This window comes from Dactylosporangium sp. NPDC005555, from assembly GCF_040605635.1.
Taxonomy (GTDB): Bacteria; Actinomycetota; Actinomycetes; order Mycobacteriales; family Micromonosporaceae; genus Dactylosporangium.
This window is the reverse complement of the sequence record NZ_JBEXDG010000047.1, coordinates 1-57232: the sequence shown is the minus strand read 5'-3', so window position 1 is coordinate 57232 and position 57232 is coordinate 1. Positions and strand designations below refer to the sequence as shown.

48 protein-coding genes (1 of these 48 cut by a window edge) are annotated in these 57232 nt (G+C 71.4%); 25 read left to right on the top strand and 23 right to left on the bottom strand.

Going from position 1 to position 57232, the window contains the following annotated elements:
• Positions 1-123, bottom strand: partial view of a hypothetical protein gene (locus ABZS58_RS37130; RefSeq protein WP_354788049.1) — the 5' portion only. Its footprint begins 69 nt before the window's first position; the window shows 123 of its 192 coding nt (coding positions 1-123); it begins with the start codon at positions 121-123; its stop codon lies off the left edge, out of view.
• Between the two features lie 127 nt (positions 124-250).
• Here ABZS58_RS37130 and ABZS58_RS37125 point away from each other — a divergent pair, with 127 nt between their 5' ends.
• A complete protein-coding gene (locus ABZS58_RS37125; protein ID WP_354788047.1) occupies positions 251-1285 on the top strand; it encodes a sensor histidine kinase in 1035 nt (344 codons plus the stop codon).
• Positions 1286-1370: 85 nt separating this feature from the next.
• Positions 1371-2027 (top strand): response regulator transcription factor, encoded by a 657-nt coding sequence (locus ABZS58_RS37120; RefSeq protein ID WP_354788046.1) that lies wholly within the window; start codon positions 1371-1373, stop codon positions 2025-2027.
• Positions 2028-2043: 16 nt separating this feature from the next.
• On the opposite strand, the gene ABZS58_RS37115 is transcribed toward ABZS58_RS37120, so the two are convergent.
• Entirely contained in the window at positions 2044-3003 is a 960-nt protein-coding gene (locus ABZS58_RS37115) for a DUF1996 domain-containing protein (protein ID WP_354788044.1), read from the bottom strand.
• 253 nt (positions 3004-3256) lie between these two features.
• Here ABZS58_RS37115 and argS (ABZS58_RS37110) point away from each other — a divergent pair, with 253 nt between their 5' ends.
• Complete coding sequence (argS, locus tag ABZS58_RS37110; protein ID WP_354788043.1) at positions 3257-4114, top strand: arginine--tRNA ligase; 858 nt, start codon at positions 3257-3259, stop codon at positions 4112-4114.
• Positions 4087-4929, top strand: coding sequence for an arginine--tRNA ligase (argS, locus tag ABZS58_RS37105; protein ID WP_354788042.1), 843 nt, complete (start codon positions 4087-4089; stop codon positions 4927-4929). Before argS (ABZS58_RS37110) ends, argS (ABZS58_RS37105) begins: the two co-directional genes overlap by 28 nt.
• Before the next feature lie 20 nt (positions 4930-4949).
• On the opposite strand, the gene ABZS58_RS37100 is transcribed toward argS (ABZS58_RS37105), so the two are convergent.
• From ABZS58_RS37100 to ABZS58_RS37090, 3 genes are read right to left on the bottom strand one after another with little or no spacing between them, the layout of a single operon-like run.
• A complete protein-coding gene (locus ABZS58_RS37100; RefSeq protein WP_354788041.1) occupies positions 4950-5822 on the bottom strand; it encodes a glycosyltransferase family A protein in 873 nt (290 codons plus the stop codon).
• Entirely contained in the window at positions 5815-7515 is a 1701-nt protein-coding gene (locus tag ABZS58_RS37095; RefSeq protein WP_354788039.1) for a glycosyltransferase family 2 protein, read from the bottom strand. The genes ABZS58_RS37100 and ABZS58_RS37095 overlap by 8 nt, the downstream gene beginning before the upstream one ends.
• A complete protein-coding gene (locus ABZS58_RS37090) occupies positions 7512-8651 on the bottom strand; it encodes a glycosyltransferase family 4 protein (protein WP_354788038.1) in 1140 nt (379 codons plus the stop codon). Before ABZS58_RS37090 ends, ABZS58_RS37095 begins: the two co-directional genes overlap by 4 nt.
• A 337-nt stretch (positions 8652-8988) precedes the next feature.
• On the opposite strand from ABZS58_RS37090, the gene ABZS58_RS37085 reads away from it, so the two are divergent.
• From ABZS58_RS37085 to ABZS58_RS37070, 4 genes are all read left to right on the top strand, one after another.
• The gene (locus tag ABZS58_RS37085) at positions 8989-10401 is read left to right on the top strand and encodes a DUF1996 domain-containing protein (RefSeq protein ID WP_354788037.1); all 1413 of its coding nucleotides are present in this window, start codon (positions 8989-8991) and stop codon (positions 10399-10401) included.
• Positions 10402-10490: 89 nt separating this feature from the next.
• Positions 10491-11651 (top strand): ATP-binding protein, encoded by a 1161-nt coding sequence (locus ABZS58_RS37080; RefSeq protein WP_354788035.1) that lies wholly within the window; start codon positions 10491-10493, stop codon positions 11649-11651.
• Between the two features lie 118 nt (positions 11652-11769).
• Entirely contained in the window at positions 11770-12426 is a 657-nt protein-coding gene (locus ABZS58_RS37075) for a response regulator transcription factor (RefSeq protein ID WP_354788033.1), read from the top strand.
• Entirely contained in the window at positions 12423-13043 is a 621-nt protein-coding gene (locus ABZS58_RS37070) for a hypothetical protein (RefSeq protein ID WP_354788032.1), read from the top strand. The genes ABZS58_RS37075 and ABZS58_RS37070 overlap by 4 nt, the downstream gene beginning before the upstream one ends.
• 4 nt (positions 13044-13047) lie before the next feature.
• Here the strand turns inward: ABZS58_RS37070 and ABZS58_RS37065 are convergent, their stop codons facing one another.
• Complete coding sequence (locus tag ABZS58_RS37065) at positions 13048-14421, bottom strand: DUF1996 domain-containing protein (protein WP_354788031.1); 1374 nt, start codon at positions 14419-14421, stop codon at positions 13048-13050.
• Positions 14422-14605: 184 nt separating this feature from the next.
• Between ABZS58_RS37065 and ABZS58_RS37060 the strand changes: the two genes are divergently transcribed.
• Positions 14606-15985 carry a UDP-glucose/GDP-mannose dehydrogenase family protein gene (locus ABZS58_RS37060; RefSeq protein WP_354788029.1) on the top strand — a complete coding sequence of 460 codons (1380 nt, stop codon included), beginning with the start codon at positions 14606-14608 and terminating at the stop codon, positions 15983-15985.
• Positions 15986-16001: 16 nt separating this feature from the next.
• Here the strand turns inward: ABZS58_RS37060 and ABZS58_RS37055 are convergent, their stop codons facing one another.
• From ABZS58_RS37055 to ABZS58_RS37045, 3 genes are all read right to left on the bottom strand, one after another.
• Entirely contained in the window at positions 16002-16532 is a 531-nt protein-coding gene (locus tag ABZS58_RS37055; protein WP_354788028.1) for a hypothetical protein, read from the bottom strand.
• Positions 16533-16534: 2 nt separating this feature from the next.
• Positions 16535-16972 carry a YbaB/EbfC family nucleoid-associated protein gene (locus ABZS58_RS37050; RefSeq protein WP_354788027.1) on the bottom strand — a complete coding sequence of 146 codons (438 nt, stop codon included), beginning with the start codon at positions 16970-16972 and terminating at the stop codon, positions 16535-16537.
• 153 nt (positions 16973-17125) lie between these two features.
• Entirely contained in the window at positions 17126-17641 is a 516-nt protein-coding gene (locus ABZS58_RS37045) for a hypothetical protein (protein WP_354788026.1), read from the bottom strand.
• A gap of 293 nt (positions 17642-17934) precedes the next feature.
• Here ABZS58_RS37045 and ABZS58_RS37040 point away from each other — a divergent pair, with 293 nt between their 5' ends.
• The 3 genes from ABZS58_RS37040 to ABZS58_RS37030 all read left to right on the top strand — a co-directional run bounded on the left by ABZS58_RS37040 (position 17935) and on the right by ABZS58_RS37030 (position 20790).
• On the top strand, positions 17935-18642 hold the full coding sequence (locus ABZS58_RS37040) for an SDR family oxidoreductase (RefSeq protein WP_354788025.1): 708 nt from the start codon (positions 17935-17937) through the stop codon (positions 18640-18642).
• A gap of 28 nt (positions 18643-18670) precedes the next feature.
• Positions 18671-19030, top strand: coding sequence for an SgcJ/EcaC family oxidoreductase (locus ABZS58_RS37035; protein ID WP_354788024.1), 360 nt, complete (start codon positions 18671-18673; stop codon positions 19028-19030).
• A gap of 443 nt (positions 19031-19473) precedes the next feature.
• A complete protein-coding gene (locus ABZS58_RS37030) occupies positions 19474-20790 on the top strand; it encodes a squalene monooxygenase (protein WP_354788023.1) in 1317 nt (438 codons plus the stop codon).
• A gap of 74 nt (positions 20791-20864) precedes the next feature.
• On the opposite strand, the gene ABZS58_RS37025 is transcribed toward ABZS58_RS37030, so the two are convergent.
• The 8 genes from ABZS58_RS37025 to ABZS58_RS36990 all read right to left on the bottom strand — a co-directional run bounded on the left by ABZS58_RS37025 (position 20865) and on the right by ABZS58_RS36990 (position 33980).
• Entirely contained in the window at positions 20865-21713 is an 849-nt protein-coding gene (locus tag ABZS58_RS37025) for a hypothetical protein (RefSeq protein ID WP_354788021.1), read from the bottom strand.
• Between the two features lie 13 nt (positions 21714-21726).
• Positions 21727-22659: a hypothetical protein gene (locus ABZS58_RS37020; protein ID WP_354788020.1), complete on the bottom strand. Its 933-nt coding sequence runs from the start codon at positions 22657-22659 to the stop codon at positions 21727-21729.
• A 96-nt stretch (positions 22660-22755) separates the two neighbouring features.
• The gene (locus ABZS58_RS37015) at positions 22756-23811 is read right to left on the bottom strand and encodes an enediyne biosynthesis protein (RefSeq protein WP_354788018.1); all 1056 of its coding nucleotides are present in this window, start codon (positions 23809-23811) and stop codon (positions 22756-22758) included.
• Positions 23808-25778, bottom strand: coding sequence for a CRTAC1 family protein (locus ABZS58_RS37010; RefSeq protein ID WP_354788016.1), 1971 nt, complete (start codon positions 25776-25778; stop codon positions 23808-23810). The genes ABZS58_RS37015 and ABZS58_RS37010 overlap by 4 nt, the downstream gene beginning before the upstream one ends.
• A 93-nt stretch (positions 25779-25871) precedes the next feature.
• Positions 25872-27227: a cytochrome P450 gene (locus ABZS58_RS37005; RefSeq protein WP_354788014.1), complete on the bottom strand. Its 1356-nt coding sequence runs from the start codon at positions 27225-27227 to the stop codon at positions 25872-25874.
• Positions 27224-27757 carry a flavin reductase family protein gene (locus ABZS58_RS37000; RefSeq protein ID WP_354788012.1) on the bottom strand — a complete coding sequence of 178 codons (534 nt, stop codon included), beginning with the start codon at positions 27755-27757 and terminating at the stop codon, positions 27224-27226. The genes ABZS58_RS37005 and ABZS58_RS37000 overlap by 4 nt, the downstream gene beginning before the upstream one ends.
• Entirely contained in the window at positions 27754-28194 is a 441-nt protein-coding gene (locus tag ABZS58_RS36995) for an acyl-CoA thioesterase (RefSeq protein WP_354788088.1), read from the bottom strand. Before ABZS58_RS36995 ends, ABZS58_RS37000 begins: the two co-directional genes overlap by 4 nt.
• Before the next feature lie 2 nt (positions 28195-28196).
• On the bottom strand, positions 28197-33980 hold the full coding sequence (locus tag ABZS58_RS36990) for an SDR family NAD(P)-dependent oxidoreductase (RefSeq protein WP_354788010.1): 5784 nt from the start codon (positions 33978-33980) through the stop codon (positions 28197-28199).
• A gap of 557 nt (positions 33981-34537) precedes the next feature.
• Here ABZS58_RS36990 and ABZS58_RS36985 point away from each other — a divergent pair.
• The 3 genes from ABZS58_RS36985 to ABZS58_RS36975 are packed head-to-tail and all read left to right on the top strand — an operon-like array spanning position 34538 to position 37703.
• The gene (locus tag ABZS58_RS36985) at positions 34538-35068 is read left to right on the top strand and encodes a DUF5987 family protein (RefSeq protein WP_354788086.1); all 531 of its coding nucleotides are present in this window, start codon (positions 34538-34540) and stop codon (positions 35066-35068) included.
• Complete coding sequence (locus ABZS58_RS36980) at positions 35065-36702, top strand: GMC family oxidoreductase (RefSeq protein WP_354788008.1); 1638 nt, start codon at positions 35065-35067, stop codon at positions 36700-36702. Before ABZS58_RS36985 ends, ABZS58_RS36980 begins: the two co-directional genes overlap by 4 nt.
• On the top strand, positions 36699-37703 hold the full coding sequence (locus ABZS58_RS36975; protein ID WP_354788007.1) for a carboxymuconolactone decarboxylase family protein: 1005 nt from the start codon (positions 36699-36701) through the stop codon (positions 37701-37703). Before ABZS58_RS36980 ends, ABZS58_RS36975 begins: the two co-directional genes overlap by 4 nt.
• A gap of 41 nt (positions 37704-37744) precedes the next feature.
• Here ABZS58_RS36975 and ABZS58_RS36970 read toward each other — a convergent pair whose 3' ends face one another.
• Positions 37745-38389, bottom strand: coding sequence for a MerR family transcriptional regulator (locus tag ABZS58_RS36970; protein ID WP_354788006.1), 645 nt, complete (start codon positions 38387-38389; stop codon positions 37745-37747).
• 237 nt (positions 38390-38626) lie between these two features.
• Here ABZS58_RS36970 and ABZS58_RS36965 point away from each other — a divergent pair, with 237 nt between their 5' ends.
• Both ABZS58_RS36965 and ABZS58_RS36960 read left to right on the top strand, forming a co-directional pair.
• Positions 38627-39067: a helix-turn-helix domain-containing protein gene (locus ABZS58_RS36965; protein WP_354788005.1), complete on the top strand. Its 441-nt coding sequence runs from the start codon at positions 38627-38629 to the stop codon at positions 39065-39067.
• Between the two features lie 540 nt (positions 39068-39607).
• Positions 39608-41131 carry an MFS transporter gene (locus ABZS58_RS36960; protein ID WP_354788004.1) on the top strand — a complete coding sequence of 508 codons (1524 nt, stop codon included), beginning with the start codon at positions 39608-39610 and terminating at the stop codon, positions 41129-41131.
• Positions 41132-41263: 132 nt separating this feature from the next.
• On the opposite strand, the gene ABZS58_RS36955 is transcribed toward ABZS58_RS36960, so the two are convergent.
• Positions 41264-42235, bottom strand: coding sequence for a ScyD/ScyE family protein (locus ABZS58_RS36955; protein ID WP_354788002.1), 972 nt, complete (start codon positions 42233-42235; stop codon positions 41264-41266).
• Between the two features lie 598 nt (positions 42236-42833).
• On the bottom strand, positions 42834-43925 hold the full coding sequence (locus tag ABZS58_RS36950) for a dihydrofolate reductase family protein (RefSeq protein WP_354788085.1): 1092 nt from the start codon (positions 43923-43925) through the stop codon (positions 42834-42836).
• A gap of 394 nt (positions 43926-44319) precedes the next feature.
• Between ABZS58_RS36950 and dpgA the strand changes: the two genes are divergently transcribed.
• The 3 genes from dpgA (at position 44320) to ABZS58_RS36935 (ending at position 46885) form a co-directional block, all read left to right on the top strand.
• On the top strand, positions 44320-45462 hold the full coding sequence (gene dpgA, locus ABZS58_RS36945; RefSeq protein ID WP_354788001.1) for a 3,5-dihydroxyphenylacetyl-CoA synthase DpgA: 1143 nt from the start codon (positions 44320-44322) through the stop codon (positions 45460-45462).
• The gene (gene dpgB, locus ABZS58_RS36940; RefSeq protein WP_354788000.1) at positions 45456-46205 is read left to right on the top strand and encodes an enoyl-CoA-hydratase DpgB; all 750 of its coding nucleotides are present in this window, start codon (positions 45456-45458) and stop codon (positions 46203-46205) included. The genes dpgA and dpgB overlap by 7 nt, the downstream gene beginning before the upstream one ends.
• A 206-nt stretch (positions 46206-46411) precedes the next feature.
• Positions 46412-46885 (top strand): acyl-CoA thioesterase, encoded by a 474-nt coding sequence (locus tag ABZS58_RS36935; protein ID WP_354787998.1) that lies wholly within the window; start codon positions 46412-46414, stop codon positions 46883-46885.
• A 36-nt stretch (positions 46886-46921) separates the two neighbouring features.
• Here ABZS58_RS36935 and ABZS58_RS36930 read toward each other — a convergent pair whose 3' ends face one another.
• Together ABZS58_RS36930 and ABZS58_RS36925 are read right to left on the bottom strand one after the other, a co-directional pair.
• On the bottom strand, positions 46922-47653 hold the full coding sequence (locus ABZS58_RS36930; protein ID WP_354787997.1) for an AfsR/SARP family transcriptional regulator: 732 nt from the start codon (positions 47651-47653) through the stop codon (positions 46922-46924).
• Positions 47654-47980: 327 nt separating this feature from the next.
• A complete protein-coding gene (locus tag ABZS58_RS36925; RefSeq protein WP_354787996.1) occupies positions 47981-48844 on the bottom strand; it encodes a MaoC/PaaZ C-terminal domain-containing protein in 864 nt (287 codons plus the stop codon).
• A gap of 195 nt (positions 48845-49039) precedes the next feature.
• Here ABZS58_RS36925 and ABZS58_RS36920 point away from each other — a divergent pair, with 195 nt between their 5' ends.
• The 5 genes from ABZS58_RS36920 (at position 49040) to ABZS58_RS36900 (ending at position 55405) form a co-directional block, all read left to right on the top strand.
• Positions 49040-49870, top strand: a complete 831-nt coding sequence (locus ABZS58_RS36920; protein WP_354787994.1) for an alpha/beta fold hydrolase — start codon at positions 49040-49042, stop codon at positions 49868-49870.
• A 510-nt stretch (positions 49871-50380) separates the two neighbouring features.
• Positions 50381-50707, top strand: coding sequence for a phosphopantetheine-binding protein (locus ABZS58_RS36915; protein WP_354787992.1), 327 nt, complete (start codon positions 50381-50383; stop codon positions 50705-50707).
• 52 nt (positions 50708-50759) lie between these two features.
• Complete coding sequence (locus ABZS58_RS36910; protein ID WP_354787990.1) at positions 50760-52130, top strand: condensation domain-containing protein; 1371 nt, start codon at positions 50760-50762, stop codon at positions 52128-52130.
• A gap of 585 nt (positions 52131-52715) precedes the next feature.
• Positions 52716-53897 (top strand): acyl-CoA dehydrogenase family protein, encoded by a 1182-nt coding sequence (locus ABZS58_RS36905; RefSeq protein ID WP_354787989.1) that lies wholly within the window; start codon positions 52716-52718, stop codon positions 53895-53897.
• Positions 53898-54208: 311 nt separating this feature from the next.
• The gene (locus ABZS58_RS36900) at positions 54209-55405 is read left to right on the top strand and encodes an MFS transporter (protein WP_354787987.1); all 1197 of its coding nucleotides are present in this window, start codon (positions 54209-54211) and stop codon (positions 55403-55405) included.
• Positions 55406-55878: 473 nt separating this feature from the next.
• On the opposite strand, the gene ABZS58_RS36895 is transcribed toward ABZS58_RS36900, so the two are convergent.
• Positions 55879-56706, bottom strand: coding sequence for a helix-turn-helix transcriptional regulator (locus tag ABZS58_RS36895; RefSeq protein WP_354787985.1), 828 nt, complete (start codon positions 56704-56706; stop codon positions 55879-55881).
• Between the last annotated feature and the right edge of the window lie 526 nt (positions 56707-57232).

Genomic DNA, 57232 nt, shown 5'->3' with positions numbered 1-57232 from the left:
GATCACGGAGAAGCGGCGCTCGATCTGGTAGGGGGTGTAGCGGTGGACCGCGCAGTCCATCCAGACCGGGATGCGCGACGCCGGGTTGGCCAGGACGGCATGCTTGCCACAGCGGTGCTCCATGGGCGGCAACGCTAGCCACGCCGGCGGGAAAGCGTCAGCCTGCTGCCTGATACTCCATATGGTGTACGAGACGGTGCCTCCTCGCGGACGACGACCGGGCGCGGGCGCGGCCCTAGCGTTCGACACCATGACGAAATCGAAGATGGTCGCCGCGTTCGCCGCGGTCACGTTCATCGCCGTGCTGAGCGGCGCCGGGGACCACCTCGCCGAGGGGTCGCTGCCGCTCGCCACGTCACTGGCGGCGCTGCTGTGGGCGCAGGTGCGGTGGCCGCTCACCGGGCTGGTCACCGGCATCTGCGGGGTCGTCGCCATGCGCGTCGCCGAGCTGACCACCGGGGGCTGGCTGTGGCCGGTGACGCTGCTGTACGTGTCGGTGGTGATCGGACCGCGGCCGCGGCTGCGGGTCGTCGTCGGGATCGCGGCGCTGCACACGGTCATGGCGTTCAACCTGGAGTGGACGGTCCTGCGGCACAGCGCCGCCAGGACGTTCGCCGGGGTCGGGCCGGACCTGCTGTGGCTGACCGCGGCGCTCGCCGTGACCGTCGCGTTCGGCAACTGGCGGCGCTGGACGCGGACCGCGATCGAGGAGCAGCGCACCGCGGAGCGGCTCCGGGTCGCGCGGGAGGTGCACGACACCGTCGCACACACGCTCACCGTCGTGGGGGTGCACCTCAACGTCGCCGCGGACGCCCTGGAGACCGCGCCCGACGAGGCCAGGGCCGCGCTGCGCCTCGCGCAGGACGTCCGCCGCCGGGCGATGAGCGACCTGTCCTCGCTCGTCGGCGTGCTCCGCGACGACCGCCGGCCGCCCGCCGAACCGCTCGATCTGGACTCGCTGGTTGCCCGGGTACGAGAGGCGGGGCTCGACGCACGACTCGCCGTCACCGGTCCGGAGGCGCCGCTGCCGGTGCGCACCGCCGCCGGTCTGGTCGTGCGGGAGGCGCTGACGAACACCGTCCGGCACGCGAACGCGACCACCGTGACCGTCACAGTCCACTATGGACCGGTGACGGAGGTGACGGTCACCGACGACGGCACTGGATCACAGGCACCGGAAGGACACGGGCTCACCGGGATGCGCGAACGCGTCGAGGCTCTCGGCGGCTCGCTCACCACGGACGGCGGCGGCGGCTTCACCGTACACGCGACAATCCCGTCATGACCGGACCGGAGCGCAGCGGAGTGGCCGGGCATCATGCGCGCAGTATCGGGTCAGGGCGGCGCCGGAGCGCAGCGGAGGTGACGTCATGACCGTGAGCGTGTTGCTGGCTGATGACCAGGCCCTGGTGCGTGCCGGATTCGGCAGCCTGCTGCGGCGCACGAGGGACATCACGGTCGCCGGCGAGGCGTCCACCGGCGACGAGGCCGTCCGGCAGGCTCGCCGGCTGCGGCCCGACGTGGTGCTGATGGACATCCGGATGCCCGGCCTGGACGGGATCGCGGCGACCGGGCAGATCGTCGCGGACCCTGGCCTCGCCGGCACCCGGGTCGTCATCCTCACCACGTTCGAGACGGACGAGAACGTGTTCGCGGCCCTGCGCGCCGGCGCGAGCGGCTTCCTCACCAAGGAGGTCGAGCCCGACGAGCTGCGCCGTGCCGTCCGGGTCGTCGCGGCCGGCGAGGCGCTGCTGTCGCCGAGCGTGACCGCCCGGGTCATCGGCAGGTTCGCGCACCGCCCGGCCGGGCCGTCGCCGACCACCGACCGGCTCTCCGTGCTGACCCCGCGGGAGCTCGAGGTGGTCCGGCTCGTCGCCGCCGGGCTGTCCAACGAGGAGATCGCCAGGGAGCTGTTCATCAGCCCGCTGACCGCGAAGACCCACGTGACGCGGGCGATCGCGAAGGCCGGTGTCCGGGACCGGGTGCAGCTGGTGATCCTCGCCCACGCCTGCGGCCTGGCCGGCTGAGCGTCCCGTCATGCCGTCACGGCTTGTGCTGGTCGATCCCGTATCCGTTGCACTGCCGGCCGCCGTTGATGCAGTGGGCGACGAGGGCGGCCTGGCGGGCGGCGTCCCAGCCGTTCATGAAGTCGTAGTGGAACGACGCGCCGTTGCCCGAGGAGTACCGCAGCCCCGACGTGTCACCGCCGGGCAGCTTGTACGGCACCTTCATCTCGAACATGGGCAGCGGCACCGGGTTGGTGGCGGGGCAGCCGCCCTTCACCGGCCACACCACGTGTGACCTGTGGTCGGCGCTGTCGAGGCTGCGGCCGTCCCAGCAGCTCGGCGCCTGCATCCGCACGATCAGCGACGACCCGGCGGGGCACGACGGTGGGATGGCCTTGCCGAGATAGTCGCCGCAGTTCCAGGTGCCGGTGAACTGTTCGGCGTCCTGCAGCCGCATGTCGCCGACGATGAGCCGGAACCCGGCGGGGAACGGCTGCACGGTCCGGTAGTCCTTGACCCCGGACTTGTAGTAGATGGTGACCTTCTCGGGCTTCACGACGGCACCGTTGCGGGTGAGCGTCGGGAACCAGTAGGACGACGCGTCGAGGGTGTCCTCGCAGGACGTCCTGCCCTTCAGCAGCGTCTGCGGCGTGGAGGTCGCGTCCGCGGCCGGGTTGCCGACGAATGTGTGGTTGTGCGCGGCGCCCGCGAGACCGGGGAAGACGATCGGGTCGTCGCTGAGCCGGTGCGTCTCGGTGCAGTTGGCGTGGAACTCGCGGTACTGCGCCTGCGGCGGCTTGTCCGTGAACGTCTTGACGGGCGAGGCGGTCGCGGCCGGTGCCGGCGCCGCGGACGACTGACCGGACACCGGCGGCGCGGCAGAGGACGGCGCGACGGAGGACGGCGCCGGCTGGGAGATCACGACCGGTCCCTGGCTGGGATCGCACGCGGCCAGGAGCAGGCCGGTCGCGAGGAGAAGCCCGAGTTGTCTGCGCACGGTTGCGGTGCCTTTCGGTTCGACAGTGCCACCCGTACCGAACCTATGACCGGCCCGCCCGGCGGTCATGAGTCGAAAGTCCCGGTGCCGGGCCCGGCGCGGGAAATATGCGGCGACCGTGCCGGGATCCGCGGGTACGGTGGACGCATCATGACGGCGATGAGCAGGGCAGGCACGCGACGACGACGGTGAGCACACCGCCGCCGGTCCCGCTGTGCCCTGCCCGCTCCGTCACCCGTCTGGAGTCCCCACGATGGTCGTGCCGTCGTTCGCCACGCTGCTCGCCGCCCGGATCGCGGCGGCCTTCCCGTCCTCGGATTTCGATCCGCAGGTGCACCTGTCGTCGCACGCCGACCTGCAGGCCGACGGCCTCCTCGCCCTCGCCCGGACGCTGCGGCGCGATCCGCGGCAGCTCGCCGGGCACATCACCGATCAGCTGCTCCCGCATGGGCTCGTCGCGGACCTGCGGGTTGCCGGGCCCGGGTTCGTCAACGTCACCCTGACCGGCGATGCGCTGCTCGGCCGGGTCGCGCAGCGGCTCGCCTCCCCGCGGCTCGGGGTCGGATCCCCGCAGACCGGTGTGCGGACGGTCCTGGACTATTCGCATCCGAACGTGGCGAAGGAGATGCACGTCGGGCACCTGCGGTCCACGATCATCGGCGACGCCATCGCCCGGGTCCTGACCCACCTCGGCGGCGACGTCGTGCGGCAGAACCACATCGGCGACTGGGGCACGCAGTACGGGATGCTCATCCAGTACCTGGCCGAGCATCCTTCGGACACGTCGGCGCTGACCGAGCGGTACAAGACGGCCTACGCGCTCTTCCGGAGCGACCCGGCGTTCGCGGACCGCAGCCGGCGGCGGGTCGTGGCGCTGCAGGGCGGCGACCCGGACAGCCTGACCGCCTGGCGGTCGATGGTGCGGGAGTCGAAGCGGTACTTCACCGACGTGTACGAGCGGCTCGGCGTCCTGCTGACCGACGCCGACATCGCCGGTGAGAGCAGCTACAACCCGCTCCTGACCTGCGTCGCCGACTCGCTGGAGCGGCTGGGCGTGGCCCGGGTCAGCGACGGCGCCCGTGCGTGTTCACTGACGGCGACGCCCCGCTGATCGTCCGCAAGAGCGACGGCGGGTTCGGCTATCCGGCCACGGACCTGGCCGCGCTGCTGCACCGGGTCACCACCCTGCGGGCCGACCGGATCGTGTACGTCGTCGACGCCCGGCAGGCGCCGCACTTCCAGCAGGTGTTCGGCACCGCCCGGCGGGCCGGCTGGCTGCCCCCGTCTGTCGAGGCGGTGCACGCCGCGTTCGGGATGATGCTGGGCGCGGACGGGCGTCCGTTCAAGAGCCGGTCCGGTGACACCGCCCCGCTCGTCGGCCTGCTCACCGAGGCCGTCGAGCGGGCGACGACGGTCGTCGCGGCGAAGAACCCGTCGCTGGACGCGGCGGAGCTCGCGGAACGCGGCCGGGACGTCGGCATCGGCGCCGTGAAGTACGCCGACCTGTCCACCGGCCGGACCCGGGACCACCTGTACGACCCGGACCGGATGATGGCCCTGACCGGCAACACCGGCGTGTACCTGCAGTACGCCCACGCCCGGCTCCGCTCCGTCCTGGCGAAGGCCGGCGCCGTCCCTCCGGTCACGATCGACGCGCCGCTGCGGGATGTGGAGCGGGCCCTCATCCTGCGCCTGGACACCTTCGGCGACGTGCTCACCGGCGTCGCCACCACCTGCGAGCCGCACCGGCTGTGCACGTACCTGCACGACCTCGCCCAGACCGTGACCACGTTCTACGAGCGGTGCCCGGTCCTCAGATCCCCGGAACCCGTGCGGGGCAACCGGATCGCACTGTGCGCACTGACCGCGGACACCCTCGCGACAGGCCTGGACCTGCTCGGCATCGCCGCTCCCCCGCGGCTGTGACGGCGATCGGGTGTTCGCCGTCAGTCGTTGTACAGCGCCGCGCCGTTGAGGCGGTGGCGGACGGCGTCGACGCATTGGCGTGGGGTGGTGTTGAGCCAGCCGAGGAGGCCGTAGGCGAGCCTGCGGCGGCGCAGCTGATCGGGGAACTTCAGGGCCACGTACTGTTCCCGGCGCAGGAAGCGGCGCTGGGCGACGGTGAGGCGGTCGCGGTACTTGTGCCGGTAGCCGGCCAGGCCTGACGCGCGGACCGGACCGCGGGACGAGAGGCGGCGGCCCGTCCGGTACTGCACGACGAGCCGCTCCCGGACCACCGCATACGTGAGGCTCAGGTCGAGCGCGCGGACGAACAGGTCGAGGTCGTTGTTGACCGGCAGCCCGGCGTCGAACCCGCCGAGGCTCCGGAACGCGTCGGCGCGCATGACGAAGTTGCTGCCCGTGAGGCCGGGGTTGCGGTGCAGGCACGCGCCCGGCGCGACGACCTCCGGCAGCGACCCGCCGGGCCGCCGGTGCCCCGAGCGGCAGTGCCACGTCCACACCGCCGCGAAGTCCACCGTGGACCCGGGGGTGTCGAGCTCGGCCAGGCACCGGGCCAGGAACGTGGGGTGCCAGGTGTCGTCGTCGTCGAGGAACGCGAGCAACGGCGTCCCGGCCCGTGCGGCGCCGAGGTTGCGGGAGGCGCCGGCGGTGCAGGTGTGGGCCCGCACGTACCGCACCCGGTCGCCGAACCCGTCGGCAACGCTCTTCGCGGACCCGACGTCGTCGACGACGATGACCGCCGCTGGCCGCACGGTCTGCGCGAACACCGACCGCAACGCCCGCACCAGCAGTTCCGGGCGGTCGTGGGTCGGCACGACGCAGGTGACCGCCGGTCCGCGCCGGCCCCCGTCAGTCACGATCCGCCCCCACGAGATCAGTGGTGGCCCCAGGTTCGGCGCCCCCGGCGAGCGGGGCTTCCGTCTCCTCGGCGGGCGGCCTTGGGTCAACAGCGGGCGATGCCGGATCAGCGGCGGGCGAGGCAGGGCCGGCGGCAGCATCGTCGACCGGGACGACGGCGCGAGACTGGATCGGAACAGCCGGGCCAACGGCCTGGCGAGCGGAAACGGCCCCAGCCGAATTATCTGCAACCGGATTGACGGCAATCGCCCCGCCGGCAACCGGATCAACGGCAATCGAACTGCCCGCAACCGGACCAGCCCCAGCCGGACCGGGCCCACCCGGATGAGTAGCAGCCACGTCGACGGAAGCCGCGTCAACGCAAGCCGGATCAACGGCAACGGGATTGACGGCAACGGGATTAGCTGCAATCGGGTTGGCGGTGGCCGGATGAGACGGGGGCGCGGTGGCGGCTGGGTCGGCGGCGGCTGCTTCGTCGCGCCAGGGGCGGCCGAGGCGTTCGTGGCGGTGGCGGTCGGCGACGCGGGCGGCGCGGTAGAGGCGGACGTACAGGGCGGGGGCCAGGCGCATGAGCAGCACCGCCGAGGCGAGGACGGGCTGGCGGTGGCGCAGGGCGGTCCAGGCGTCGCGGGGGCGCAGGGTGCGGCGGGCGGTGCCGACGGCTTCCCAGGCGGCGGCGGACAGTTCGCCGGTGGAGGAGCGGGCGGCTGCGCCGGCGACGGCGAGGGCGCCGGCGCGGAGGCGGAAGTGCTGGCGGGCGGCGGGTGAGCCGGCGCCGGCGAGGACGAACAGGGCCTCGTCGACGGCGGCCGGGCGTTCCGTGGTGCGGGGGTTGAAGCCGGTGGCGGGGCGGCGGAGGTGGAAGTACGCGGGACCGGCGACGAACGCGACGCTCCGCGTCCGTAGCAGCAGCCATGCCATGACGGCGACGTCCTCGTGGCGCGGGCCGTGCGGGAAGGTGAGGCCGTCGAGCAGGGCGCGGCGGATGAGCTTGTTGGTCACGCCGGAGCGGATGCGGCGGTACAGGAACTCCTCGACGGCCTGCCGGCCGGTCCACACGGTGGTGGTGTCGCGGGGTGGCTGCGGCGGGCCGGTGACGCCGTCCTCCGTCACGGGCACGGTGCCGGCGACCACGATGTCGGCGCCGGGAGCGGCGGAGGTGAGCGAGGCGAGCAGTTCGGGGTCTACCCAGTCGTCGCCGCCGACGAACCAGACGTAGTCGCCGGTGGCGGCGGCCAGGCCGGTGTTGCGGGCGGCGGACGGCCCGCGCCGCGCGTCGTGCCGCAGCACCCGCACCGGGAACGGCGCCTCGACCGGCCCGGTGACATCGCCCGGCACCGCCTCGACCGCGCCGTCGCCCAGAAAGGACGCAACCGCGACGTCACCCGGAACAGACGCAACCGCGGCATCATCCGGAACAGACGCAACCGCGGCATCGCCCGGAACAGACGCAACCGGGGCGCCGTCCGGCACAGGTGCGACCGCGGCGCCGACGGGAGCGGGTGCGGGTGCGGGTGCGGGTGCGGGATCGGCGGTGGCGGCCTGGAAGGACGGCGGGAGCGGCGCTCCGGTGGCGTCGTCGACGACGATCAGGTCGACGGTGACGCCGTCCGGGACCCGCAGGGCGAGCACCGACGGCAGGGCGCGGGCGGTCCTGCAGACGGGCATGATGACGCTGACGGTGACGCTCATCGGCTGGTCACCTCCTCCGGGTCAACGATCAGGTGCGGGTCGCAGATGCGGGCCTGACCGGCGATCGGGCCGAGGACACCGGTGTACGCGTCGGCGAGCGCGGCGGCCTGCGCCTGCGGTGTGTGCCGGGCGGCGAACGTCTCCTGCAGCCGCGGCCGGGTCGGACGCCCGGTGGTGAGCACGGTGGCGAGTTCGGCGGCGACCGCCTCGGCGGTGCCGAGCGACGGGTCCAGGCCGAGGGAGTCCAGCGCGGGGATGCTGCGCGCGACCAGCGGCAGCCCGGCGGCGGCGGCCTCGAGCAGCGGCAGCGGGCAGCTCTCCCAGGCGGCGGTGTGCAGGTACACGTCGGCGGCGGCGAGACGGTTGCGCACCTCAGCCGGTGACCGCCAGCCGGTGACCCTGACCCCGGCCGCGCGCAGCGTCGCCTCCAGGCGTGGGTCGCCGCCGCCGACCCACGTCCAGGTGGCGCCGCCGTCGAGCAGTGCCTTGACGCGCAGGAGGAAGCTCGGGTCCTTCTGCGCCCCCACCCGTCCGACAGTGACGACCGACCCACCCGGGGAGGCCCCGGTGCAGTGGCGGGCGGTGCGGGCCCGGGTCGTGTTGGGCACGACGACCGCCGGCATGCCGAGGTCCTCGGCCAGGGCCGCCTCGCGGGGGCTGACACAGACGGCGAGATCGGTGGAGGCGGCCACGGCCCGTTCCGCCGCGTGCAGCGACCGCGTCAGCAGACGCGGGGCGGTGGTGCGTTCGAAGCCGAAGCAGTGCGGCGTGTAGACGATCGCGGGCCCGGTCACGGAGCGGGCGACCACCGGGATGACGGTGCGCCCGACGAACCCGGCCCGGGCGCCGTGCAGGTGCACGATGCGCGGGGCGACGGCGGGCAGCGTCTCGCGCAGCGCCCGGCCGAGCCGGACGGGCCCGCCTCCGGCGTCGCGGCTGCCGGCGAACAGGTCCTCGAAGCCCACCGGCGGGTCGCCGGGGGCCGCCGTGAGGGCGCGGCCGGCGCCCGGCCCGCGCCGGAACAGCAGGTGGTGCTCGAACTGCGGGGTCGAGCGGACGAACTCGACGATGGCGGCGGCGACGCCCCCGCTCATCGACCCGGTGACGTGCAGGATCCGCGGGGTCTCTCGCCGCATGGCCCGTCCTCCCCTCCAGCAACACCTGTACGGAGAGTATCAGTCAAACCACGCTATGTAGGCACAAACCACTCGTCACGCAAGAGCAACTGGAGAGCGCTCTCCGTCATAGCCTTAAATTCCGCTGAGGTACCCCCCGAATTGTGCGGTTTCGCACCGGCGAGGCGTCGCCACGTATTGACGGACCGGCCACGCGGGCGCAACATTTGGGAGAGCGCTCTCCAACGGCTCATCCCGCCACCCGGTTCCACGCCGACACCGGTGGCATGCGTGACCGCCTCACGCATGCCGAGCGACACGGTGCGGCGGCGGCGCCCGCCCACACCCTGGGAGCTCCATGAGTACAAGACGGCTCAGAAGAATCCTGGCCCCGATCGGGGTCACCACCGCGGTGGTCGCATCGATGGTCGTCGGCGCTATTCAGCTGACCGCCGCCGACGCCGCCGCCCCCACCCTGCTCTCGCTCAACAAGCCGGCCCTCGCGTCCTCGCAGGAGCTCGGCGAGTCGCCGCCGGCCGGCGCGTTCGACAACAACCCCGGCACCCGCTGGGGCAGCCAGTGGAGCGACCCGCAGTGGCTGCGCGTCGACCTCGGCGCCACCGCCACCATCTCCCAGGTCGTCCTGCAGTGGGAGAACGCGTACGGCAAGGCGTTCCAGATCCAGACCTCGGCCGACGGCAACGCCTGGACGAGCATCTACAGCACCACCACCGGCACCGGTGGCACGCAGACGCTCAACGTCAACGGCTCCGGCCGCTACGTGCGCATGTACGGCACGCAGCGCGGCACCGGCTACGGCTACTCGCTGTGGGAGTTCAAGGTCTACGGCGAGTCGACCGGCACCCCGCCGCCGACCAGCGGCCCCGGCTGGGTCAACGCGCCGAACCCGGTCACCGGCGTCACCCCGTCGACGGCGACCCCGCCGGCGACGAACCCGCCGACGACCCACCACGAGTTCCAGGCGAACTGCTCCGTGAGCCGCAGCAACCTCCCCGACGACCCGATCGTGTTCTTCGGGCTGCCGGGCGCCTCGCACTCGCACACGTTCATGGGCAACACCACCACCAACGCCAACACGACCCTGGCGTCGCTGCAGGCCGGTGGCACCGCCTGCATCACGCCCGGCGACAAGTCCGCGTACTGGATGCCGACCCTGCTCAACAACGGCGTCGCCGTGCAGCCCGTCGACCGCCAGGTCATCTACTACAAGAGCGGTGTCCTCGACTGGCGCAGCGTCCGGCCGATGCCGGCGGGTCTGCGGTACGTCGTGGGCAGCCCGTCCTCCACGCTCGACCAGTTCAAGAACCACCCCGGTGCGGTTGAGGGCTTCGAGTGCGGTGACCTGACCCGGCAGTGGGACATCCCCGCGAACTGCACGCCGGGCAGCCAGCTCAACGTCCGGTTCCAGGCCCCCAGCTGCTGGGACGGCCTGCACCTGGACTCGCCCGACCACAAGGCGCACATGGCCTACCCGGTCGTCGGGGTCTGCCCGTCGTCGCACCCGGTCGCCGTCAACATGATCGAGTTCAAGATGGCGTGGCCGGTCAGCGGCAACATGGCGAACGTGGCGTTCTCCAGCGGCCGTGGCTACTCGTTCCACTACGACGTGTACAACGCCTGGGACGCTCCGACCCTGGCCGCGCTGACGACCCACTGCATCGTCGGTGGTCTGCAGTGCAACCCGCGTGGGTTCGACCAGTACAAGCCGGACCGCGGCGCGGCGCTCAACGAGAACTACGTCCTGCCGTAACGGACACCCGCTCGGCGCCCCGCGGAAGACCTGCGGGGCGCCGAGCGCTGTCTATGTGACCAGCCCGGAAAACGCGTAGAGTCCGGCCCGTGGGGCAGCATGTCGACAGGGTGGTGGCACCGGCCGCCCTCGGACGTGCGGTGCTGCTCGGCCGGGCGGCCGCCACACTCACCGCCGGCGCCGTGGGGCTGCGCCTCGTCGCCGACCCCCGCCCGCTGCTCGCCACCCTGGCCGTCGTCGCCGTGACCACCGCCGCCGGGCTGGCCGTGCTGTCCCGGCACCCGCGGGTCGCGGGCCGGCCGGTGCCCGGCATCGCCGTGGACGCGGCCGCGGTGCTCGGTGTCCTCGCCCTCGACGGCGGCGGCGTCACGTTCTTCTGCTGCGCCGTCGGCGCGTCAGCGCTCGCCGGGGTCCTCGCCGGCATGTGGGCGCTGCCGCTCGCGGCCGGCTACACCGCGCTCGGCTACACCGTCGCCGCGGCCGTCCTGCCCGCAGGCGCCGACCCGCGGCTCGCCGGCTTCATGCTGACGTTCCCGATCGCCTGCGTCCTCGCCACCGCCGGCGCCGCCGTCGCGACCGCCGCACTGCGCCGTTACGTGGAGCTGTCGGTGCGGGTGGTCGCCTCGGCACAACGTACCGCCGCCGCGTCGGAACGTGCCCGGCTCGCCCGGGAGCTGCACGACTCCGTCACCAAGACGCTGCGCGGGGTGTCCTTCGCCGCGCTCGCGCTGCCGCAGTCCCTGCGCCGCCACCCAGATCTCGCCGAGCAGCTCGCCGGCACGGTCTCCCGCGGCGCGGAGGCCGCCGCCCAGGAGGCCCGCGAGCTCGTCGACGGCCTGCGTCTCGACGCCCCCGACAGCGACTTCGCCGACACCGTCCAGGAGATCTGCCGGCGGTGGTCGCAGGTGTACGGCATCCCGGTCCGCCTCGCCACGGCGCCCGTGGACCCTCCGGTCGCGGTGCGGTACGAGCTGTGCCGCATCCTGCAGGAGGCGCTGCACAACGTCGCCCAGCACGCCTCCGCCCGGCACGTCCGCGTCGCGGTCCGCAGCGCGCCCGGGCGGGTGGAGCTGCGGGTCCGAGACGACGGACGTGGGTTCGGGCTGCCCGCCGACCTCGCCGAGCTGCGCGCCGCCCGCCATTTCGGGCTCATCGGCATGTACGAGCGGGCGCACACCGTCGACGGGAGCCTGCACGTCGCGTCCTCCCCCGGCCGCGGCACGACGGTGGAAGTGACGGTGCCGGCGTGAGCGGCCCGGAGCGCAGCGGAGGAGCCGCTCACCATGAGCTCAGTATCGGCTCAGGCCGGCGCCGGAGCGCAGCGGAGGTGACGGCGTGAGCGGCCCGGAGCGCAGCGGAGGAGCCGGCGTGAGCGGCGACGTCACGGTGCTGGTGGTGGACGACAACCCGATCGTGCGGGCGGCGCTGCGCGGATACCTCGACGGCGTCGACGGGGTGCGGGTGGCCGCCGAGGCCGCCGACGGCCACGAGGCACTCGCCGAGGCCCGGGCGGCACGCCCCGACGTGGTCCTGCTGGACCACCGGATGCCGGTCGCCGACGGGCTGTCCGTCCTCGGCGAGCTGAGCCGGCTCAGCGGCGTCCTCGTCATCACCAGCGACGCCGACCCCGACCTCATCGGGCGGATGCTGCGCGGCGGCGCCCGCGGCTATCTCGTGCACGGCGCGTTCGACCCGGCCGAGCTGGGCCGCGCGGTCCTCGCCGTCGCCGCCGGGCACGGCTGGCTGTCACCGGTCGCGGCGGCCGTCGCGACCCGGACCGTCCGGGCCCAGGCCTGGCGGGAGGATCTCGCGCAGCGGCAGGAGGAGACGCTCACCAGATACCGGCTGACCGGCCGCGAACGCGACGTGCTCGACCTGCTCGCGGAGGGGCTGTCCAACGCGGCGATCGCGCACCGGCTGTTGCTGACGGAGAAGACGGTCAAGAACCACCTGCATCACGTCTTCACCAAGCTCGGCGTCCGCGGGCGCATGGAGGCCGTCCTGCTGTGGACCGGCCGGCGATGACGGCGTGGCCGCGGCGGCTCGGCTGGACGGCGCTCGCCGTCGGGGTCGGTGCCACGGCCCTGTTCGTGCCGCCGCTCGTGCTGCCGGGCGGTCGCGGCCACCCGCCGGCCGCGACCGCCCCGACACCCCCACCGCCCGCCGCTTCGAGCCCGGCGCCGGTCCCGGCGACACCGGCCTCGGCGCTGCCACGCACCTCGGTGCCGCCGACCCCCACTGTCCGGCCGCCGTCCCCCACGGCGTTCGCCGTCATCGACCTGCATGCGGCCGACCCGGCCAACCTGCGCAACGGCGCCCGGGTCATCGAGTGCCCCTCGTGCGTGGGCGGGAGCCGGGTCGGCTACATCGGCGGGCCCAACACCCTGGCCATCCGCGTCGCCGGCGTGACCGCCGCGGGCGAGCGGACGCTGACCGTCACGTACGAGACGGCCGAGACCCGGACGCTCAGCGTCGCCGTCAACGACGGGCCCGCGCAGTCCCTGACGCTGAGCGGCGCCCGCGACTGGCTCATCCCCGCGACCGTGTCGCTGCGCGTCCACCTGCCGGCGGGCACGAGCTGGATCCGGTTCTTCAACGACGAGGGACCGGCCCCCGACGTCAACCGGATCCAGCTGCGCTGACGCGTCAGAACGTCCCGGCGGTGTTGCACTTCGCCTTCTGGACGATGCAGTTCTTCACCCGCTTGCCCTGCGCGGTGTTGTCCCAGGCGAAGAACGAGTCACCGTGGAACGACGACGCCATCCCCGACGACAGCGTGAACCCGTCGGCCGAGCCGGGCGTCGGGTAGGCGATGACGAACGACACAGACGGGATCGCGACCGGGAACGCGCCGGAGCACTTCCCGTCGTACGTGTAGGCGACGTGCCCCTTGTGCGTCGGGCTGTCCAGGTGGGTGCCGTCCCAGCAGTCCTGGAAGACGAGCTGGAACAGCAGCGACGCGCCGGGTGCGCAGCGCGGCCAGTTGCCGTCGGCGCTGCGCCCGATCTCGCCGCCGGGGCCGGCGCAGTAGAACTGGTTGACGGTGCCGGCCGGGGTCGGCGCCTGCAGCTTCGCGTCGCCGGCGATCATCCGGAAGCCCTGCGGGAACGGCACGGTCTTCGACGAGTCCGTCAGCCGCGAGCCGTAGTAGACGACGACGGCCTTCGGCTCGACCGCCACGCCGCGCTCGTACAGCGTGGGCACCCAGTACGCGGAGAGGTCCGGCGCCGGCGCGCAGCTGGTCCCGGCGTTGGCCAGGAGCGTGTCGGCGGTGCTGTTCGCGTCGGTGCTGCGGTTGCCGATGAAGCTGTGCATGTGCGACGCGCCGGGCAGCCCCGGGAAGACGATCGGGTCGTCCTTGCGGGAGTGGCTGTAGGTGCAGGACGCGTTGAACTCCGGGACCCGCACGGCATTCGCGGGGGCGGGGTCCATGGGCAGCGCGTTGAACGCGGCGAGCTGCGCGCCCCACTTCGCCTGGTCGACGTCGACCCATCCGGTGCCGGACGGGCTCGCCGGGCTCGATGGGGCCGATCCCGCGGTGGTGAACGAGAACCAGTTGATGTTCACGAAGTCGGCGCCGCCGGGGCTGCGCAGGACGGCGAAGACCGGCTGCGGGCCGGCGGTGGCGTGGGTGCCGGTCGCGGACAGCGTCGTCCACGCCTGCCAGCCGCCGGTCGCCGCGATCGGGAAGCTGGCCAGCAGCGGCCCCGTCAGCGAACCCGTGCGCAGTTCGACGGTGCCGTCGCCGACGGGGGAGGCGACCCTCGCGGCGGCGGTGAGCGTGCCGGCGGGGCCGAGGTCGACGCCGTCGAACCGCAGCCAGTCGCCGTTGGCGAGGTACGCGACGTTCTGGCCGCCGCCCGTGTCGACGGTGGTCTCCACCTGGACGCCGGACTGCGCGGCGAACGACTCGGCCTGCACGATCAGTGGGGTCGCCGCGTCGGCCATGTTGACCGCGGTGACGGTGACACCGGCGAGCACGGCGGCGAGGACGCCTGCCGCGCGTCTGATTCTGGACATGAATGTCTCCTCCTGGCGGGGTTGTTCTCACGCTAGGAGCCGGGATTTCTCCGCGCCTGAACCGGAAGTCCCGGGCGCGGGTCCCAATGTTCAGGCGCGACGGGTCGACCGTTCCCGGTAGACCGGGCACTACCCCAAATTCCGACATATCGTGCGCAGAGTTACCGCTGTGTATCATCGGCCGGTGAAGGTATGCGTCGTGGGAACGGGTTACGTCGGCCTCACCACCGGCATCTGCCTGGCCTATCTCGGGCACGAGGTCACGTGTGTCGACCTCAACCGGGAGAAGGTCGACCTGCTCCGCGGGGGGCGTTCGCCGATCTATGAGCCGTTCCTGGACGAGCTCATGCACGAGGCGGCGCACAACCTGACCTTCACCACCGACTACGCCGAGGGCGTCCCCGGCGCCGAGGTCGTGTTCGTCGCCGTGCAGACGCCGTCGCTGCCGGACGGGCAGCCCGACCTGCGGTATCTGCGGATGGCCGCGGAGCGCATCGGCGAGACGATCGACGGCGAGTTCACCGTGGTCGTCAACAAGTCGACGGTGCCCATCGGCAGCGGCAACTGGGTCGAGTCGATCCTGCGGGAGTCGTTCGAGCAGTTCCACTCGCGGCGGGCCGCGGGCGAGTTCGCGGTGGCGTCCAACCCGGAGTTCCTGCGGGAGGGTTCGGCGATCCACGACACCCTGTTCCCGGACAGGATCGTCATCGGCTCGGACAACCCGCGCAGCCTCGACGTGCTCAACCGGCTCTACCGGGCGGTGCTCAACCAGTCGTTCACGGCGCCGACGTTCCTGCCGCGGCCGGAGGAGGTCGGCGCCGTGCCGCTGGTCTCCACGGACCTCGCGTCGGCCGAGCTGATCAAGTACGCGGCCAACGCGTTCCTGGCGCTGAAGATCAGCTACATCAACGAGATCGGCAAGCTGGCCAACAAGGTCGGCGCCGACATCAACCAGGTCGCGCGGGGCACCGGGCTCGACGCGCGGATCGGGTCGCGGTTCCTGCAGCCGGGCGTCGGCTGGGGCGGGTCGTGCTTCGGCAAGGACACCGCAGCGCTGATCGCGACCGCCGCCGAGTACAGCTACGACATGCCGATCGTGTCCGCCGCCCGCGAGGTCAACCAGCGCCAGCGCGAGGAGGCGGTCAACAAGCTCCTCGACGAGCTGCGCATCCTCAAGGGCCGCAAGATCGGCCTGCTGGGCCTGGCGTTCAAGCCCAACACCGACGACCTGCGCGACTCCCCCGCGATCGACATCGCCCGGCTGATGACCGCCCGCGGCGCCCGGGTGAAGCTGCACGACCCGATCGCCGCCGAGCGCTTCCGCGCCGAGGAGCCGGAGCTCGCCGCCAGCCTCTGCGAGACCGTCGACGAGGTGTTCGACGACAGCGACGCCGTCGTGCTCGTCACCGAGTGGCCGCAGTATCTGGAGCTCGACTGGGGCAAGTACGTCGGCCTCATGCGCACCCCGATCGTCCTCGACGGCCGCAACGTGCTGGACCCGCAGCGGTTGAGCCGGCTCGGCTACACGTACCTCACCATCGCGGGGCGGCCCGTCGGGCTCTGAGGCGTCGCCCCGCCGGTCAGGCGCGGGGGGAGGACCGGTACTTGACGCCGAGGTGCGGGCGGGCCACGGCGGCCACCGCCGCGTCACCGCCGGCGTGCCAGCCGAGCCAGGCCTCGCGGCTGCCCTGCAGTCCGAGCCTGGGTGGGCGCGGCATCGGGACGGTGGTGCGCAGGTGGAAGAGGTGGCCGCCCGCGGCCGGGACGGCGCGCAGCTCCTCGACGTCGATCCAGCCGACCGTCGCCGAGTGCGGGCCGGAGCGCAGCACGATGCCGTGGTCGGTGAGCTCGGTCGTGCCGGTCAGCCAGCTCAGCTCCAGGGCCACCAGCGTCAGGGCGAGCGCGGCGAAGAGGACGGCGAGGACCGTCCAGCCCCAGCGCAGCCCGAACGCGAGCGTGTCGAGCACCGCGGGCACGTCGTGATCACCGCTGTGGATGACGACCTGCAGGACGCTGTACGCCACCATGAACAGCAGGAACGTGAGCGCCAGCAGGGTGGCGCGGTGGCTGCGGCGCAGCGCCCCGGCCCGTCGCAACACGACCGGCGGCACGGTCAGAACCCGCCCTGGCGGCGGAGCCGGTCGAGGGTCTCCATCGCCTCGTCGGCCGACATCTGGAAGCGCTGCCCGGCTTCGGCGACGAGTTTGCTCGGGTCGCCGGTCCCGTCGACCGCGGCCATCACGTCGTCGCCGAGGATGTCGCGCATCGCCTCCATCGTCTGCCGCCGCAGGTCCTCCAGGGCCCCCTGGGCGGCCCGCAGGGTCGCGTCGCCGAGGTCCTGCGCCGGGGACCGCATCGCCCGCGGGTCGATGGTGATCCGCGACAGGCCGGCGTCGCCGCGCGCCTCGGCGGTGACGAGACCGTCGAGGGCCTCGCCGCGGCCGACCATCGCCGCCGACCGCCGCTGGAAGTCCTCGACCTGCCGCATCTGCCGCAGCGCGTCCTCGACCAGCCGGTCGGGGTCCATCGCCGGGTCCACGTTCGGGTCCACTGCCGTCCTACCTCACTTCGCCGAGCCGGCACGTCGGGCCGGCCGAATCGTCCACCCCGCGCGCACACCAACCCCCGCACCCGGTGGTACCCACAACACCGAGGTCTACTTCGCCGGGCCGGGAAGCTCACGGCGGGGGGCTGAGAACGCCGGTCAGGCGACCACGAGGAGCAGGTGGTGGGTCCGGCAGAACTCGAGCCGGCCGAGCAGCTCGGTGACCGTCCCCGGGTCGGCGTCGTAGTCGCCGCTGGCGATCTGCTCAAGGGTCTCGCGCAGCTCCTCCTCGACCGGCTCGATCGGCGTGTAGAACCAGCGGTCGACCGGCGACCCGGCCGCCTCGACGTTGCCCGGCCCGGTGGCGGTGCAGTTGGGCACGAACAGGTCGTGCTCCATCGCGCCCGGCCACTCCTCGTGCGTGTCGCCGAAGCTCGGCCCGACCGCCAGGATCGGCGCCGCCTCGTCGTCGCCCAGCCACCGCCAGGTGACCTGACCGCCGTCGTCGGTGAACTCGGCGACCCGCTCGCCGACGATGTCGCGGAACCGCCGGCTCAGCCCGATCCCGGCGAACTCGAGCAGCCACGCGACCGCCGCCTCGCCCGTCGGGTCGCCCTCGAGCACGTCGGCCTCGGCGATCAGGTGGATGATTCCCGGTCCGTAGAAGGTGCCCATCGGCCCCGCCCTCCCCTGCGTCGCCGCACAGCGTACTCAAAGCCGGATCCGCGACGTCCGGACCGCCGCCGCCCGCCGTCTGCGGGGCGTCCCCAGGCGTCCACCGCTCGACGCCGCCGCGCCGGTGCAGGAACCGTCCGGTGTCCGCGGGGCGGAGGAGCGCGGTCTGCGTGGCTCCGCCCTGAAACGCATTGCGGGGCGGATCGCGGGTAGGAGCCTCCGCCGACCGGCAGCGTGGCGGCCCCGAGCCACGCCGCGGTCACCTGTCCCGCCCAGCGGAAGAGGAGCGTCCCATGAGCACTCAGCACGTCGCCATCGTCACCGGTGCCTCGCAGGGCATCGGCGCGGCCGTCGCCGCCGCGTACCGCAAGCTCGGCTCCGCCGTCGTCGCCAACTCCCGCTCGATCGAGCCGTCCGGCGACCCGCTGCTGCTGGCCGTCGCCGGTGACATCGCCGACCCCGCCGTCGGCGCCCGCGTCGTCGAGCGGGCCCTGGGCACGTTCGGCCGCGTCGACACGCTCGTCAACAACGCCGGGGTGTTCGTCGCCAAGCCGTTCACCGACTACACGTCCGACGACTTCGACCTGGTCACCCACGTCAACCTGCGCGGCTTCTTCGACGTGACGCAGCGCGCCGTCGCGGCGATGCTCACCCAGGGCGGCGGGCACATCGTCAACATCACGGCCAGCCTCGCCGACCACCCGAACTCGGGTGAGCCGTCGGCGCTCGCCTCACTCACGAAGGGTGGCCTCAACGCCGTCACGAAGTCCCTGGCCGTCGAGTACGCGGCCCGCGGCATCCGGGTCAACGCCGTCGCCCCCGGCGTCATCCGCACCCCGATGCACGCGCCGGAGACGCACGACGCGCTCGGCGGCCAGCAACCCGTCGGCCGGATCGGCGAGACGGGTGACGTCGTCGACGCGATCCTCTACCTGGAGACCGCCGGCTTCGTCACGGGCGAGATCCTGCACGTCGACGGCGGCCGCGCCGCCGGTCACTGACCCTCTGTGCCGTTCGGAAAGGACCTCGATGACCGAGGACAGCATTCTCCGCGGCGTCCTGGACGGCTGGAAGTCCGCCGTCGACGCCCACGACCCCGACCGGGTGGCCGCGCTGTTCACCGGCGACGCCGTGTTCCAGGGTCTGCGCCCGTACGGCGTCGGCCCGGCCGCCGTCGCCGGGTACTACGCGTCGCAGCCGGCCGGCCTCGCCGCCGCGTACGAGCTGCGGGAGACCCGCCGTCTCGCCGACGATCTCGTCCTGGGCTACGCGTCGGTGGAGTTCACGATCCCCGACCGGCCGCCGGTCGCCGCCTTCCTGTGCGTCATCGTCCGGGGTACCGGCGACGCCTGGCACATCGCGCACTACCAGATCTCCAGGCTCGGCTGAACCGCTCCGGGACGGCTGCCGGAAGGGCACCCACCATCCCGGGGTGCCCTTCGGCGGCACATCGGCCATCGAGGTGACCGCACTGGACTCCGCCGGCGGGTCGCCGAGGTCCCGTGCGGTCACCGTCGGGGTGTGAGCGCTACCGCGTGTCGCCGGGGCGGTGTTCGCGGGGTTCAGCGCACCCCGTGGGCGGCGCACCAGGATCCACTCCAGGCCGGCCATCAGCGCCAGGTCGATCAGGACGAGCACCAGGGTGCTCGTGTCGCGCCGCAGGTGGTGTCCGCCGTGTGCGGGCCCGGCGAGTATGCGTCGCCCCGCCCTGCGGATCGCCGGCACGGTCGCCCGTCTCCGGCCGTGCCGTCCTCGGCCCGTCCACCCGGCCCGTGCGAGGTGCGCATGCCAGGAGACGACGGGTGGGCCCGGGGCCGCCTAGCGTCACGGCCATGGTCTCCGCAGGCAACGCCGTGGTGCTCGGCGCCGGCATGGCCGGCCTGATCGCCGCCCGGGTGCTCAGCGATACGTACGACACCGTCACGATCATCGACCGCGACACGTTGCCCGATGTGGCGCAGGCACGGCGCGGGGTCCCGCAGTCCAGCCAGCTGCACGTGCTGCTGGCGCAGGGCCGGCGAGCCCTCGACGAGCTCTTCGAGGGCCTCAGCGGCGAGCTGCATGCCGCCGGCGCGCCGCTGGTCGACCTGCACGAGCAGGTGCACTGGTGCAACGACGGCCACCCGATGCGCCGGGCCGCGTCGGACCTCGTCGGCGTGGGGGTCAGCCGCCCGTTGCTGGAAGGCACGGTGCGCGCCCGGGTGCGGAACCTGGCCAACGTCCGTTTCTGCCCGCCCGCCGAGGTGACCGCGCTGCTGAGCACCGAGGACCGCGGCCGGGTCACCGGTGTGCTCGTGACGCCGCGCACCGGTGCCGCGTACCGGATGCACGCGGACCTGGTGGTCGACGCCTGCGGCCGGGCGTCCCGCAGCCCGGTGTGGCTGGCCGGGCTCGGCTATCCGGCCCCGCCGGAGCAGCGGGTCCCGGTCGACGTCACCTACGTCACCCGCCTCTACGAGCGCGACCCCCGTCATCTCGACGGTCTGCTCGGCGCGCTGACCAATGCCGTGCCGGGTCGCCCGCGCACCGGCATCGTCGCCGCGCAGGAGGACGGCCGCTTCGCGGTGGCGCTCAGCGGGATGCTCGGTGAGCAGCCGCCGCCGGACCACGAGGGCTTCACGCGGTTCGCCGAGTCGCTGGGCATGCCGGTGATCAGCAGGCTGGTGCGCGACGCTGTCCCGGTGGGCGGTCCGGCGCGGATGCGCTATCCGGCGAGCGTGCGCCGGCGCTATGAGCGGCTGCGCCGCTTCCCGCTCGGCTACCTGGTGGTCGGCGACGCCGTCTGCAGTTTCAATCCCGTGTACGGCCAGGGCATGACGGTGGCAGCCACCGAGGGCCTGCTGTTGCGCTCCCTCCTGCCCGGCGGCCCGGATCGGCTGGCACGGCGCTTCTTCCGCGGCGCCGGCAGGCTGATCGACGGCCCGTGGTCCATCGCGGTCGGCACGGACCTGCGCTTCCCCGAGGTGCCGGGGCCGCGCTCAGCTCGGGTGCGGCTGGTCAACTGGTACGTGCACCGGCTGCACGCGGCCGCCCGTGCCGATGCCGTGCTGGGCGCCGCGTTCCTGCGCGTGCTCAACCTCGTGGACCCGCCGGCCCGGCTGCTCCGCCCCTCGATCGTGCGCCGGGTCCTGCGCGGGTCGAGCCGCTGACCCGGTCCCGACCCCGCCCGGTCCCGACCCCGCCCGGTCCCGACCCCGCCCGCTCCCGGCCCTCGGGCGCGTCGTCACTTCGGGCAGCGGACCTTGCGCATGAAGGCGGGCAGCAGCCAGGGCCTGGGGCCGCCGACGCGGACGCCGCCGGAGAGCGCCGCCCGCACCGCGGAGACCCGGCCGAAGAGCATGAGGTTGAAGACGACCGGGTCGTAGGTGACCCGGACGTCCGGTGGTGTTCCCGGATCGGCGACGCTCACGACGTTCCCGGCGAGCAGCAGGGTCACCGGGTGCGTGTACCGCGATTCGAACGCGACCGCCACCCGGACGTCGGGCAGCGCTTTCGCGGTGTCGAGCAGGTGGCCGTACCCGTCGCGGACCAGCCCGACGAAGAAGACCTCGAAGAACGGCGCCGCCTCGGCGGGCGGGACCACGTGCGGGAGGCCGGCGGCCCGGGCGATGTCACGGCCGTGGATGTGGAACTCGTTGACGATGTGGGCGAGCAGACCCGCCATCGTCAGCGTCGAACTGCCCAGCCAGGGCAGCGGCGCCGACGCCTCGACGTGGCGCGTGGCGTCGAGCATCGCCGTGCAGTCCGCGCGGATCCGGGCGGCGAGGGTCCCCGGGTCACGTTCCCCGAACGACCGCATCACCGCGACGTTCAGCAGATCGACCCGGTCGACCGTCGTGCGCCGCCACTGCTCGTGCACGTCGGGGAGCGGGAACGCCGGGTCGGGATAGGCCCTGGTGATGACGGCGTCGAGGTCGGTCAGCGAGGCCACGTGGGCCGCGGTGTCGGCGACCGACCAGTGCCGGGTCGCCCGCCGGTCCGCCGCGGCCGCCTCCACCAGAGCGGCGAACCGGTCGCCGGCCGTGGCGACGTCGCGGCGGATCCCTTCCCACTGCCGGGTCGACACGTCCATGCGGCGCCTCCGCTCAGTTGTAGGGCATCGTCGGGAACCAGCCGTAGCCGAACATCGCGGGCACCCGGACAGTCCAGTAGACGACAGTGAATACGCCCAGGGCAAGCAGCAGCGCGCCGGTGACGGCGAGGGTGCGTGCCGGTCGCGCGGCCAGCCAGCGGACCAGGCCGCCGCGGGTGACGAGGACGACCAGGGCGAACAGGACGCCCACGATCGCGATGTTGCCCAGTGACTGCAGCACGAAGGCACCGGCGCCGTAGAGCGGGTTGCCGTTCTCGGCGGCCCACTGGAAGAGCTTGTGGAACAACGGGTACGGCCGGCCGATCAGGAAGGCGCCGACCAGCATGCCGAGCACGAACACCCGGGCGAACGGGCGGCGGGCGAACGGGTCCCGGACCGTGCCGAGGGCGGCGAGTCCGAGATAGACGAACGCGAGACCGATCACGCCGAAGACCACGACGGACTGCACGAGCCGCACGGGCATGCCCCCGGCCGTCGTCGCCGTCGACAGCTGCGGCAGCGAGTCGCCGAGCAGGACGCCGACGAACCCGTAGACGGCGGCGACCACGACCGTCCCCAGGGTGAGCAGGCCCAGCGGCCGGAGCATGAAGCGCAGGCCGGCCGCCGGGGTGCCGCCGGCGCCGGCGTGGGTCATCGGCCCGATCGAGGCGGCCATGGCGATGTTGCAGGCCGTGAACGTGCCCGCGAGCCCCGAGACGAAGGCGAAGAGCAGTCCCGCCGCGGTGCCGCCGATCGCGGTCGCCTTGGCGTCGTGGCCCAGCAGGGTGTTGGCGACGTTGTCGCCGATGGTCTTGTCGACGAACTCGTACGACCAGAGCAGGGACAGCGCGATGCCGGCGAGCACGCTGCCGGCGATCAGCCGGCCGGTCCGGCCGGAGCGGGCCGGGGCCTGCTGGTGTTGCGTGGCTGGTTGTGTTGCGGTCATGACAGCCTCATCTCACGAGGTATGACAGTGGAGGCGGCCGGCCCGTCCTTGCCGTGGGTCCGGCGAGGACGGACCGGCCGGTTCGCGGCAGCGGGATCAGCGGGCGACCGGGAGATCGACCGCCGCGGGCGGCGGCACCGGACGCACCTCGGCGCGTTCGCCGCGCCGCCCGAGCAGCCACTTGACCCACCAGTACATGCCCCGGGCCAGACACACGATCGTGACCGCGAAGAACAGCGTGTAGACCACGTTGAAGAGCATCAGGACGCCGTACACCATGGCCACCGTGGAGCCGAACATGAACTGGTCCATCGGTTTGCCGGGGGTGGTGCCCGGGTCGGTGATCATGTAGTTGGTGAACAGCACGAACGCCACGCCGGTCATGACGCTCAGCGCCGCCCAGAGCGCCACGTCCCAGACGTAGTGCCGGATCAGCGCCTGGATGACGAAGCCGCCGACCCAGCCCACGATCAGCGCGACCTTCTTCGTGAGCATCGCGTTGAGGATGGTGCCCGCGGTGAGGATCACCATCGGGATGAACATCCGGAAGACGTCGGGCACGTTCTCCGTGAAGTGGTACGGCGGCGCCACGTTGACCCACGAGAACGTGAGCAGCGCGACGGTGATGCCGAAGTTCGAGGGGTTCATGAAGTGCCGCATGCGCCCGTTGATCGGGGCCTGCAGCACAGCCTTCTGCCCGACGGCCACCACCACCGCGAAGGCGATCGGCCAGAACAGGTCGTTGGCGTAGAGCAGCATGTTCGCGGCGAGCGCGGTGATGTGGGTCGGCAGCAGGAACGTGTAGACGCCCCACGCGCCGTTGCCGCTGTAGGCGGGCCTGCGGCCCAGGGCGCGGGCCGCGACGGCCTCGATCGCCACCTCCGCGGTGTACCCGATCGCCAGGGCGAACAGCGGCCAGGTCCAGGGCTGCTCGAACCCGAGGATCGTGTAACCGAGGATGTTGAAGATGGACATGGAGATGGCGAAGTTGCGCAGGGCGAGGTAGCGGGGGTCGCGCTTGTCCACCCGGGGCACGGGCGATCGCGGGTCGACGCCGGCCGGTGCCCGGTCCGGGCCGGCGCCGTTGCGGGCCGCGCCGTCGGCCCCGACCGTTGTGGTCGCGCCTTCCGGGGCGCGTTTGACGTCCGTCATGGCTTGGTCAGCTCCTGGGCCTGGTCGGTGAGCATGAAGTCGTGCCACCCGGTGGCGAGCGACAGGGTCTGCTGGTGCGTGGCGCCGGTGAGATCGCGCCAGCTCAGCTCGACGGAGACGGGTGCGGCGCCCTGGGCGCCCAGCCCGAAGAACACGTCGAAGCTGCGCTTGCCCGAGTGCCCGCCGCCGCCGTCGAGCTGGGCGATCTGGGTCCGGCCGTCCGCCGTGGTCACCCGCGCCAGTGCGCCGTACGCCGGGGTGACGGCGTCGCCCGCCTGGGCGGCACCGAGCGCGGGCCGGTGCAGCCGCAGCCCGAGGAAGGCGCCGACCTCCGTCTTGGTGTTCTTGTAGAAGGCCGGCGGCCCCCACTGCCGGGCCACCGCGAAGTCCTGGCGGCCGTCGCCGTCGATGTCTCCCACGGCGACGCCCCGCGTCGGGGTCGGGTCGGCGAGCCCGAGCTGCGGGCTCAGGTCGGCGTAGCGGCCGTTGCCCTCCGGCGCCCAGAACGCCAGCGCGTTGGAGCCGGCGATGTCGTCGCCCGGCTCCGCGTTGGGCCACATCGCCGGCTCACGCAGCATCAGGTCGTTGCTGGCGGCCAGTTCCTGGAGCCAGTTGAACCGGTTGATCGTGCCCTTGACGAAGCCGCAGGACTGCACCACGACGAGCCGGCCGCTGTTGTCGAAGTCGGCCATCTTCGCGTCCCAGCCCCAGCCGACCCAGGCGAGGTTCTTCGCGGAGGCCTTGTTCTCGAAGGGGGCGATGCCCTTGCTGAGCCGGGCCCGCGCCTCCTGAGGGGTCGCGGCGGTGTTCTGCCAGACGAAGTTGCTCTCCTCCAGCCCCCACGACTCGGTGATGTTGCTGACGAAGGCGTCGAAGCGGCCGCTGCCCCCCAGATCGGCGAAGTCGACGGACATCCCCTTGAACGAGTCGTGCCCCACGACCAGCGACTTGGGGTCCAGCGGGCCGCGGCGGCCCTCGGCCAGGGCGAACCTGATCCGGCCCGGCACCGACACGTTGTGGAAGAAGCGGTCGTTGCCGAAGTCGTTGGCGAGGTACAGCTCGGGCAGCAGGTCACCGTCGAGGTCGGCGGACGCCGAGGCGAGGGTCCAGCCGGAGGCGTACCGGGGGTCGATCGCGTTCTGCACCTCGTAGGTGACGCTCGGCTCGGCGCCGCTGGTGGCCCCGGTCCATCGCAGGACGTGCGCCCCGCCCGCGTTCTGCGCGCGGGACATGGAGTGGTTCATCTGCACGTTGGGAAAGCCCTGCGGGTCGAGGACCTGGGTGTCCGGGAAGTAGTTGAAGATGCCGATGTCGGGCCGGCCGTCGCCGTCGAAGTCGGCGACCGCGGTCGCGTTGGTGTTCCAGAGCGGCCCGCGATAGAGACCGTCGGTGGTCTGCTGCTGCGGGATCAGCTCGACGGGGTGGTACGACGCCAGGCTCAGCCCCTGCGCGTCCTCCTTCTGCAGGAACACGACGGGCGTCCGGCCCCAGTAGACGACCAGCAGATCCATCCGGCCGTCGAGGTTGAAGTCGCCCGGCGTGCACCCCATCGGAGCGATCGCCGGCCCCATCGGCAGCGGCGCCGGGTCGAGCACGAACGGCGCGTAGCCGGCGCCGCCGCCGGGCGCGGGGGTGACGATGACGCTGTCGCTGCGCGGGTCGACGAGGCACAGGTCGTTGGCTCCGCCCTGCCCGTCGAAGTCGTTGAGCGCCACGCCCGCGCCGACCGACGAGATCCAGGAGCGGATGTGCTCGTACTTCGGGTTCACGGTGCGGATCGTGCGCTGCGGCAGACCCGGCGGGAGCGCGATGGGCAGTTCGGTGAACGCGAACCGCGATGCCATCGTCTGCCGGTCCGCCAGGGATGCGGACGGCAGCCGCGAGACCACGAACAGCCCCGCGACGAGTACCAGGACGAAGACGGCAGGAATGAGCCGGCGCAGCGGACCCACTGGTTTCGGTGGCAACGATCCCCCTCGGGTGGCGCCCGTCCTATGAGGACGGGCTTTCGGGTGGTGCGGTCATGGGTGACGGCGGTCCGCGGTCACCCGGTCTGTCCTTCAGCCGGCCGGGCTGACGTTCATCGGCATGCCACCGCGCATGCGCAGCGACAACATCGGTTCCGGAACGACCTCGTGCGTGGCGACCTTCGTGAGCGTCAGGTCCCGGGTCAGCATCGCGAGAACGAACGCGGCTTCCATCAGGCCGAGGTGGTTGCCGACGCAGAACCGCGGTCCCGCGCCGAACGGGATGTAGGCGTACCGCGGGCGGGCGGCTGCCCGGACCGGGTCGAAGCGCTCCGGGTCGAACTCCTCCGGGCGGTCCCAGAAGGCCGGATGCCGGTGCAGCGTGTAGGGGCAGATCAGCACGTCGGCGCCCGCCGGCACGCGGTACCCGCCGACCATGTCCTCCGCGAGCGCCTTGCGCGGCAGGATCCACACCGGCGGGTACAGCCGGACGACCTCGTCGATGACCATCGCCGTGTACCGGAGCCGGCCGAGGTCCTCGAAGGTCGGCAGCCGGTCGCCGAGCACCGCGACCGCCTCCTCCCGCAGCCGGTGGCGTACGTCGGGATGCCGGTCGATCAGGTAGAGCGCCCAGCTGAGTGTGCTGGCCGTGGTCTCGTGCCCGGCGAGCAGCAGCGTCACGAGCTCGTCCCGCAGCCGCTGCCGGCCGACCCGGGGGTCGGGCTCGGCCCGGGCGGACACGATGAGCCGCGACAGCACGTCGTCGCGGTCACCGGAGTCGACGCCGCGCTCGTCGACGAGCTGGTCGACGATCGTCTGCAGGCGGCGGCGGGCGCGGCGGAACCGCAGCTGACGCGGCAGCGGCACCCACGGCGGCACGGCGCTCAGCGACGCGAGCTCGAACATGGCCTGGTCCTGCACCATGGCGAAGTCGCGGCCGATCGACGGGAAGCGGCTGAGGTCGGTGTCGAGCAGGGTGCGCCCGAGCACGCCGAGGGTCAGGCCCGTCATCTCGTGGAGCACGTCCACGGGGCCGTCCCGGCCGACTGTCCGCAGCCGGTCGACGAGGGCGGCCGCCTCTTCGGCGACGACGCCGGCCTGCTCGGCGATGCGCCGGCTCTGGAACGCCGGCTGCACCACCTTGCGCTGTTTGCGCCACAGCTCGCCCTCGCTGGTGAGCAGCCCGTCGCCGAGCGCCCGGCGGGCGTGCACCAGGCCGATGCCCTTGTGGTAGTTGGCCGCGTTGTCGGCGAGCACGTGTTTGGCGTGGCCGGGGTGGTTGAAGAAGTAGAGCTCCTTCGGCCCGACCGGCAGCCGTGCGGCGTCGCCGTAGCGGGCCGCCGCGGAGGTCATCATGCCCAGGCGGTCGCGGCCCATCATGATCAGCATGCTGACGGCGGCGGCGCGCGACGGCCCGTTCATCGGCTGCGGGCGGACGGCGGCGGTCATGACGTCACCACGGCGGACGGCGCCATGTCGAGCCGGTGGAACCGGCCGCCGAGAAAGACGAGGGCGTCACCGTCGCCGTACCGGCGCATGCCCCGCGGACAGCCCAGGAAGATCGTGTGGTCTCCCCCGTCGTACGACCGCCAGAGCTCGCACTCGATGTGGGCGACGGCCCCGGCGAGCAACGGCGCGCCCGTCCTCCCGCCCGGCCGCCAGTCGGCGAACTCGAACTGTTCCTGTCCCAGCGCACGGCGCCGGTCGGCGTAGTGGCGCGCCACGGCCTCCTGATCGGCGGCCAGCACGGAGATGCCGAAGACGCCGGTGCGGCTGAGCGCCTGGTGCATGAGGGCGTCCCGGTCGACGCACACCAGGATCAGCGGTGGGTCGAGCGACACGGCGCTGAACGAGTTCGCGGTCATGGCGTGCGGCTCGTCCCCACCGACACTGACCACCGTGACGCCGGTGGCGAAGGTCCCGTAGACGCGACGCATCTGCACCGGGTCGGACACCGTTTCGGTATCGAAGGTCGTCATCGCCGCCCCCCGACGGCGGTGTAGGGCTCGAGGGCGCTCTCGAGCGCCTCCGGGACCCTGGTGGGCACGGTCCGGTTGTTCGGGCCACGCATGCAGGCGACGCGCTGGGTCCCCCGGGCGACGAGGGTCTCGCCGGCCGGGCCCGTGCGCACGTAGTCGAACCCGAACTCGAGTTGCGTCTGCGCCAGTTCGATCAGCCGCATCCGGACGGCGATCTCGTCGAACGCGGTGAGTTCGGCGAAGAACTCGCAGTCGACCTTGAGCGTGAAGAGCTTGAGGTCGGCCTGCAGGTCGGCGAGGACGGCCGGCGCCCGGTCCTTGAGGAACATCTCCCGGCACCGGCCCTGCCACCGCAGGTAGTTGACGTAGTAGACGTTGCCGACCATGTTGGTCTCCTCGAACCCGACGGTGTGCCGCAGCTCGTAGTAGCTCTCCATGCTCATCCCTTCGCACCAGCCAGAACAGTGATCACGACGTGCCCCTCGCCGCCGCGCAGGCTGGTGACGAAGGAGGCGGCCCGGGCACTGCCGGCGCCGAAGAGCACCCAGCCGGGACGCTGCGTGCCGGCCAGGACGAGCGGTCCGTGCATCGGCATTCCGGCCTTCTGCATCGCCTCCACCGCGGTCCATACGCGGGTCGCGGCGATGTCCGGGGTCTCGCCCGGATGGCCGGCCAGAAGTTCCGCCAGCCCGGTGTGCGGCCCGAGCAGCCCCTGCCACTCCTCGGGGGTGCGCGCCGTCACGCTCTCGACGTCGCAGCCGAGGACACCCTCCGCGGCGACCGCGAGGGTGACCCCGGCGCCGTGCGCGATCGAGACGGTGTGCTCCCCGGCGACCTCGGGTCTACCGTCGGGCCGGTACGTGATCTCGACCGGCCGTCCGAACGCGTGCCCGGCGGCGACCGCGCTGGTCCGGCGGCGCGCGGCGGTCCGCCCGGCCGGGTCCGCCGGCGCGGGCGCGGCGGGCTCGATCGCGACCGCGACGCCGGTGATCCCCAGGTCGCCGAGCCCACGCTCCAGGAAGGGGGCGAGCAGCGGAGCCACCCACGGGCCGGTGCCGTCCTGTTTCCGGACCGCGCGCAGCCGCAGCCCCTCCCAGCGCTCGACGGTCACCCCGGCCTCGTCGCGCAGGGCGATGTCGTAGACGTACGTGTCGCCGTCGCGTTCCCGTTCGGTGGCGCAGTAGCGCAGCTCGCGGGCGGCGGAGAGCTTCGCCCCGCCGGGATGGATCCGTTCCACGCCGGCGGGCAGCAGCGTGGCGTGCGGCACACACACCTGATTGCCGTGCATGAGCGCGTCGCGGACGCCCGGGTCACCCAGCAGCAGCGTCGGGGAGACGTACGGGGCGAACCACGCGGTCGAGTCGTCGGCCGCCACGATCGCGTCCACGTGGCGGGCGGCGGCCCGGCGGTACTGCCGGAGCCGCTGGAACCGGGCGCCCTGGAAGAGGATCACGCCGTACAGGTCGTCGAGCGGCGCGATCGGGGCCGGGGCCAGCCCGTCCGGCACCTGGTCCGGGGGGCCCTCCGGGACGGTGTCGCCGCCGAGGCGCAGCCGCGCGGTGAAGTGATCGGCGGCGAAGCCGGTCTCCTCGCTGCGGATCGCGACCTCGACGGTGTCGTCGTCCGTCACCAGCGCGGCCACCTGGATCCTCGTGTTCCCGTGTGGCGGGACGACGATGGGTCGCAGGAACTCCGCCCGCTCGATGACCGGGACGACGTCGGCGCCCGAGACGGCCGCGGCCACCTGGGCCATGGCCTCCATCCCGAACACCGCGGGGAACAGCAGGTTGCCGTCGAGATCGTGGTCCGCGAGGTAGCGGTCGGTGCCGACGTTCAGCTCCGTCTCCACCACCAGTTCGACCTGGTGGTAGCGGATCAGCACCCGGTCGACGAACCGCAGCAACGGCAACGACCGCTGGTGGTACCGGACCGTGTGGATGCTCCCGGTGCGGCCGCTGATCACCACCACGACCGGCGCCGCGGTGTCCGCGACCAGCCGCCGCAGGAGCGCTATGCCCTGGCTGGCGGTGAGGGGTGTGACGCCGTCCCGGCTGAGCGACTCGACGACCGACAGCCGTTCGCCCATGCCGACGCCCGACCAGACCGACCACTCCAGGCACAGGGTGCGGCAGTCGGGGTACGCCCGGGCGAAGGCCGTGGTCTCCTCGGCCAGCCAGTCGTTGGCGGTCGCGTAGTGCGCCTCGCCCCGCAGCCCCGCCCGGCCGATGATGCTGCCGAGCGTCACGAGCAACCGGAGCCGTGACGGGTCGACCGCGTCGAGCACCGCCCGCAGACCGTCGACCTTCGGCGCCAGCGCGGCGCGGAACGCGTCCGGGTCCAGGCTTGCCAGTCCGGCCGGTTCGTTGCGGCCCGCGCCGTGCAGGACCGCGGTGACCGGTCCGAGCTCGGCGGACAGGTCCCGCACCGCCCGGTGTACGGCTGCGGCGTCGGTGACGTCGGCACGGGCGTACCGCACGGTGACGCCGGCCGCCGCGATCCGGGCCAGGTTGGCCGCCAGTTCGCCGTCCTCGGCGGGGTCGGAACGGCCCAGCACCGCCAGCCCGGCACCGCTGTCGGTGGCCAGGGCGAGGGCGCACTCGGCGGTGATGCCCTTGCCCCCGCCGGTGACCAGCAGGACGTCGTCCGCACCGAGCGGGGCCACCAGCGCTCCCGGGCGCATCGGCATCGCGTGCAGTGTCGGCACCCGCCGGACGTCGCCGTCGTGGTGCACCTCGGTGAAGGAGGTCGTCGCGGCGACCTCCTTCACCACCAGCTCGACCGTGGCGTCGGCGGCGGGCACGTGCACGACGGTGACCAGCACGGACGGCGCCTCGAGGTGCAACGTCCGGGCGATCGCCGCCGCGCCGCGGCCGTGTCCGACCAGGACGAAGCGGGTGCTGCCGGCGGCGAGGGCCTGCTGGGCTCCCCGCAGGGCCGGCTCCAGTTGTTCCTGCGTGCAGTCGGGCGGCAGGCAGACCAGGACACCGCCCCCGAGCCCGGACAGTTCGAGCGTGCTCGCGAGCTCCGCGGCGAACGGGTGGTCCGCGTCGGCATGCAGGTGCCACGGCCCGTTCTTGGCGGTGGCGTCGGCGGGGACCGCCGGCAACGGCTGCTCGTCGAAATCGACCCGCCAGGGCCGGACCCAGGCGGCCACACCGGCCACCGCCGGCATGGCGACGGCATCGCTGTCCCGGGCCGTCTGCGCGAGGGTCTCCATCGTCTCCGCGAGCTCGCGGATGGTGGCGGTGGCGAAGTTGATCGGCAGCTGGGCCGGCGGCACGTCCAGGCGCTGGGCGAGCTGGTTCACCACCTGGCCGATCGTGATCGAGCTGAGGTGCAGGTCGTCGAGCAGCCGGCTGTCCGGCCCGACGAGCTCGAGCGGCAGTTCGGCGCGGTCCGCCGTGAGCCGCCGCAGCAGGTCCTGCGTGGACTCCTTCGCCGACCCGCCGGGGTCCGCGACGACGGGCGGCGCCGCCACGGCGGGACCGCGCTCGATCGCCGGGCTCAGCTCCGGTGCCTGCTCGCACGGGCTGGCCAGGAAGGAGAACGTGGCGCCGACCTCCAGCGGTCGCACGAGCCGGCCGTCGAACAGCGCCGCCGGGGCGGGGGCGGCGCCGGTGACGTACGCGGCGCCGGCGACCCGGAGCAGGCTCGCGAGCGATTCACTGTCGGTGTCCAACGCGACCACCGGAACGTCCGTGACCGTGCCGGCCAGTCCCGCGAGGACCTGGCCGGGCCCGACCTCGACGAACAGGTCGGTGTTCTTGGCGGCCAGCGCGACCGCCTGGTTGAACAGGACGGGGTCGGTGATCTGGCGGCGGAGCAGGCCACGCACATCGGTCCGGGCGGGCAGCACGTCACCGGTGACGGTGGAGACGACCCTGGCCCCGACATTGTCGAAGGTCTCGTCCGCGAGGGCGTCGGCGAAGGCGTCCGCGGCCGGCGCCACCAGCGGGGAGTGGAAGGCGTGCGAGACCCGCAGCCGCGTCGCGCTCAGTCCGGCCGACCGGGCGTTGTGGCAGACCGCCTCGACCGCGTCGACCGATCCGGAGACGACGGTGTGATGGGGGCCGTTGTAGGCGGACACGACCACCGGGAGGTTCGCGATGATCGCGTCGAGCGCCTCGGGAGGCGCCCCGATGTCGGCCATCGTGCCGGCCCGGCTGTGCCCGGCCATGGTCCGGCCCCGCAGGCCGGCGACCCGCAGCAGGGTGTCCTCGTCCATGGCGCCGGCCCATTGCAGGGCCACGATCTCGCCGAGGCTGTGCCCGATCGCGCTCGACGCCCTGATGCCGAGCAGCGCCAGGGCGTGCTGCCCGGCGACGGACCCGGTGACGATGCGCGGCTGCGCGACCTCGGTCGCGACGGCGTCGCTACCGGCCGGCAGCGCGGCGCGCAGGTAGACGTCCTCGACCTCGGCGAACCGCCGCCGCAGCGCGCCGCCGCTGACGCCGCGCCCGGAGCCCTGCCCCGGGAAGAGGAAGCCGACCCGGGCCGGGCCGCTGACGTGTCCGAGCAGGAAATGGCCGTCCGGGCGGATCAGTGTCGCCTCGCCGGACTCGACGGCCTCGCGGGCCGCGGTCAGCAGCCGCTCGGCCTCCTGCGGTGACGAGGCGACGACCGCCGCCCGGAACGGCCGGTCCCGCAGGTCGCGGTGCAGCGTCGCGGCCAGGTCGCTGAGCTGCGCGTACGAGATCGCGGGAACGAAAGCGCTCAGCTCGGCGAGCCGGGCCGCGAGTTCCTCCGCCGAGGCGGCGTCCACCAGCAGCAGTTCGGCGTCCTGGGCCGAGGCGGCGAGCGTCCGCACCCGGCGGTCCGGCACGGACCGGCGCGGCCCGTGGCGTTCGAGCACGATGTGCGTGTTGATGCCCCCGAAGCCCATCGCGGTGACACCCGCCCGGACCTCGGTCGCGGCCGGCCACGGCTCGGCCTTGCGCAGCGTGCGCAGCCGGGCCCCGTCGGCGGTGAGGATCTCGTGGGGGTCGACGGAACCGACGCTCGGAGGCAGCACCTCGTGGTGCACGGCCATCGCGGCGCGGATGAACCCGGCCACCCCGGCGGCGGCCTTGGTGTGCCCGATCATGCCCTTGACCGAGCCGATGACGGCCGGCGGCGCCTGGGGGTTCGCCGCCTCCCGGGCGGCGGACAGCGCCTGCAGTTCGGTGGCGTCCCCGACCTTCGTGCCGGTGCCGTGTCCCTCGAAGAGCCCGACGGTGTCGACGCCGTAGCCGGCCCGGGCGTACGCGCGGCGCAGCGCGAGCCGGTAGCCGTCGACCTCGGGCCTGGTGATGCCACCGCGGCCGTCGGAGGAGATCCCCCACCCGGCCACCGAGGCATAGATCCGGTGACCGGCCTCGACGGCCCGGTCGGTGCGCATCAGGACCACCATGCCGCAGCCCTCGCCGGGCCAGAACCCGTTGGAGGCACGGTCGTAGACCCGCATCTCGCCGGTGGCCAGAGCGCCGGTCTTGGCGAAGCCGATGACCTCGAACGGGTCGATGGACAGGTCGACACCGCCGGCGACCGCGACGTCCAGGTCCCCGTCCAGCAGCGCCCGGCACGCGGTCACCACGGACAGCAGCGACGAGGAGCAGGCGCCGTCGACGGTGTAGCCGCCGCCCTTGAGATCGAAGTAGTTGCAGATGCGCCCGGCGATCGTGTTCGACAGCGCACCCGCGAGGGTGTCCTCGTCCAGCGGCGGGAACGGGCTCTTGTAGGCCGTCTCGTAGGCGGCGAGGAAGCCGGACAACTTCTCGTCGTCCCAGCCCTCCGCCCGCAGCGCGGCCGCCACGGTCCGCCGCACGTACGGCCAGCGCAGCCGCATCTGGTTGGCGCGGGAGAACTCGCCGGTCAGGGTGTTGCCGACGATCACACCCGTCCGCTCCTGGGGCAGGCCCTCACCCATCGGGAACCCGGCGTCGGCCAGTGCCGTCGCGGCGGTGTCCAGCGCCAGCCAGTGCGTCAGATCCGTGGACCGGTACGTGCTGCCGGCGATCTTGTAGGCGACCCGGTCGAACTCGTAGCCCTCGAGGACGGCGGCGTTGCGCGCGTAGAAGCGGTCCGGGGCGGCCGGGTCCGCGTCCCAGTAGTCGTCATGGTTCATCCGGACGTCGGGGAGCCGCCGGAACGCCCGGCGGCCCGCGATGGCGTTCTCCCACAGTTCCTGCGGCGAACGCGCGTCGGGGTAGCGGCACGCCATCCCGACCACGGCAATACTGGTCATCGCTCACTCGGCTTTCGTGTCGCTACCAACGGAACGAAGGCGCCCCTGATGCGCTGGCGCCGGATCTCGTAGGCGGGCAGGACGTCGTCGGCGGGCAGCCCGGCCCGCGCCGCGCCGGTCATCCGTGTCGCCTCGTTCACCGGCATCCCGCAGAGGTGAAATCCCCGCGTACTGGGTTTTGCCTGCCGCACATCGAGGGTCATAATTCGGTGTCGAAGCTCGTTCCAAGCACTCATCGTCTTCTCCGGTCTACCCTGAGGCCTCATTGTTACGCATTCACGGGCCGACGGTTCTCCTGCCTTGCGGTGATTCAGGGTCGCCACTACGACCGTGGCAGCGGATCGCGGGGAAATCAACTCCGGGCACTGCGAAAAATGGAAGAGTGGAAAGTGGGAATCACTATTTTCCGCTGATCAGCGCAACGCAGGAGATGGACGCGGAGGCCCTGCTGATACCACCATGGCTACGATCGGACCCCATCCGGAAACGACATCTCGACCTTTGTAAAGGAGCGTGCCGTGGATTCCGACGAGGCGGCGGAACGCCGGACGCGCACGATGGTTCTGGAGGCATTCGCCGACACCATCGTCCCCGGGGAAAAGCGCGGCGCCGACGACCCCGCGATCGCCGGTGTCGACACTGGCGGTGGCGCTGTCGCGAGCGGCGCGATCGAACTGCTCGAGCACCCCGCCGGTGGCCTGGCGCCGGCACTAGACACGATCTGCCTGGAGCTCGACGCGTATGCCCGGGACCACGCCGACGCCGCGGGCCTCGACCTGGACCCGGACCTGCCGCCGTTCGTGGCCCTGCCCTTCGAGGCCCGCACGGCGCTGATCCAGGAGCTGACCAGCCCCGACCACCCGGACAAGCAGTTGTGGGTCGGCCTCGCCCTGTTCTGCAACATGGCCTTCGACAGCGCGCCGCACATGCACACCGTGGACGCGCTGGCCGCCGGGCATCCGGGTCTGGTCGCCATGCGGTACGCGTCGCCCGATCCGGACGGGCTCTGGCGGTTTCCCGCGTTCTCCTACGGCCGCCCGCTCGCGAACCTCCACCCTTCCACCACGGCCACGGGGAGCCCGGCATGACGGCCACAGAATCCACCGACGTCCTGGTCATCGGCAGCGGGTTCGGCGGCGCGATCGCCGCCTACCACCTCGCCGCCGGCGGCGCCCGGGTGAAGGTCTTCGAGCGCGGCCCGTGGCTGAGGGCTGAGGAGTTCGAGCACGACTTCAAGCTGGGCGCGTCTTACACCCGGGTGTTCGACTTCGTCATCGGTGACGGCATGAGCGTGCTGGGCGGCAACTGCGTGGGCGGCGGCAGTGTCGTCTACTTCGCCACGATGCCCCGGGCGCCACGGTTCGTCTTCGAGCGCCGCGGCAGCATCGGGCGGCGCATGTGGCCCGCCGCCATCGACCGCGACGTCCTCGATCCCTGGTACGACAGGGTGGCCGAGGCGCTGCCGGTGACCCAGCAGACGTGGGACCGGGTCCCCTACGCCGGTGGCCTGTTCGCCGCCGCCTGCCACCACGCCGGCCGCACCGCCAACCCGGCGCCGTCGGCCATCGACGTGGACATGTGCACGAACTGCAACTGGATGATGGCCGGCTGCCGCTTCGACGCCAAACGCTCGCTGCTGCTCAACTACCTGCCGGCGGCACTGGCCCACGGCGCCGAGATCCGGCCGCTGCACGAGGTGCAGCACCTGACCCGCAACGACGACGGCAGCTACCGGGTGCACTACCGCATCGTCGACGCGGAGGACTACCGGATCCTGCACGACGCGGGGACGATCGACGCCAAGATCGTCGTGGTCGCCGCCGGCGCGGGCGCCACCCCGGTGATCCTGCAGCGGTCGGAGCCCCACCTGGGCCCGCTGCCGCACGCCGTCGGGCGCTACTTCTCGGGCAACGGCGAGCGTCTCAACACCGCGGTGTTCGACGAGGACCGGGTCCGCGAGGTGCTCAAGCTGTCGCGGCCGGACGGGCGGGCGTACGAGGCGTACCAGATCGGCCGGGGTCCGACCGTGGCCAGCTGGGACCGGCTCGACGGCTCCCTGCCCGAGTTCGAGCGCTACTCGCTGGAACAGCTCTACTTCCCGCCCGCGCTGGGCACGATCCTGGCGCAGGTGCCGGACGCGAATCCCAGCTGGTTCGGCCGGGAGAAGAAGGAGATGCTGCGCCGCTGGCAGTCGTGGCTGACGATCTTCATCATGTCCGAGGACGACAACGAGGGTGTCTTCGGCCCGCCGCCGGAGACCGGCAACGCCCACCGTTTCTCGCAGCAGATGCTCGGCCACGGCCCGCTGCGGTACCGGCCGACGGAGAACACCGCGCACGGCTGGTCACTGGCCGACGCCGACATCAAGGACATCCTCGAGCGTGACGGGCTGTCCCGCGTGATGCCGTGGACGAACGACCTGGTGGGCGCCTACACCGTGCATCCGCTCGCGTCGTGCCGCATCGGCGACGACCCGGCGACCTCGGCGCTGGACGACCGCCACGAGCTGCGCGGACACCCCGGCATCTTCGTGACCGACGGGTCCGCGGTCCCCGGCGCGCTGACGGTCAATCCGGCCTCGACGATCGCGGCGCTGGCCGAGCGGGCCATGCCGGGGATCGTGCGGGCGGCGCAGGAACGGGGCATCGCGGTGACGTACGGCGCGCCGTCACCGGACGGTGATACGGCGGGCCGTCGCGCGGTCGCCCGCCAGCGGTCATGAGCTTCACGATCGCCCGGCTCACCCGGCGGGCCACCCTGTCGCATCTGCGGCACGTCCCCGCGGTGCACCCGAAAGGCGCACCGCTGCTGGTCCGGCAGGTGTACGAGCAGGTCGAACGCGACTTCGGCCTGCTCGCTCCGCCGGTCGCCCTGCACGCCGCCGCGCCGGAGGTGCTCGCCGCCGCCTGGTCCCTCGTGCGGGAGAACCTGCTCGTGTCCGGCACGACGACCCGCCTGGAGCGCGAATGCGTGGCCGCCGCGGTGTCGGCGGTCAACGCGTGCCCGTACTGCGTGGACGTCCACCGGACGGTCGTGCACGGGCTCGGAGGCGACCCGCCGCCGTCGCTGCCGGCGGTGCTCCCGCCGGAGCTGATCGGCGTGGCGGTCACGTTCCACTACCTCAACCGCATGGTGAACGTCTTCCTGCAGGACTCGCCCCTCGCGGCCGTCCCCCCTGCGCTGCTCGGCGGCGCCCGTTCCGTGGCGGCACGGTTGATGGGGCGGCTGGCGGGCCGGGAGCCGGTGGCCGGGCAGTCCCTGTCGTTGCTGCCGGCCACCGGCTCCCGGGTCGGCACCGCGCGGCAGCTGCCCGCCGACCTCCGATGGGCGGCGGGGCTGCCGCACGTCGCGGCCGCCATGGCGGGCGCGGCGACGGTGATCGAGGACGCCGGGGAACGGGCGGTGCCGGTCGCCGTCCGTGACCTGGTGCACGAGTGCCTGAACGAACGGTCCGCTCCCCTGGGCGGACTCGCGGACGCGTCCGGACGGCTCGACGCACGCGTCGCGGGCCTGTCCGCGCCGGACCGGGCCGCCGGACGGCTGGCGATGCTCGTCGCCTTCGCCTCGTACCGGGTGACGGACTCCCTGGTGGCGGAGGTCCGGGCCGGGGGTCACGACGACGCCGGGCTGATCGGGCTGGCGGCCTGGGCGGCCCTGGCGGCGGCACGCCGTTGCGGCGACACGCTCGCCACGGCACACGAAACGTCCGGCTCCACGGCCTGACCACGTGATCGGCGGTCCCCGGCGCGGTGCGGCGGTCACGCTCATGACCCCGGTCCGTCGCGGTGGCCGGCCTGGCGCAGGGCCAGGTGATGCTCCTGCGCCAGGCGCCGCAGCGCGCCGAGGGCGACCTCGAACAGCACCGTGCGGGCAGCCGCCGCATCCCGGTCGACCGGGCCGTCGGCCGGCAGCAGGTCGAGCTCCCGCAGCACGACCTGCTGCGCGGCCGCCGCGAACGGGGCGAAGAAGTCGATGTCGAGCTGGCAGCCGAGGCTCTGCAACGCGGCGACCACCTGGACGAACGTGTCGCGCCCCGGCGCGTCGGACGCCACCCGCCAGCCCTGCCTGTCGATGAACGCGTCCACGCCGGCCCGGATCCGCTCGAGCGACCCGGCGTCGGCCACGGGGGCCCGTTCCGGCAGGACGGCCCGGTTGGCCGCCTCGTACAGATCCCGCAGCGGGACACGGTCGTGCTCGATGAGCGGCAACAGGTCCCGCACCGACGCGAGGTCCATCCGGCCGAGGCCGGTGAGCGCCCGGATGAGCCGCAGCCGCCGCAGGTGCTCGTCGCCGTACTCGGCCTGGTTGCGGGCGGTCGGCGTGCCCGGGGGCAGCACCCGTTCCCGAAGGTAGTACTTGATCGTCCCGACCGGCACTCCACTGCGCCGGCTGAGATCCGAGATACGCATCGATTCGCCTCCGGCCGAGGCCGTCGTCGGTGGGAGCAGTCGGTCAGGGTGATGAGCCGCCGTGCCCGGGTGGCCCCAACATCGTCCGACGGGCCCGGGCGGCCGGGCATCTTCCGGGCTGCCGAGCCGGGCCGGGGCCGGCGGCGACCGGGCCCGGCCGCCGCCGGTGGAAACGGCCCGCCGCAGGTCACCGAAACCGTGAGATCAACGTCCGCCGATCGGCGATACCATGGGCGGATGGCGAGCCGGACCCGCGGGGGTCGGACCTGTTCCGTGGCCCAGGCGCTCGACGTCGTGGGTGAGCGGTGGAATCTTCTGATCCTCAGGGACGCCCTGCTCGGCTCGACCCGTTTCGACGCCTTCCTCAACAGCCTCGGCATCGCCCGCAACGTCCTCGCCAACCGGCTGAACGGACTCGTGCGCAACGGCATCTTCGTCCGCGTTCCGTACCAGCACCGGCCATTACGCCACGAGTACCTGCTGACCGAACGGGGCCGCGAACTGACCGTCGTCATCGTCGCGCTGATGGAATGGGGCGACCGGCACTTCGTCGACGGCGAACCGTTCCGGGTCGCGGTGCACAGCGCCTGCGGCGGCGAGGTGCACAGCCGGCTCGTCTGCACCGGCTGCGGCGGTCCGGTGGCGCCGGCGGACGTGACCACCCGCCGCAATGACTGACCACCGCGACCGAACGGTGATGGCGGGAATCAGGAACAAAGCGGCAGTGCGCGGGCCTGACGCGTGACCCACTCGGCCGGCCGCCGCCCGGCAGCCGCCGCACGATTGCATTTCCGCACGGACCGCCCTGATCAACTCCGCGACCGGTGTCCGGGCCCGCGGACACACGAGCGGCCCCGGCACCCTCACGTACATCGGCGCCCGTCAACATAACGAGTCCCGTCCACCGTAGTGGAGCGACGAACTGCCATCCGGCGGTTATCATGACGACCCGGTTAAACGACAGAGTTCGCCCTTGATCGACAGACTCTTCAACCGGGCAACAGCGTCAATGTTTGCTTTGGCTACCGGTCGGTTTTTTTCTCGAACTAAGTGCTGTACAGTGTTGGCGGACGTCACGCGATGATATCCAGGGCATCGACATACGTCGCCCGCCACGTCTTGGCCTTTCCGGAGCCGCGATGCTATCCCGCGGCAGCTGCGGACGTCTGGGAGCGATTGATGGTGGATAAAAACCGAAACTCCTCCCCGATCCAGGGCATGCGGCGGGATCGGCCCGGTCGGTGGATCCTGTTCCTCCTCGGCTCGGCCTTTCTCCTGCTGCTGCTCGATGGGACGATCGCCTATGTCGCGCTCCCCAGCATCCGCCAGGCACTCGGCTTCTCCACCGGCGGCATTCACTGGGTGATGGCCGCCTACCTGCTCGCCTTTGGTGGATTGTTGCTGTGGGGTGGCCGGCTCGCCGAGCGGGTGGGCCGGCGGCGCACATTCGTCGCCGGTTTCGGCCTGTTCGCCGCCGCCGCGCTGCTGTGCGGGCTCGCCTCGTCCCCCGGCATGCTCGTCGTCGGCCGGGCGGCTCAGGGGCTCGCCGCGGCGATCGCGGCGCCCACCGTCCTGCCGTTGCTGGCGATGACCTTCGACGACGGCCCGGGCCGCGCGAGAGCGCTCCGGATCTGGACCGTCATCGGCGCGGCGGCCGGCACGGCGGGCCTGCTCATCGGTGGCCTGATCCTCGCCGGCCCCGGCTGGCGATGGATCTTCCTGGGAAGCGCGCCGGTGAGCCTGGCACTGGCGGTGGCCGGCCCGTTCCTGCTGCGCGACAGCCCCGACCCGACCACCCGGCGCCCGCTCGGCACGATCGCGGCGGTGACGCTCACCGGCGCGCTCGTCCTGCTGGCCGTCGCGGTCACCGGCACCGCGACGACCGGTTGGGCGAGCGCCCACACGATCGTGCTGCTGCTCGCCGCCGCCGCCGCGTTCGCGGTGTACGCCTTGCTCTCCGCGCGCGCCGCGGGACCGCCGCGGCCGGTCCGGCCCGGGCCGCGCCTCGGTGTCATCGCCGTGCTGGGGGCGGCCGGCGTGGCGGTCGACGGGACGTCCCTCACGCTCGCGCTCCACCTGCAGGAGGGGCTCGGCCTGACACCGATGGACTTCGCCCTGACGATGATCGCGATGACCGGCACGATGGTCGTCGGATCGTATGCCGGGCAGGCGCTGGCCGTCCGCCTCGGGCTGCGTGCCGCGGCGGCGGCCGGACTCGCCCTGATCGCCGTGGGGTGTGCCGTGCTGGCCGTCGCCTCCGGCGTGGGCGGGGTGGTGGCCGGTCTGCTGGCGCTCGGCGCGGGCACGGGGACGGCGTTCATCGCGGGGCAGATCGCCGTGGTGACCGCCATGACAGGGGCACAGTCCCCGTCCTCGTCGCAGATCGCCGACACATCGTTCAGCGCGGGTGGAGCCATCGGTCTCGCCGCGCTGTCCACGGTCCTCGCGGTCCGCGACCGCGCGGTGCCGGCCGTCGACCCGGCCGCGGGGATCCGGGACGCGTTCGTCGTCGTTCTGGGCGCCGCCGTGCTCGCGTTCGCCGCGGCGCTCCTCCTGCTGCCGCGGCCCCGTGCGCGGGACGCCTGCGCGCCGCACGACCACGATGCCGCGCCCCGGCAGCGCTCCGGCGATCCGCCGCAGTACCTGGCCGGGTCCACCGAGACGGTCATCGTCAGCACGACGAACCCCGCCCGCCGCGGCGCCGGACCGGTGCACGGCGGCGAGCGGTCCTCCGGACGGTGAGGCACCGGCCCGCGGAGCGGTCCCCTGGTGCGATGTCGACGACGCTCACGAGCGAGCGGGCGGGTGGCAGCGCAGATCCCACGGTCCGGCCGGACCGTGGGATCGCTTGCGGATGCGCTGCCGCCGGACCGGTCAGAGGCCGACGGTCCAGACCTCGCCGTTGAGCGTGATGACGTACGCGGTGTTCCCGACGATCTCGATCGACGTCGGCTGGTTCAGCCCCTCCGCGACGACGGCGAAGGTGCCGTCCGGCTTGGTCAGGAGCAGCTGACCGGTGTTCGGCAACGCCGGCGACCCGTGCGGGTTGCCCGGCGGGAAGAAGCCCTGCGCCAGGGCGTAGAGCTTGGTCCCGCGGCCGAACTCGACGTCGACCAGCAGCCGCCCGCCCGAGGCCACCTGTTTCGGCTGGGGGGACCGGGCGTCGAACGACACGATCTTGCCGTCCTCCGGCAGGTTCGGGGCCGGGCCGGCCTCGGCCATGTAGACCGTGTTGGCGCGCACAGCGATGCCGGTCGGGACGATGTTGCCGAAGGCCACGACCTCCGAGATTCCACCGGTACGGGTGACGCGCAGCACCCGGTTCAGGTGGCCGTCCGTGACCAGGAAATCGCCACGGAAGGCCTGCAGCGCGTACTGGGCCCCGGTGGGCACCTGGTATTCCGAGGTCGGCGGATGAGCGATGTTCCAGGTGCCGATGTCGGCGACGACCGTGAAGGTGCTCGGGCCGTCCATCCGGTAGAGACCGACGACCTCGGTGCCGCCGATGTCCGATGCGACGAGCGTGACCAGGACATAGGCCTTGCCGTCGAGGAACTCGACGTCCATCGAGCCGCCGGGTTCGCCGAGCGGGAGCGGCAGGCCGGTGGCGTAGGTGGTCACGGCTCCGGTGCGGCGGTCCACCCGCGAGATCTCGCCGGACCAGCGTTCCGTGACGTAGAGCGCCCCGTCGGGGCCGATGGTGCTGCCGGAGCCGCCGGACAATCCGGTGGCGAGCCGGCTGGGAACGTCGCAATGGTCGGCGGCGGATGCGCCCGCCGCCGCTGGAGTGAGCACGACCATCAAGGCGGCAACCGCGGTCGAGAACAGCTTTCGGTGCAGATTCAAATCAGCCCTCCGTGCCATTGTGTGTCATCACGGTGCGTCACTGCGAGATGTCACAGTAGTGGCGCCGTGAGATCGACACAAGTCATTGACTGGGCGGTGGGCGTGTGATTCGCCTGCGGGTAGCCGCTTTTCCGGGCCCGGGCCGGGCCTCTCACCTGCGCCGGGCCGCACGGGCGATCATCGGTGCCCGGTCACGCTGTGCACGGACAGAGCAATCGTGAAGATGCCGCGCCGCGGGCCGGAGGGGAGCATTGGTGCAGAAAAGGCGCGGTGCGCGAATGGCCGGAATACGGGACAGGCCCGTTCAAGGATGAAGGCGGGATGACGATATGGACAACGCCGCGACTCCCGGGGAAGGCGCGCCGCACATCGGTCTGACATATCGGATGCAGTAAATGGATTGTCCGGCAGGACCTGCCGGTGCCGAGACGCCCACCCCCGGCGCGCCGATCCGACCACCGGGGGTGGCGCCACCCCGGGCGGCGCTCGCCGCGGCCGGGTCACGCCCGACGCCGGCCACGAAAATCCGACCGCACCCGCACGGGGCCGCGGTGACGATCCCATACTGACAAGATCGGATTTTGAACGTTCTGGAGCTCTACCTTCTCGGCTCGTACCGCATCGCGACGGAACCCGAGCTGAACTCCTTCATGCCCACGAACTTCAGGTCGATCGGCTTCGGCAGCCCCTCGAACAGGGCCGGTCCGTGACCCACCAGCCTGGGCGCGACCACGAACTCGTATTCGTCGATCAGGTCCAGCTCCGCCAGCGCGGTCCCGAGCTTCATGCTCCCCACGAACAACCCGTTGCCGGGCTCCTGCTTGAGCTGCTCGACGGCCTTCCCCAGATCGCCGCGCAGGAGCTCGGCGTTCCAGTCGACCTTCTCCAGCGTGCTCGATACGACATACTTCTTTGCCGCGTCGATCGTCCGGACGAAGTATTCCGTCGATTCAGGTCTCGTGACCGGCTCGGCCGTCGGCCGCCATGCCGCCTCCATCATCTCGTAGGTGACCCGGCCGAAGAGGACAGCATCGGCACGGGCCATGTTCTCGGCATAGTGGCGATGGATTTCCTCGCCCCCGGGCATTTCGCGATGGTCGCAACATCCGTCCAGAGCGACGTTGATGGAATACCGAAGAGGTCGCATTGCGTCAGAGTACCATCGCGCATCGGGTCGGCGAGCCAGGTCAATACGTAGTCGTGCCGGCCGCGTCTTCGAAATGATCTTTCGATGATACGAGAAAGTCTCCGCTTCGCTCACCGCCGGCAAGAGAACGGGCCGCGCACGTATGGCGTCAGCATCCGTGCGCGGCCCGTCCGGCAGAGCCGATGCGCCGACCCTGCCACCACTACGGGCGCAGCCGGCCGTCCGCGCCGAGCCGGGACAGCACCTCGACGGTGGCCGCGGCGGCCCGTGCGGCCTCGGCTCCTCCAGGACGAACGGCGGGGCCATGACGATCACCGGACCGTAGGGCCGGGCGATGACCCCGTGCGCCCGGTGCAGTTCCGCGACCACGCCGAACGCGACCGGCGGGGGCATCGGCTGGCGGGTGCTCCGATCGGACACCAGCTCGATGCCGGCCGTCGCTCCCGTCACCCGGACCTCGCTGACGGCCGGCGGCTCGGCCGCGGGCGCCAGGCCCTGGCTGAGCCAGCCGCCGCGCCGCGAGCACGCATCCGGCCGAACCACCGCCGCCAATCACGTAGTCATACGTTTGCCTGTCCTCTGCTTTCGGTCAGATACGCCCCCAGCAGAATTGCCGGATTCGATCCTGAACGGCGGTTCGCCGCACGGCATATTCGCGGTTGCCTGAACCGCGGCGCACAAACGTGTGTCATCGGGGACTGCGGCGGCACGGCACAGCGGAAGATGCCCGCCGTAGCGGAGGCATCGACGATGGCTGCGACGCGACGCTCGGGCAACTTCCAAGATGTGGACGCTGCATCTCGGGCCCCATCGTCAGCTTACGAGCGCAGGTGCGACCTTGACCGAAAGGCCATGGGTGGCTCGGATGCGGTCACCGGTGCGCGGCTGTCCAGCTACCAGGCACCGGCAGAGATGGAGAGGAACCATGCACTTGCCAATGACCGTCGACGTTGCCAAGACTCGGATGACAAGTGGTCGGACGCTGGCAGCAGACTCTCCGTGGTTTCCATCCAGCCCCTACGCCTCCTCGATAGCCGGCGTGGGCTCGGCCGTGTCGTCCACGTCCTTCTCGCAGGAAGACGTGCTGGACGCCCTCGACATCTCCGATCCACGAATACGCTCGATCTTCCTCAACAGCGCGATCCAGCGACGCTTCCTGACCTTGCCGCCGCTGGCGGATGACGGCACCCGATCCCCGGAGGCGCAGGGAGATCTGCTCGACAAACATAAGGCGCTGGCCGTGGACATGGGCGTGCGCGCGCTCCAAGCATGCCTGGACAACGCGGGTGCGACGATATCCGACATCCGCTATCTGTGCTGCGTCACATCAACCGGATTCCTCACGCCAGGGATCAGCGCCCTGCTCATCCGGGAGCTAGGGATCGACCGTCACTGCGCTCGCACAGATGTCGTCGGGATGGGCTGCAACGCGGGTCTCAACGCGTTGAACGCCGTGTCGAGCTGGGCGTTGGCCAACCCCGGTGAGCTTGCTGTGATGGTGTGCACGGAGGCTTGCTCGGCCGCGTACGCACTGGACTCGACGATGCGGACCGCCGTGGTGAACAGCTTGTTCGGCGACGGCGCCGCGGCGCTCGCGGTCGTCGCCGGCCCAGGGGCCGGTGCCCTGGGCAAACCTGAGCGGCCCCGCATTCTCAAGTTCGCCAGTTGCCTCATTCCAGAGGCGCTGGAGGCCATGCGTTACGACTGGGACAGCACACAGAACCGGTTCAGTTTCTTCCTCGACCCGCAGGTGCCTTATGTCATCGGTGCTCACGCGGAGCTCGTAATAGACCGCTTGCTGGCCAAGACCGGCCTGCTTCGTAGTGACATCAAACACTGGCTGGTGCACTCCGGCGGCAAGAAAGTTATCGATGCCGTGATGGTAAATCTGGGATTGAGCCGATACGACGTCCGGCACACCACCGGGGTCTTGCGTGACTATGGCAACTTGTCGAGCGGCTCGTTTCTCTTTTCGTTTGAACGTCTCCAGCAGGAGCAAGTCACCGCCCCGGGCGATTACGGAGTACTCATGACCATGGGTCCAGGTTCCACGATCGAGACGGCGCTGATCCAGTGGTGACGGCGGAAACAGTCCGCACCGGCCGGAACGATCATCATGCCGCTGGTGCCGTGGACAGTGCGCGAGGTGATGACATCGAGCTTCGCATCAACGGCTCGAAACCACTGACGATGGCGTGCGTCTCCGCGGTGGAGACGATCTGCGCAGCGGTCGAGTCGGTCGAGGCCACGACCATGCTTCCCGTGTATGTGTCCGGCACGCCTGACGCAGGCTGGGTGCACAACTTGGACGTGGCGTTGGTAACCAAATGGGAGCGTGCTCTGCGCCGCCTCGAGCGTCTCGGCGTCACGACCGTCGCGATCGCCTCCGGCGACTGCGGGGGCGTGGCTCTGGATGCCCTGCTCGCCACGGACTATCGCATCGCAACGCCGGACGTCCGCATGTCGCTGCCGATGGACGGGGAGGCAACCTGGCCGGGCATGGCGATCTTCCGACTCTCACAGCAAGTCGGCGGGACGCGTATGCGCCGGGCGATCCTCTTCGGCACTCCGATCGATGCATCCGAAGGCGTCGACCTGGGCCTCATCGACGAGCTGGCCGAGGATCCGGCTCATGCGCTGGCCGCTGCGGCCGCGAGGACGAGCACACTCTCGGGCACCGAGCTGGCTATCCGCCGGCAGCTGATGTTCGATGCCGCGACGACCAGTTTCGAGGAGGCCCTCGGCCGCCACCTCGCCGCCTGCGACCGGGCGCTGCGGCGGTCAGCCGCCAAAGCGGCCACCTCCGGCTCCGGGACAACCTGAGCCGTGTTCGGTCGGTGTTCGCTGGTTGCTGGCCGTCTGCTGGCGTGACATCGATCGATAACGAGCGAGGTCTCCGGTACCTGCGTGTCGGCCAAGACGCACCAGGTACCGGAGACCTCGTGGACGTGAGCAAAGCCCGAGATGAAATCGGACGAAATCTGTCGCATCTTGGTCATATGTCGACGCGGACGTGACGGAGGCGGCCAGTGCGAAAGCAGTACTACGAATACCGGCACGTCGTCGGTTTCGACGAGACCGACCTCGTCGGCAACGTCTATCATGCCAACTACGAGCGCTGGCTGGGCCGGTGCCGCGAGATGTTCCTGCTCGAGCACGCTCCGAGCGGGCTCGGCGAGCTCCGTGACGACCTGGAGTTGTCCACGGTCGAGTCCGAGTGCGAATACCTGGTCGAGCTTTCCGCGTTCGACGAGGTGTCGATCAGGATGCGGGTGGAGGAGATGACGCCGACCTGGATGGGCCTCGCCTTCGACTACGTACGGATACGCGAGGGCGTGGAGAAGCTGATCGCCCGAGGCCGTCAGCGGGTGGCGTGCCTGCGTGGCGTGAACGGCGCCGCGGCGCCGGCCCGGGTACCGCCGGACCTTGAGGCGGCGCTGAAGACATACGCGGTCGCCCCCGTCACCTCCTCCATGGTCACCGGTACGGGCGGCAGGGCGTAGACCTCTTTCTTCGACCCGATTTCCCCGACCCGATTTCTACGACCCGAGCCAGGCCGGTTCGGCATCCGGTTCCCCGGCCAGGATCGTCCGGTGGAGCTGCTGCAGCCGCGGGCCCGGCTCGACCCCCAGTTCGTCCCGGAGCACGGCGCGGATCCGGCGGAACTCCTCCAGCGCTCGCCCGGAACGACCGGACCGGTACAGGGCGGTCATCTGCAGCGCGCTGAAGTTCTCGTTCATCGGGTTTCTCATCACCAGCATCGCCAGCTCCCCCAGCAGGTCCGCGTGACGGCGGAGGGCGAGGTCGGCCTCGATCCGGCGTTCCAGCACGCCGAGTCTGGTTTCCTCGAGCGCGGCCACGTCCGCCGCGAGGATCCGGCCGACCGGTACATCCACCAGGACCGGTCCCCGCCACAGCGCCAGCGCGTCGCCCAGCAGCCGGGAGGTGGCGGCCGGATCTCCCGTTTCCGCCGTCCGGCGGCCCGCCTGCACGAGGTGGCCGAACTCCGCCACGTCGGTCCGGCACTGTCGCGCGTCCATCTGGTAACCGGAGTGCCTGGTGCTGAGCAGCCGCCGTGCCCAGCTGGCGTCCCCTGCGGCCTTCGCCAGCTTGGCCCTCAGCTGGGAGATGTAGGTCTGCAGGGTGGTGGCGAAGCTGCGCGGCGGCTTGTCCCCCCAGAGTTCCTCGACGAACGTCTGGGTGGTGACCACCCGGCCGGCGTGGAGCGCGAGCAGCACGAGGATCTGGCGCTGCTTCGGCGCGCTCGGCATCACCGGACGGTGATTCAGGTGTGCGGACAGTGGGCCCAGCATCTGGAAGACGACTTTTCCGGATTCCTCGTTCATCTCGCAGCTCCAAGGGGCGGGCACCGGGGGATTTGCCGTTGCTTGAGCTTGCCTTGAGCGGAACCCGAGCCTCCAGAGATCCCGTCACGCCCTGACGGTGAAAAACTCACCCCGTCACCATGACGTTGCGGCGTGTACCGCCATCGATGCCTCATCGCGGAAGGCGGACAGCGGCGGCCCGGGTGCCGGTGGACGCGGTGATGTGCGGGGTCGCCCCCGCGCATCACCGGTGGCCGGACCGCGCCCGCGGGTTCACGACATCGAGGGGCCGCGATACCTCAACCGGCCGCGGTCGATCACCACGGTCCCGTCTTCCTTGGCGGTCCGAAACGAGGCAGTGCCGTCGTCACCGCGCCAGATCGAGACGATCAGCGAATCACCCGGCGTCACGGGAGCGGTGAACCGGCCCGACATCGAGATGAACCTCGCCGGATCGGAGTCGCACAGCTCGTGCAGCAGCACCCGTCCGATGAAGCCGTAGGTGCACGGACCATGCAGGATCGGCCGGCTGAAACCACCTCGTGCGGCGACCTTCGGATCGGCGTGCAGCGGGTTCCGGTCACCGGAGAGCCGGTAGAGCAGCGCCTGCTCCGGCCTCGTCCGCTGCACGACCCGGCGGTCAGGATCCCGGCCGGGCGGCTGCCACGGTGCGGAGGCGCCGCCGTCGCCGCCGAACCCACCCTCGCCCCGGATGAAGAAGCCGAACCGTGCGGTGACGAGGGGGTCGCCGCCGGCGAGGTCGACCGCGACGCTTTCGAACTCCACCAGCGCGCCCGAGCCCTTGTCGTACATCCCGGTGACGGTCGACGTGACGAGAACCGTGCCGGAGACCGGCAGCGGCCGATGCAGCTCGATGTGTTGCTCGGCCTGCACCAGCATGGCCCGATCGAAGTCACCGAGGCTGCGCGCCGCTGGGGCCCGTGCCAGCAGCACGCCGTAGGTGGGCAGCACTTTCTGCTCGACGCCTTCGCTGTTCTCCGTGGTGAACTCGAGCTCGCGCAGCGGGTCGCCGAGACCCGCGCCGACACCTATGGCGTACAGCAGCGCGTCCTTCGAGGTCCAGGATCGCTCGTGCGGTTTGCCGGGCAGGCCGATGAGACTGTGATCGAGTGACATCACGGCCCTTCGAGTGATCCGTTCGCCTTGGACGTCGACGGCGAGGTGGCGGGTGCCGCGGGCCACCTCACCGTCACAGAACTCCGAGCCCGACCGCGACTCCGGGCTTGCTCACCCATCTCGCAATCGTGAAGGTGGCTGGTCCCGCCCGGCGAGGTGATGATGCCCAGTGACTGCTACGTGCGAGGAGGCAAAGTGCGGTGCACCGTGCGGACCCCGGGCGGCGGGCTGCTGGCCGTCGAAGATCGGGGTGATCCGGCCGGCCGGCCGGTCCTGGTCCACCACGGGATACCGAGCTCTCGAAAGGCGGCCTTCTTCGGCCCGTGGGTGCAGGATGCCGCCGACCTCGGGCTGCGGCTGATCAGCTACGACCGGCCGGGCTACGGCGATTCCTCGGCCCAGCCAGGCCGCGCCGTCGCCGACACCGCCGCCGATGTCCGTGCGATCTGCGCCGAGCTGGGCATCGATCGCCTGGCCACGTGGGGCTTCTCGGGCGGTGGAGCGCACGCACTCGCGTGTGCCTCCCTGCTCCCGGACCTGGTGACCGCGGCCGCCTCGCTGGCCGGAGCGGCGCCGTTCGACGCCGAAGGCCTTGACTGGTTCGCCGGCCAGCATCGGGATCAGATCGATGAGACCCGCCTCTACCTCACCGACGAAGCCGCCGCCCGCAGACAGATGGACGAGGACCGGAAGGACTATCTGGTCGCATCGGCAGGCGAGGCTGCCGGCGCCGGGTTCTACGCGTTCACGATGTCCTGCGCGGGTGCCGGGCTGGCGCCGGGCATCCGGGGATGGTGGGACGACAGGAGCATGCAGCTGCGGCCGTGGGCGTTCGACTGCGCCGACATTGCCGTGCCGGTCCTGCTGATGAACGGCCGGCAGGACATCCTCGTGCCGCAGAGCCACGGCGAATGGCTGGCCAAGCGCATTCCGGGCGCCGAGACGCGGTGGTCCGACGACGGGCACGCGAAGCTGGCACGCGATCGTGTGCCCGAGGTGCATGCCTGGCTGTCAGAACGGATCTAGCCGGTCGGCCGGCCGTCCGAGCGGGCTCACGACAACCGCAACGGAGGTGCCGGCCAGCGCGCCGGTAAGACGTCCACGAGGTCTCCGGTATCTGGCGCGTCTTGGTCGACACACCAGATACCGAAGACCTCGCTCGCTATCGCGGCTTCGCGGGAGAACTGCTACCCGATCCAGGAGTTCGGCCGCGCTCGACCGTGACCTCCGTCTCGCCTCGTGGGCTCGTGTCCCCGGCATCATCGGACCACTGAGCGGAACGGGTCGTCTCCGGTGCCTCTTGCTGCGTCATTTCCACTCCTCGGAAGGGATGGGAAGGGATGGCAACCGCGACTGGCCGGAGCTGAGGATCGCCCGCACCGCACCGGCGTCGCACCTCTCGGGGTGCTACCGCGGCCTGGCACCGACCAGCCACTGATCGAGGCGCGCAATTCCGGAGATGCATCCAGACGGGCTACCGATCACGTTGGGAGCTGCGACGGATCTGCCGTTCCAGGCTCGCGAATGGAGAAGAATATGAGTTCCAGCTCCACCCGGGCACAGCTCGCCGCGCAGGGCGCTCAGCCGCCGGACGCGGAGCTGCCCGAGCCGGTATTCGCCAACCCTTCGGCCTACCGGGCTCCCGAAACGTCTCAGCAGGAGACCCTGTGCTCGCTGTTTGCCGAGGCTCTCGGCGTGGACCGGGTGGGGTTGGACGACAGCTTCTTCGACCTCGGCGGCCAGTCGCTCAACGGCATTCGGCTGGTCAACCTCATCAACAAGACACTCGGGTCGGAGCTGTCGATCGACGAGTTGTTCGACTACCCGACCGCCGCCGAGCTGGACGAGTACCTCCAGGGCTGAGCGTGGCACCAGGCTCCCACATCGCACCCATCGTCACCGGCAGGAGACAGGCATGAGTACAAGCGACGCCAAGGGTCTGGTCGCGGAGACCGGAGTGGCTCCGCTGTCCCTGAATCAGACGTTCAACAGCCTCTTCGACGGGGGCGGCGACGACGGTCCCTTCGGTTGCCGCAACCATGTGGTCGTCGGGTGGCGCGTCACCGGGGAACGCCCGATCGACGTCGACGCGCTGCGCGAGGCGCTGCTCGACGTCGTGCGGCGACACGAGGCGCTCCGGACGCGCATCACCGGGCTGGACGGCGATCGGCACCAGGAGATTCTGCCGCCGGGTCCGGTCCGGCTGGACGTCCTCGACTTCCCGGCCGTCGCGGTGGCATCGCGCGCGGAACGGGCGGAGACGCTGATCCACGAGGTCGAGACGGGGACGATGAGCACGCAGGAGGCGCCGTTCCTGCGGGCCGTGCTGGCCCGTTTCGACAGCCAGGACGCCGTGCTGGTGCTGATGGCCCATCACCTCAGCGTGGACGGACAGTCGATGGCGCTGATCGTTCGCGACCTGGCCCACTACTACGCCGCCCGCACGGGGCACGACGGTGCGGACCTGCCGGTGGCTCCGCAGTACCGCGAGTACGGCATCTGGGAGCGCGAGGCCGCCGAGTCGGCCAAGGCCCGCGAGTTCTGGCGCCGCCAGCTCGACGGCGCCCGATTCACCGCGATCCCCACCGACATGCCGCGCTCGGCCGGCCTCGCCGAGTCGACGGCCCGGCACCGCTTTCTGATCCCGGGTGATGTCATGGCCGCCCTCGACCGGGTGGCCCGGTCGAACCGCGCCACCCGTTTCATGGCCATCGCCGCGGTCTACAAACTGCTCGTGCACCGGCGGACCGGCGCCACGGACGTGGTGATGGCGACCTTCACCCCCGGCCGGGGCGGCGACGGGCTGTTCGACGAGACCGTCGGCACGCTCTACAACTTCGTGCCGCTGCGGACGGACCTCACCGGGTGCACGTCGTACCTGGACGTGCTCCAGCGGGTCCGGCGAACCTGTCTCGAGGCCTTCTCGCACGACATCCCGACGCTGCAGATCTTCGCCGAGGCGCCGCAGCTGATGGAGACGGTCATGACCGACAACGCGACCGCGATGGTGTTCGAGAGTGTCCCGACGGATGCGGTGGCCGACGCGCCGGGCGATCTGAGATTCGTGCGCATCACCCGGCTGCTGAGATCGCAGGAACTGGCGTCGGCGATACCCGACGGCGCACTCTGGGACGTCAACATCGACCCGTCCGGCGACGGTATCGGCGCCATCGCCTACAAGCGGAATCTCTTCCGCGAGGACACCATCGCGTCGATGGCCGAGGAGTTCGGCAAGATAGCGCGCGCCTTCAGCTCGTCGCCTGACGCTTCACCGGGCCTGCTGTGACATTCGGTCCTGCCACCTCGGCCAGGTCTTCCTCGCTCACGACGACGACTTCGCACACGGCGAACCGGCACGATCCCGCAACCCGGCCTGGACCCGGGCCCACTACGAGCCACTGCTGCCGACCGAGGAGCTCGAGCCCTTCCTGCGTTGCTGGTCGGAGGGCTTGATCGGCACGCCCGACCAGATCGTGGAGCAGCTGGCCAAGGCCGGCCGGACGGGGCGTCGGCTACGTGATCGGCAGATTCATCGACGCGACCTACGACCGCACGAGCATCGACCCTGTTCGCCAGCAAGGTGATCCCGAAACTGGCCAGATAGCTGCGAATCGCACATCTCCCCCGATGCGGACTCGATCATTATTGAATTACCGACATGGATTGATTGTGCGATATCCTGCCATCAGCTGCGCCTGCCCGGGCAGCAATCGCGGAGGTGCGGACGATTGCCCGGCTTGAAAATATCTCGGTGCGTGAACACATTGCCGCCGAGGTCTGCTCGAACCACTCACCAGGCGTAAAGCAACCCCGACCGCCGTGACCATGCGCGCTGACGCATGGCGATGGATGCCCGCTAAGGAGAAAGACGATGGAGATTACCCAAGCACCGCCCAGGGCGGAGCTCGTTCGTCGCGCCTCTGAGCTCGTCCCGCTGCTGCGGGAGAAGGCGCTCTGGATGGACGAGAACCGGCGGCTCCACGACGATGTCATCGACGCGATCACCGATGCCGGACTTCTGAAGATGCGAGTTCCGGCCCGCTACGGCGGCTACGAGTCCGACATGGGCACGGTCGTGAGCGTGCTGGCCGAGCTCGGGCGGGGCGACGGCTCGACCGCGTGGACCGTCGCGGTCTGGTCGATCAGCGCGTGGATGACGGGGCTGTTCCCCGACGAGGTGCAGGACGAGATGTTCACATCCCCGGATGTGCGCATCTGCGGGATTCTCAGCCCCGGCGCGATGGCCGTGCCGACCGACGGTGGCTACATCGTCAACGGCAAGTGGTCGTTCAACACCGGGGCGCAGCAGAGCGCGTGGAACACGAACGCGGCGGTCACGCCGACCGGGGACGGCGGTTTCGCGCCGGTCATGGTCGCCCTTCCGGTCGCGGACCTGCTGGTCATCGACGACTGGCACACGTCGGGCCTGCGCGGCTCCGGCAGCGTCACCACGATCGCCAAGGATCTCTTCGTCCCGGAGGAGCGGGTGCTCCCGATGGGACCGGTGCTGCAGGGTCAGCACAAGTCCAAGCTGAACGCGAATGCACAGATCTTCAACGCGCCGTTCATGCCCACCGCCTGTGCGACCGTCAGTGCGCCGGCCCTCGGCCTGGCCCTGGCGGCGAAGGACGCCTTCCTCGAGCGGCTGCCCGGCCGCAAGATCACCTACACCAGCTACGAGAACCAGAGCGAGGCGCCGATCACCCATCTCGAGGTCGCCAACGCGATCGTCAAGATCGATGAGGTGGGGTTCCACGCCCACCGCGCGGCGAACCTGCTCGACGCCAAGAGCCGGGCGGGCGAGTTCTGGACGCTCGAGGAGCGGGCGCGCATCCGGCTCGACCTGGGCGCCGCCTGCCAGCGGGCCGAGGAGGCGGTGGATGTCCTGGCCGGCGCCAGCGGCGGCTCCTCCATCTACCGCGACGTCGCGATCCAGCGCATCCGGCGGGACGTGCAGGTGCTCAACCTGCACGCCATCCTGCACCCGAACACCAACCTCGAGCTGTACGGCCGGATCGTCTGCGGCCTGGACTCCAACACGCTCTACATCTAGCTAGACAGGGAAGCGTGGCCCGTCTCAGCGATGACGTCCACGAATGGCCTCCGCGCGGTGAGTTGAACGGGGCAGGTGAAGTTTCGCACCGGTGAACCCGAGTCCGACCAACTCGTCGGACTCGGGTCAACACGTGTTCGCTGGGCCGCCGGATGTCCAGGCGATCCCGCCGATGCGTCCGGACGGGGCACGCCGAGATCGTCCCAAGAGTGACCGACACAGAAACCGGAGGCGTAGCCGTGCCGCGATTGAACCCGGTTCGAGCAGTCAGCTCCCTGATCCCAGAGTCCGGCCCCAGGCGCGTGTACGCGTTGGCGCTGCTCGTCAATACATTCGGAACCGGGCTGCTGATGGTCAGCCTGCCGTTGTACCTCATCCGTATCGTGGACCTGTCCGCCACCGAGGTCGGCATCGGCCTGACGATCGCATCTGCGGTCACCCTGGTGGTGGGCCTCCCGCTCGGCGAACTGGCCGACCGGCGCGGTCCGCTCGAAGTCACCAAGGTGATGCTCCTGGTGCAGTGTGCCGCGACGGTCGGCCTGCTCTTCATCGGCAATTTCGCCGCCTTCGTCGCCGTCGTCACCGTGGAAATGGTGGCCGCAAGGGCGGTCGTCACGGCCGAAGGGGCGCTGCTGCGACGCGTGGCCGACGACAGCGCGGCCGACTTCCGCTCGTTGACCCACGCGATCACGAATGTGGGCTTCTCGCTCGGCTTCGCCGGTAGCGGCATCGCGATCCAGGTCGGCACACCGACCGCCTACCATGTGGCGATCGTCATCGACGCGCTGACCTTCCTGGGCGCCTGGATGGTGCTGCGCCGCGGCATGCCGCGTTACGATCCGCTGCCGGTTCCGCACACCGCACTGCGCTGGGGCGTGTTGCGCGACAAGCCGTTCGTCGTGCACGCGGTGCTGGGCACCGCCTTCAGCCTGCAGTTCAGTGTCCTGGTGCTGCTGCTTCCGATATGGGTGGTCGATCACACGAACGCGCCGGACTGGTCCGTCTCGGCGTCCCTGGTGATCAACACCATCCTGGTCGTCGCGTTCCAGGTCCGCCTGGGCGGCAAGGTGCAGACGCTCCGGCAGGGTGGACTCACATGGCGGCGGGCCGGGTTCGCCTTCCTGTGCAGCTGCGCCGTGCTGGGCTTTGCGGCTGGGCTGCCCGCCTGGGCCGCGCTGATGACGATCGTGGTGGCCGTCAGCGTGCACACCATCGGCGAGATCTGGCATCTGGCCGCCGGGTTCGCCCTGAGCATGGGCCTGCCTCCGGCCCACGCACAGGGTCAGTACGACGGCTTCAGCAGCATCCTTGGCGGTATAGGCGTGGCGGTCGCTCCGGTGCTGCTCCTCGGACCCGTCCTCAGCAACGGCCGGATCGGCCTGATCGCACTTGGGGCGTTCTTCGCCTTGACGAGCATGCTCATGCCGGCCGTGGCCCGGTGGGGTGAGCGGACCAGGCCGGCCGCACCGGCCGCAGCCGAGACGAAGGCCGCTGACACGGCGGCGTGATCCGGGCGGGGAATCATCCGCTGTAGTGGACAGCACTACCGAACCACGTCGCGCACGTATGGCATCAGCCGTACGTGCGCGACGCGTTCTGGCACAGCCGGCTCCTTACCCACCGAAGAAGCACCCCGACGATCTGCGGCAGCGTGCTGTGCGCTTGTATCGGGAGTCGGATCCGAAGCCGCTTCCATGAGTCGGTTAGACATCGTCCAGTATAAATATCGAGTGCCAGCGGTCGGTGTCATCGCGAGCTCGCCCAACCGCTCAGGAGGACTCCGGCCCACGAGCCGTGCCAGGTGATGCGCAGCGAGCGGCGTACGGCCTTCCTTGACGGGCTTTCATCCGCATGCCAGGGGCGTTGCGGGCCGACCGGGCGGCGCTATACGCGGTCGGTAACCGTCTCGACGGCGATGGTCGCGAGCGGCGCACGGATCGGGCCCGCGTCGTCACGGCTGCCCGCTGTGATGCGGTGCCGGTCAGGCGGCGGGCATGGCCGCGCCGCGACGCCCGCCGTTGCCGTCGCGCTCCGGCTTGCCGGTGCAGGGTTCGGCCGGTGCCGGCGGGGCGAACCCGGTCTGGTCCGCTCTGGTGCGCGCTTCGGCCATGCGCCGGGCCAGCCGTATGTCCGGCAATGCCAGCAGCACCGGCGGATCCAGGAAGCGGACCGGACGCAGACACAGGTCCGGCAGGGTCACGTCGTCGTTGTCGCGAAGCTGGACAGGCCCGTGTCGCAGCAGGTACGGCTGCTCGTCGCCGGCGGGCGGGTCGTTCTCCTCGTCGGGTCGCAGGGCGTGCGCCAGCAGGAACCATGACCCTTCCGGGGCCTTGTCCAGCAGGTAGGGCCCGGGGCGCTCCAGGACGGTCCAGCTCACCGGCCGCCCTTGCGGGATCGGCTGCGGGAACAGGCCGATGAACGTGTGGCCGAGCAGGGTGTCCGGAGCGCAGACCGTGCCGCTGACGGTCGCCGATGTCCTCCGCGCCGCGCCGGACCGATCGTCGACGGTTACCCGCGGTACGAAACCGCCGAGGCGGCGGTAGGCGGTCGGTGATATGCCGACGCTGCTGGTGAAGCGGGTGCTGAAGGTGCCGACGCTGTTGTATCCGACCTGGTGGCTGATGTCGATGACGTTCAATGATGTCGACATGAGGAGCTGCTTGGCCTCTTGGAGCCGCAGCGCCGAGAGGAATTTTCCCGGTGGTAGGCCGGTGACCCGCTGGAAGATCCGGGAGAAGTGGAACTTGCTGAACATCGCGGTGCGGGCCATGTCATCGATGGTGAGCGGTTCACTGAGGCTTTCCTTCATGGAGCTGATGACTCTGTGAACAGCTTTCTCGAATGACTGGTCCATATCGCCTCCCCGGTCCTGAAATCGGCTTCGAAGCGCATGCAGGGACCGGGGACGGTGGTTCCGGAAAGCGGGCCGCAGCCATCCGGAAGGTTAACCCATAGACGTCGACCGACTACTTTCTGAAGTTTCCCATCCGCTTGACTGGAGGTGCATCTTCAGAAGTGCTCTCACGCCCCCATGGGTTCCATCGATTTTCTGGCGTTATGAGGCTAGTAAGCTGATTTGCGAAGATAAGCCTGATCGCTGATGGGGTCGGGCGGGTGCAGGCAGGCCCGGTGGGCCAGTACCGTCTTCTCGACCGCTTCGCCGAGGTTGGCCCACAGGTGGTAACGATCGGCAACCTGGATCGCGTGCGGGGCGCCGGCGCGCTCGCGCCGGTTACGTGTTGAGCGGCCTCGCGTTTTCCGGACAGCTTCTAATTGGCCTGCTTTATGCGGCGAGCTGTCGGTTCAGGTACTCGGTGTGGGCCTCATGTGGGGTC

Bases quoted from the DNA above. Each gene is read 5' to 3' on its own strand.
- ABZS58_RS37125 (WP_354788047.1), top strand. From the start codon at position 251: ATGACGAAATCGAAGATGGTCGCCGCGTTCGCCGCGGTCACGTTCATC.
- ABZS58_RS37120 (WP_354788046.1), top strand. From the start codon at position 1,371: ATGACCGTGAGCGTGTTGCTGGCTGATGACCAGGCCCTGGTGCGTGCC.
- argS (WP_354788043.1), top strand. From the start codon at position 3,257: ATGGTCGTGCCGTCGTTCGCCACGCTGCTCGCCGCCCGGATCGCGGCG.
- ABZS58_RS37095 (WP_354788039.1), bottom strand. From the start codon at position 7,515: ATGAGCGTCACCGTCAGCGTCATCATGCCCGTCTGCAGGACCGCCCGC.
- ABZS58_RS37090 (WP_354788038.1), bottom strand. From the start codon at position 8,651: ATGCGGCGAGAGACCCCGCGGATCCTGCACGTCACCGGGTCGATGAGC.
- ABZS58_RS37085 (WP_354788037.1), top strand. From the start codon at position 8,989: ATGAGTACAAGACGGCTCAGAAGAATCCTGGCCCCGATCGGGGTCACC.
- ABZS58_RS37070 (WP_354788032.1), top strand. From the start codon at position 12,423: ATGACGGCGTGGCCGCGGCGGCTCGGCTGGACGGCGCTCGCCGTCGGG.
- ABZS58_RS37065 (WP_354788031.1), bottom strand. From the start codon at position 14,421: ATGTCCAGAATCAGACGCGCGGCAGGCGTCCTCGCCGCCGTGCTCGCC.
- ABZS58_RS37045 (WP_354788026.1), bottom strand. From the start codon at position 17,641: ATGGGCACCTTCTACGGACCGGGAATCATCCACCTGATCGCCGAGGCC.
- ABZS58_RS37040 (WP_354788025.1), top strand. From the start codon at position 17,935: ATGAGCACTCAGCACGTCGCCATCGTCACCGGTGCCTCGCAGGGCATC.
- ABZS58_RS37035 (WP_354788024.1), top strand. From the start codon at position 18,671: ATGACCGAGGACAGCATTCTCCGCGGCGTCCTGGACGGCTGGAAGTCC.
- ABZS58_RS37030 (WP_354788023.1), top strand. From the start codon at position 19,474: ATGGTCTCCGCAGGCAACGCCGTGGTGCTCGGCGCCGGCATGGCCGGC.
- ABZS58_RS37025 (WP_354788021.1), bottom strand. From the start codon at position 21,713: ATGGACGTGTCGACCCGGCAGTGGGAAGGGATCCGCCGCGACGTCGCC.
- ABZS58_RS37020 (WP_354788020.1), bottom strand. From the start codon at position 22,659: ATGACCGCAACACAACCAGCCACGCAACACCAGCAGGCCCCGGCCCGC.
- ABZS58_RS37015 (WP_354788018.1), bottom strand. From the start codon at position 23,811: ATGACGGACGTCAAACGCGCCCCGGAAGGCGCGACCACAACGGTCGGG.
- ABZS58_RS37005 (WP_354788014.1), bottom strand. From the start codon at position 27,227: ATGACCGCCGCCGTCCGCCCGCAGCCGATGAACGGGCCGTCGCGCGCC.
- ABZS58_RS37000 (WP_354788012.1), bottom strand. From the start codon at position 27,757: ATGACGACCTTCGATACCGAAACGGTGTCCGACCCGGTGCAGATGCGT.
- ABZS58_RS36995 (WP_354788088.1), bottom strand. From the start codon at position 28,194: ATGGAGAGCTACTACGAGCTGCGGCACACCGTCGGGTTCGAGGAGACC.
- ABZS58_RS36990 (WP_354788010.1), bottom strand. From the start codon at position 33,980: ATGACCAGTATTGCCGTGGTCGGGATGGCGTGCCGCTACCCCGACGCG.
- ABZS58_RS36985 (WP_354788086.1), top strand. From the start codon at position 34,538: ATGGTTCTGGAGGCATTCGCCGACACCATCGTCCCCGGGGAAAAGCGC.
- ABZS58_RS36980 (WP_354788008.1), top strand. From the start codon at position 35,065: ATGACGGCCACAGAATCCACCGACGTCCTGGTCATCGGCAGCGGGTTC.
- ABZS58_RS36975 (WP_354788007.1), top strand. From the start codon at position 36,699: ATGAGCTTCACGATCGCCCGGCTCACCCGGCGGGCCACCCTGTCGCAT.
- ABZS58_RS36970 (WP_354788006.1), bottom strand. From the start codon at position 38,389: ATGCGTATCTCGGATCTCAGCCGGCGCAGTGGAGTGCCGGTCGGGACG.
- ABZS58_RS36965 (WP_354788005.1), top strand. From the start codon at position 38,627: ATGGCGAGCCGGACCCGCGGGGGTCGGACCTGTTCCGTGGCCCAGGCG.
- ABZS58_RS36960 (WP_354788004.1), top strand. From the start codon at position 39,608: ATGCGGCGGGATCGGCCCGGTCGGTGGATCCTGTTCCTCCTCGGCTCG.
- dpgA (WP_354788001.1), top strand. From the start codon at position 44,320: ATGACCGTCGACGTTGCCAAGACTCGGATGACAAGTGGTCGGACGCTG.
- ABZS58_RS36930 (WP_354787997.1), bottom strand. From the start codon at position 47,653: ATGCCGAGCGCGCCGAAGCAGCGCCAGATCCTCGTGCTGCTCGCGCTC.
- ABZS58_RS36925 (WP_354787996.1), bottom strand. From the start codon at position 48,844: ATGTCACTCGATCACAGTCTCATCGGCCTGCCCGGCAAACCGCACGAG.
- ABZS58_RS36915 (WP_354787992.1), top strand. From the start codon at position 50,381: ATGAGTTCCAGCTCCACCCGGGCACAGCTCGCCGCGCAGGGCGCTCAG.
- ABZS58_RS36910 (WP_354787990.1), top strand. From the start codon at position 50,760: ATGAGTACAAGCGACGCCAAGGGTCTGGTCGCGGAGACCGGAGTGGCT.
- ABZS58_RS36905 (WP_354787989.1), top strand. From the start codon at position 52,716: ATGGAGATTACCCAAGCACCGCCCAGGGCGGAGCTCGTTCGTCGCGCC.
- ABZS58_RS36895 (WP_354787985.1), bottom strand. From the start codon at position 56,706: ATGAAGGAAAGCCTCAGTGAACCGCTCACCATCGATGACATGGCCCGC.